Source organism: Kocuria sp. SL71 (genome assembly GCF_026672465.1).
GTDB lineage: Bacteria > Actinomycetota > Actinomycetes > Actinomycetales > Micrococcaceae > Kocuria > Kocuria palustris.
The window spans coordinates 453,638-510,300 of record NZ_JAPPRE010000001.1 but is presented as its reverse complement, the minus strand read 5'-3'; the positions used below and the strand labels follow the sequence as shown (position 1 = coordinate 510,300).

50 protein-coding genes, 5 tRNA genes and 1 pseudogene (2 of these 56 running past the window's edge) are annotated in these 56,663 nt (G+C 70.7%); 15 read left to right on the top strand and 41 right to left on the bottom strand.

The window, feature by feature from the left end:
• On the top strand, positions 1-10 hold the final stretch of the coding sequence (locus OVA15_RS02420; RefSeq protein WP_024290745.1) for an IclR family transcriptional regulator. Its footprint begins 764 nt before the window's first position; 10 of the gene's 774 nt are visible here — the last part of the coding sequence; its start codon lies beyond the left edge, outside the window; it ends in the stop codon at positions 8-10.
• A gap of 104 nt (positions 11-114) precedes the next feature.
• Here the strand turns inward: OVA15_RS02420 and OVA15_RS02415 are convergent, their stop codons facing one another.
• The 10 genes from OVA15_RS02415 to metG form a co-directional block, all read right to left on the bottom strand.
• A complete protein-coding gene (locus OVA15_RS02415) occupies positions 115-1,548 on the bottom strand; it encodes a GTPase (RefSeq protein WP_326493254.1) in 1,434 nt (477 codons plus the stop codon).
• 178 nt (positions 1,549-1,726) lie between these two features.
• A complete protein-coding gene (locus OVA15_RS02410) occupies positions 1,727-3,484 on the bottom strand; it encodes a dynamin family protein (RefSeq protein WP_268142846.1) in 1,758 nt (585 codons plus the stop codon).
• A gap of 286 nt (positions 3,485-3,770) precedes the next feature.
• Positions 3,771-3,843: transfer RNA gene (locus OVA15_RS02405), tRNA-Glu, on the bottom strand.
• Between the two features lie 124 nt (positions 3,844-3,967).
• A tRNA-Glu gene (locus tag OVA15_RS02400) sits at positions 3,968-4,040 on the bottom strand.
• Between the two features lies 1 nt (position 4,041).
• A tRNA-Gln gene (locus OVA15_RS02395) sits at positions 4,042-4,113 on the bottom strand.
• A 126-nt stretch (positions 4,114-4,239) separates the two neighbouring features.
• Positions 4,240-5,778 (bottom strand): glutamate--tRNA ligase, encoded by a 1,539-nt coding sequence (gene gltX / locus OVA15_RS02390; RefSeq protein ID WP_268142845.1) that lies wholly within the window; start codon positions 5,776-5,778, stop codon positions 4,240-4,242.
• Positions 5,779-5,823: 45 nt separating this feature from the next.
• Positions 5,824-6,600 carry a fumarylacetoacetate hydrolase family protein gene (locus OVA15_RS02385; protein ID WP_268142844.1) on the bottom strand — a complete coding sequence of 259 codons (777 nt, stop codon included), beginning with the start codon at positions 6,598-6,600 and terminating at the stop codon, positions 5,824-5,826.
• 91 nt (positions 6,601-6,691) lie between these two features.
• Complete coding sequence (locus OVA15_RS02380) at positions 6,692-7,789, bottom strand: branched-chain amino acid aminotransferase (protein ID WP_268142843.1); 1,098 nt, start codon at positions 7,787-7,789, stop codon at positions 6,692-6,694.
• 98 nt (positions 7,790-7,887) lie between these two features.
• Positions 7,888-8,967: a 3-isopropylmalate dehydrogenase gene (locus OVA15_RS02375; RefSeq protein WP_268142842.1), complete on the bottom strand. Its 1,080-nt coding sequence runs from the start codon at positions 8,965-8,967 to the stop codon at positions 7,888-7,890.
• A gap of 97 nt (positions 8,968-9,064) precedes the next feature.
• On the bottom strand, positions 9,065-10,672 hold the full coding sequence (gene metG, locus OVA15_RS02370; RefSeq protein ID WP_268142841.1) for a methionine--tRNA ligase: 1,608 nt from the start codon (positions 10,670-10,672) through the stop codon (positions 9,065-9,067).
• Positions 10,673-10,828: 156 nt separating this feature from the next.
• Between metG and OVA15_RS02365 the strand changes: the two genes are divergently transcribed.
• Complete coding sequence (locus OVA15_RS02365; RefSeq protein ID WP_006215175.1) at positions 10,829-11,500, top strand: AIM24 family protein; 672 nt, start codon at positions 10,829-10,831, stop codon at positions 11,498-11,500.
• Between the two features lie 77 nt (positions 11,501-11,577).
• Here OVA15_RS02365 and ilvC read toward each other — a convergent pair whose 3' ends face one another.
• The 3 genes from ilvC to OVA15_RS02350 form a co-directional block, all read right to left on the bottom strand.
• A complete protein-coding gene (gene ilvC / locus OVA15_RS02360; protein WP_024290753.1) occupies positions 11,578-12,606 on the bottom strand; it encodes a ketol-acid reductoisomerase in 1,029 nt (342 codons plus the stop codon).
• A gap of 117 nt (positions 12,607-12,723) precedes the next feature.
• Positions 12,724-13,242: an acetolactate synthase small subunit gene (gene ilvN / locus OVA15_RS02355; protein ID WP_024290754.1), complete on the bottom strand. Its 519-nt coding sequence runs from the start codon at positions 13,240-13,242 to the stop codon at positions 12,724-12,726.
• Complete coding sequence (locus tag OVA15_RS02350; RefSeq protein WP_024290755.1) at positions 13,235-15,112, bottom strand: acetolactate synthase large subunit; 1,878 nt, start codon at positions 15,110-15,112, stop codon at positions 13,235-13,237. The genes ilvN and OVA15_RS02350 overlap by 8 nt, the downstream gene beginning before the upstream one ends.
• A 619-nt stretch (positions 15,113-15,731) precedes the next feature.
• Here OVA15_RS02350 and OVA15_RS02345 point away from each other — a divergent pair.
• A tRNA-Lys gene (locus tag OVA15_RS02345) sits at positions 15,732-15,804 on the top strand.
• Between the two features lie 114 nt (positions 15,805-15,918).
• Here the strand turns inward: OVA15_RS02345 and OVA15_RS02340 are convergent.
• Complete coding sequence (locus OVA15_RS02340) at positions 15,919-16,443, bottom strand: MarR family winged helix-turn-helix transcriptional regulator (protein ID WP_053447168.1); 525 nt, start codon at positions 16,441-16,443, stop codon at positions 15,919-15,921.
• Between the two features lie 124 nt (positions 16,444-16,567).
• On the opposite strand from OVA15_RS02340, the gene bcp reads away from it, so the two are divergent.
• The 8 genes and pseudogenes from bcp (at position 16,568) to OVA15_RS02300 (ending at position 24,487) form a co-directional block, all read left to right on the top strand.
• On the top strand, positions 16,568-17,041 hold the full coding sequence (gene bcp, locus OVA15_RS02335; RefSeq protein ID WP_268142837.1) for a thioredoxin-dependent thiol peroxidase: 474 nt from the start codon (positions 16,568-16,570) through the stop codon (positions 17,039-17,041).
• Between the two features lie 67 nt (positions 17,042-17,108).
• Positions 17,109-17,188: transfer RNA gene (locus tag OVA15_RS02330), tRNA-Leu, on the top strand.
• A 77-nt stretch (positions 17,189-17,265) separates the two neighbouring features.
• Complete coding sequence (locus OVA15_RS02325) at positions 17,266-18,888, top strand: ABC transporter substrate-binding protein (protein ID WP_024290758.1); 1,623 nt, start codon at positions 17,266-17,268, stop codon at positions 18,886-18,888.
• Between the two features lie 107 nt (positions 18,889-18,995).
• Positions 18,996-20,474, top strand: coding sequence for a malate:quinone oxidoreductase (locus OVA15_RS02320; RefSeq protein ID WP_024290759.1), 1,479 nt, complete (start codon positions 18,996-18,998; stop codon positions 20,472-20,474).
• Positions 20,475-20,702: 228 nt separating this feature from the next.
• A complete protein-coding gene (locus OVA15_RS02315) occupies positions 20,703-21,164 on the top strand; it encodes a MarR family winged helix-turn-helix transcriptional regulator (RefSeq protein WP_326493253.1) in 462 nt (153 codons plus the stop codon).
• A 209-nt stretch (positions 21,165-21,373) separates the two neighbouring features.
• The gene (locus tag OVA15_RS02310; RefSeq protein WP_053447165.1) at positions 21,374-22,537 is read left to right on the top strand and encodes a YihY/virulence factor BrkB family protein; all 1,164 of its coding nucleotides are present in this window, start codon (positions 21,374-21,376) and stop codon (positions 22,535-22,537) included.
• A 143-nt stretch (positions 22,538-22,680) separates the two neighbouring features.
• Positions 22,681-23,780, top strand: a pseudogene (locus OVA15_RS02305) (S-(hydroxymethyl)mycothiol dehydrogenase).
• Positions 23,777-24,487 (top strand): MBL fold metallo-hydrolase, encoded by a 711-nt coding sequence (locus OVA15_RS02300; protein ID WP_058871246.1) that lies wholly within the window; start codon positions 23,777-23,779, stop codon positions 24,485-24,487. Before OVA15_RS02305 ends, OVA15_RS02300 begins: the two are co-directional and overlap by 4 nt.
• 36 nt (positions 24,488-24,523) lie before the next feature.
• On the opposite strand, the gene OVA15_RS02295 is transcribed toward OVA15_RS02300, so the two are convergent.
• On the bottom strand, positions 24,524-26,281 hold the full coding sequence (locus OVA15_RS02295; RefSeq protein WP_268142832.1) for a hypothetical protein: 1,758 nt from the start codon (positions 26,279-26,281) through the stop codon (positions 24,524-24,526).
• Between the two features lie 137 nt (positions 26,282-26,418).
• Between OVA15_RS02295 and OVA15_RS02290 the strand changes: the two genes are divergently transcribed.
• A complete protein-coding gene (locus OVA15_RS02290; RefSeq protein WP_268142830.1) occupies positions 26,419-27,705 on the top strand; it encodes a hypothetical protein in 1,287 nt (428 codons plus the stop codon).
• 28 nt (positions 27,706-27,733) lie between these two features.
• Here OVA15_RS02290 and OVA15_RS02285 read toward each other — a convergent pair whose 3' ends face one another.
• The 7 genes from OVA15_RS02285 to clpS form a co-directional block, all read right to left on the bottom strand.
• Positions 27,734-28,603, bottom strand: coding sequence for a phosphotransferase family protein (locus OVA15_RS02285; RefSeq protein WP_082330899.1), 870 nt, complete (start codon positions 28,601-28,603; stop codon positions 27,734-27,736).
• A gap of 1 nt (position 28,604) precedes the next feature.
• Positions 28,605-29,372 carry an RdgB/HAM1 family non-canonical purine NTP pyrophosphatase gene (gene rdgB / locus OVA15_RS02280; protein ID WP_268142826.1) on the bottom strand — a complete coding sequence of 256 codons (768 nt, stop codon included), beginning with the start codon at positions 29,370-29,372 and terminating at the stop codon, positions 28,605-28,607.
• A complete protein-coding gene (gene rph / locus OVA15_RS02275; RefSeq protein ID WP_006215193.1) occupies positions 29,365-30,141 on the bottom strand; it encodes a ribonuclease PH in 777 nt (258 codons plus the stop codon). The genes rdgB and rph overlap by 8 nt, the downstream gene beginning before the upstream one ends.
• 66 nt (positions 30,142-30,207) lie before the next feature.
• On the bottom strand, positions 30,208-31,104 hold the full coding sequence (locus OVA15_RS02270; RefSeq protein WP_251714919.1) for an MBL fold metallo-hydrolase: 897 nt from the start codon (positions 31,102-31,104) through the stop codon (positions 30,208-30,210).
• Complete coding sequence (gene murI / locus OVA15_RS02265; RefSeq protein ID WP_053447160.1) at positions 31,101-32,096, bottom strand: glutamate racemase; 996 nt, start codon at positions 32,094-32,096, stop codon at positions 31,101-31,103. The genes OVA15_RS02270 and murI overlap by 4 nt, the downstream gene beginning before the upstream one ends.
• 104 nt (positions 32,097-32,200) lie before the next feature.
• Positions 32,201-32,794: a DUF2017 domain-containing protein gene (locus tag OVA15_RS02260; RefSeq protein WP_024290771.1), complete on the bottom strand. Its 594-nt coding sequence runs from the start codon at positions 32,792-32,794 to the stop codon at positions 32,201-32,203.
• Positions 32,794-33,153 (bottom strand): ATP-dependent Clp protease adapter ClpS, encoded by a 360-nt coding sequence (clpS, locus tag OVA15_RS02255; protein ID WP_029643887.1) that lies wholly within the window; start codon positions 33,151-33,153, stop codon positions 32,794-32,796. The genes OVA15_RS02260 and clpS overlap by 1 nt, the downstream gene beginning before the upstream one ends.
• A gap of 87 nt (positions 33,154-33,240) precedes the next feature.
• On the opposite strand from clpS, the gene OVA15_RS02250 reads away from it, so the two are divergent.
• Both OVA15_RS02250 and OVA15_RS02245 read left to right on the top strand, forming a co-directional pair.
• A complete protein-coding gene (locus OVA15_RS02250) occupies positions 33,241-34,578 on the top strand; it encodes a nicotinate phosphoribosyltransferase (RefSeq protein ID WP_144421710.1) in 1,338 nt (445 codons plus the stop codon).
• Positions 34,579-34,592: 14 nt separating this feature from the next.
• The gene (locus OVA15_RS02245) at positions 34,593-35,213 is read left to right on the top strand and encodes an isochorismatase family protein (RefSeq protein WP_024290773.1); all 621 of its coding nucleotides are present in this window, start codon (positions 34,593-34,595) and stop codon (positions 35,211-35,213) included.
• 79 nt (positions 35,214-35,292) lie between these two features.
• On the opposite strand, the gene OVA15_RS02240 is transcribed toward OVA15_RS02245, so the two are convergent.
• From OVA15_RS02240 to OVA15_RS02220, 5 genes are all read right to left on the bottom strand, one after another.
• Complete coding sequence (locus OVA15_RS02240; protein ID WP_053448216.1) at positions 35,293-37,050, bottom strand: DEAD/DEAH box helicase; 1,758 nt, start codon at positions 37,048-37,050, stop codon at positions 35,293-35,295.
• A 225-nt stretch (positions 37,051-37,275) separates the two neighbouring features.
• On the bottom strand, positions 37,276-37,593 hold the full coding sequence (locus OVA15_RS02235) for a DUF3039 domain-containing protein (protein ID WP_006215201.1): 318 nt from the start codon (positions 37,591-37,593) through the stop codon (positions 37,276-37,278).
• An 87-nt stretch (positions 37,594-37,680) separates the two neighbouring features.
• Positions 37,681-39,423: a hypothetical protein gene (locus OVA15_RS02230; RefSeq protein WP_006215202.1), complete on the bottom strand. Its 1,743-nt coding sequence runs from the start codon at positions 39,421-39,423 to the stop codon at positions 37,681-37,683.
• Positions 39,405-40,199, bottom strand: coding sequence for an ABC transporter ATP-binding protein (locus tag OVA15_RS02225; protein WP_053447157.1), 795 nt, complete (start codon positions 40,197-40,199; stop codon positions 39,405-39,407). Before OVA15_RS02225 ends, OVA15_RS02230 begins: the two co-directional genes overlap by 19 nt.
• Before the next feature lie 116 nt (positions 40,200-40,315).
• The gene (locus tag OVA15_RS02220) at positions 40,316-41,290 is read right to left on the bottom strand and encodes a tetratricopeptide repeat protein (protein WP_268142818.1); all 975 of its coding nucleotides are present in this window, start codon (positions 41,288-41,290) and stop codon (positions 40,316-40,318) included.
• A 197-nt stretch (positions 41,291-41,487) separates the two neighbouring features.
• Between OVA15_RS02220 and nucS the strand changes: the two genes are divergently transcribed.
• Complete coding sequence (nucS, locus tag OVA15_RS02215) at positions 41,488-42,183, top strand: endonuclease NucS (protein WP_206389997.1); 696 nt, start codon at positions 41,488-41,490, stop codon at positions 42,181-42,183.
• 64 nt (positions 42,184-42,247) lie between these two features.
• Here the strand turns inward: nucS and murA are convergent, their stop codons facing one another.
• The 14 genes from murA to OVA15_RS02145 form a co-directional block, all read right to left on the bottom strand.
• Positions 42,248-43,522 carry a UDP-N-acetylglucosamine 1-carboxyvinyltransferase gene (murA, locus tag OVA15_RS02210; RefSeq protein ID WP_206389996.1) on the bottom strand — a complete coding sequence of 425 codons (1,275 nt, stop codon included), beginning with the start codon at positions 43,520-43,522 and terminating at the stop codon, positions 42,248-42,250.
• 127 nt (positions 43,523-43,649) lie between these two features.
• On the bottom strand, positions 43,650-43,928 hold the full coding sequence (locus tag OVA15_RS02205; RefSeq protein ID WP_006215207.1) for a F0F1 ATP synthase subunit epsilon: 279 nt from the start codon (positions 43,926-43,928) through the stop codon (positions 43,650-43,652).
• 1 nt (position 43,929) lies between these two features.
• Positions 43,930-45,393, bottom strand: coding sequence for a F0F1 ATP synthase subunit beta (gene atpD, locus OVA15_RS02200; protein WP_006215208.1), 1,464 nt, complete (start codon positions 45,391-45,393; stop codon positions 43,930-43,932).
• Between the two features lie 63 nt (positions 45,394-45,456).
• Positions 45,457-46,374: a F0F1 ATP synthase subunit gamma gene (locus OVA15_RS02195; RefSeq protein ID WP_058871256.1), complete on the bottom strand. Its 918-nt coding sequence runs from the start codon at positions 46,372-46,374 to the stop codon at positions 45,457-45,459.
• A 65-nt stretch (positions 46,375-46,439) separates the two neighbouring features.
• Entirely contained in the window at positions 46,440-48,086 is a 1,647-nt protein-coding gene (atpA, locus tag OVA15_RS02190; RefSeq protein WP_268142814.1) for a F0F1 ATP synthase subunit alpha, read from the bottom strand.
• Positions 48,087-48,196: 110 nt separating this feature from the next.
• Positions 48,197-49,012 (bottom strand): F0F1 ATP synthase subunit delta, encoded by an 816-nt coding sequence (locus OVA15_RS02185; RefSeq protein ID WP_268142812.1) that lies wholly within the window; start codon positions 49,010-49,012, stop codon positions 48,197-48,199.
• Positions 49,009-49,557, bottom strand: a complete 549-nt coding sequence (locus tag OVA15_RS02180; RefSeq protein WP_006215212.1) for a F0F1 ATP synthase subunit B — start codon at positions 49,555-49,557, stop codon at positions 49,009-49,011. The genes OVA15_RS02185 and OVA15_RS02180 overlap by 4 nt, the downstream gene beginning before the upstream one ends.
• 54 nt (positions 49,558-49,611) lie before the next feature.
• A complete protein-coding gene (locus tag OVA15_RS02175) occupies positions 49,612-49,818 on the bottom strand; it encodes an ATP synthase F0 subunit C (RefSeq protein ID WP_006215213.1) in 207 nt (68 codons plus the stop codon).
• A 119-nt stretch (positions 49,819-49,937) separates the two neighbouring features.
• Complete coding sequence (gene atpB, locus OVA15_RS02170) at positions 49,938-50,672, bottom strand: F0F1 ATP synthase subunit A (RefSeq protein WP_051452724.1); 735 nt, start codon at positions 50,670-50,672, stop codon at positions 49,938-49,940.
• A gap of 53 nt (positions 50,673-50,725) precedes the next feature.
• Entirely contained in the window at positions 50,726-51,139 is a 414-nt protein-coding gene (locus OVA15_RS02165; RefSeq protein ID WP_268142808.1) for a hypothetical protein, read from the bottom strand.
• Between the two features lie 2 nt (positions 51,140-51,141).
• Entirely contained in the window at positions 51,142-51,546 is a 405-nt protein-coding gene (locus OVA15_RS02160; protein ID WP_268142806.1) for a hypothetical protein, read from the bottom strand.
• 55 nt (positions 51,547-51,601) lie between these two features.
• The gene (locus tag OVA15_RS02155; protein WP_268142804.1) at positions 51,602-52,732 is read right to left on the bottom strand and encodes an MraY family glycosyltransferase; all 1,131 of its coding nucleotides are present in this window, start codon (positions 52,730-52,732) and stop codon (positions 51,602-51,604) included.
• Positions 52,729-54,750, bottom strand: a complete 2,022-nt coding sequence (locus OVA15_RS02150) for a polysaccharide biosynthesis protein (RefSeq protein WP_268142802.1) — start codon at positions 54,748-54,750, stop codon at positions 52,729-52,731. The genes OVA15_RS02155 and OVA15_RS02150 overlap by 4 nt, the downstream gene beginning before the upstream one ends.
• A gap of 173 nt (positions 54,751-54,923) precedes the next feature.
• Positions 54,924-56,663 carry the 3' portion of a glycosyltransferase gene (locus tag OVA15_RS02145; protein WP_268142801.1) on the bottom strand. It continues 87 nt past the right edge of the window, so only the last 1,740 of its 1,827 coding nucleotides appear in the window; its start codon lies off the right edge, out of view — the gene reads right to left on this strand; it ends in the stop codon at positions 54,924-54,926.

Sequence of the window (56,663 nt, the reverse complement as noted above, 5' to 3'; positions counted from 1 at the left end):
GGGACTCTGAGCCGACGGTCCGCGGGCTGCCGGCGCTGGGCCCTCAGCCCCTGGTGCGCACCAGGGCCTCGGTGAGGCGCTCCTGCCGGGACAGCTCCGCCTCGACCGGATCGATCACATGGGTCTGGGCCGCGTCGGCGATCTGCTCGCGCAGCCTGCGCCGTACGCGCCCCGTCGTCGGGAGGCCGACAGCCGCGCCAGGGCGGCCGAGAGCATCCCGAAGACCAGCCCGGCCACCAGGCCGGTGACCACCAGCAGCGTGGGCACCGGGATGCCGGTGTCCCGGACCTCGGGTGCGCTCGGCACCGGGATCTGCAGGTAGTCCAGGGCGAACAGCCCGGTGAGCCAGAGCAGACCCGCCACGGCCATGAGCAGCAGCAGCCACTGCACGATGCCCATGGGAACCCACCACCAGGACCGCGCGCCGCGGCGCAGGTCCGTGCGGGCGAGAGCCTGGTCCAGGGCGTCGGGCAGCTGCTCGTCGTGCGATCGGGCCGCCTCGCGGATCGAGCGCTCCCAGGCAGGTGACGCGCCATGGGCGGCCTCCTGCGCGAAGCGGCGCACCGCGGTGTCTCCTGCGGCGCGCTGGGCGGCGCCCATGGGAGGCAGCGAGCTGCGGTGCAGCGACGGTTCGGTCCCCTCTGCGGAACCCTGCTCAGCCCCCTGCAGGTGCAGGCGCTTGAGCGGATCCTTGCGGAAGGCTCCGAGCCACCGCACCGGCATCCATCCGGTGTGCCGTGAGGCGTGCAGGACATAGCTGCGGGAGGCCGCAGCGGCGATCCCGTCGGCCTGCGCCGCGGTCGCCAGGCCGTCCACGAGGGACTCGCGGGCGAACGGAGTGACGCCGTCGGGCCGTCCCGCGCCGTGGGAGGCCTCGAGCGCCTCGGCGGCGGAGTCGACATCCCCGGACAGGCGCTCCGAGGCGGCGGCCTTGGCCTCGACGACCTCGGCGATCGCCTCCCGCAGCTGCCCGATGCCCGTGCCCCGGGCCGCCGAGGCTGCGATCGGCGCGGCGCGGCCGTCCGTGCGCAGCCCGTCCTGGGCCAGGACCTCGCGCAGCGACTCCAGCACGCGCGGCACCTCTCCGGCCGGGAGGCGGTCGGCCTGGTTGAGCACCACCAGGGTGGACGAGGCGTGGCGCGACAGCGGAGCGATGAAGTGGTCGTGCAGCACCGCATCCGCGTACTTCTGGGGGTCAACGACCCACACGACGACGTCGACCATTCCCGCAAGACGCGAGGCGATCTGCCGGTGCTCGCGGGCCACGGAGTCCACGTCCGGCAGATCGAGCAGGATCAGCCCCTCGGGCACGGGCGTCCACAGCCCCGCCGGTCCCTGGGACCACGGCTCGGCCGCCAGCTCCTCGAGGACGCGCCGGTCGCGGACCTCCAGCCAGTCCAGCAGCGGATCGGCTCCCGGCAGCCCGCCAAGCACGGCCATCGGCTCGGAGGTCGTGGGCCGCTGGACCGCGGCTCGAGCCACCTGGCGGCCCAGCAGGGTGTTCAGCAGCGACGACTTCCCCGAGCCCGTGGCTCCGAAGAAGCCCACCACGGTGTGCTCGGCAGACAGAGCGCGCCGTCCTGCCGCCCGAGCCAGGGCGTCCTCGCCGAGCTGCAGGGCCTCCTCGTCCAGGCGCCCGCGGCCAGGTCGACGGCCTCGCGCAGGGCGCTCAGGCGCTGATCCAGATCGGCGTGCGGATCGCGGCGGGTGCGCCGCCCCGGGAGCCTCACAGCGCCTCCCCCGCCGCGCGGACGGCAGCAGCCGCCTCCTTCAGCCGCGCGGGTTCCGGATCGGCGACCGCCTCCAGGCGCTGCCTCCACGGCTGCTCGAGCTGCTCCACGAACTCCTCCATCCTGCGCTCCAGGTCCTCACGTGCCTGCTGGGCCATCCGGCGCACGGCGTCCTCGCCGAACACCGCCTCCAGCAGCTTGGTGCCCACCACTCCGGAGGCTCCGGCGATCCCGACCTCCGCTCCCGTCAGCCCCGCCGACATGGAGAACACGACCACCATCAGCCCGACCGTGACGATGTTCAGCCCGATCGACATCAGCCGAGCCTGTGTGCGCTTGCCCGCGCCCTCGCTCCGGATCATCGTCATGATCTCGCCCTGCCAGGCCCGGATCACCTCGGCGGAGCGCTCGGGGACGTCGTCGGGCAGTCGCCCCAGGTCATCTCCGCCGAGCAGCCCGCGCCCGGCGGCGTCCGCGCGCCACCGGCGCTGGGACTGCTCGCCGGCCTTGGCCAGCTCCTCGATGATCACGGCCTGCAGCCCGGTCTCCAGGGCCTGCTCGACCTGGACCTCCGGCGCAGGCCTGCCGCGCAGTGCCGCTCCGGCTCGATCGCGCCAGCGCCCGATTTTGGCCTCCAGCGAGCGGAAGAACTCGCCGGTGCCCACGTAGTCCTGCCAGCGCGAGAGCACCTCATCGCGCAGCAGGGAGCCGTCGCGCGTGGCGTCGTCGATCGCCTCCAGGGCCCGGCGGTAGGCCTCCTCGACGTCCGAGCGAAGCTGGTCGGCGACCTCCTTCTGCGCGGCCACCGCGTCGGCGACGTCGTCGGTGCGCTCAGCCAGCTGCTCGAGCGCACCTCCGAGCGTCCGACGGGCGACCTCGGAGCGGGCCTGGGCGTCGGCGGCCAGGTCGCTGAGCCACATGCGCAGCGGATCCACGGCCGCGACCGGCAGCATCTGGGCGGCGTTGAGCGGGGACTCGGGGATCACGAAGATCGGCGCCTCCCCCAGGCCCTTCTCCGTGAGCATGCGCCGCAGGTCCGGCTCGATCTCCTCGGCCGCCCCTGCCGGTACGCGGTCCAGGATCACGGCGACGGTGATCTGGCGGCGGCCGGCCTCGATGAGCAGGTCCCAGGCGGCTGCGTCGGCGTAGCGGTTGGCGGTCGTGGTGAACAGCCAGAGGTCGGCGGCTGCCAGCAGCTGCCCGGCCAGCTTCCGGTTCGCGTCAGAGACCGAGTCGATGTCCGGGGCGTCCAGCAGGGCGATGCCGCGATCCGCGCCCTCGTCGGCGAGCAGCACGAGACTCGTCCCCGCTGCTGCGGTCTCGGGCGCACCGAGCTCCCCGCCGGAGTCCTCCGTGCGCGCCAGCCTGCCTCGCACGCGAGCCAGGTGCGGCAGCACACGGGTGCCCTCGAAGGCCGCGGCGTCGTCGGGGTGGTGGATCAGCATGGGCTGGCGGGTCGTCGGGCGCACCACGCCCGCCCGGGTGACGGGGCGGCCGATCAGGGCATTGACCACGGTCGACTTCCCTGCCCCGGTCGAGCCGCCCACGACCGCCAGCAGCGGGGCGTCGAGGTGGCGCACGCGGGGCAGGACGTAGTCGTCGATCTGGTCGAGGCTGCGTCGGGCGGAGTCGCGTCCGGGCCGCGCGTCCGGAGTGTCCAAGGGCAGGCTGACCTGGGACAGGACCGTGCGCAGCTCGTCGACGGCCTCGGCGGGGGTGCGGCCGTTCGCGGAAGGATCTGGGGCGGTGCTCACGGTGGACCATCATGCCGCACCCTCCCCCGGCAGCGCTTCAGCCCCGCGCCGAAGCCGCCCGGCGCAGGCCGGCAGCCGATTGGTGACACATGCGCACCCCATCAGGGCTGATCGGATGCGCATCTGCCACGAACCCGCAGTGCACGGGTTCAGGAGCCCGCAGCGGCGTCAGCGGTCCATGGACAGGAAGGCGCGTGCAGGATCGACCCGGAGTCCCGGCGCGCGAGAGCGCGACGCAGAGATGGAAGAAGCCCCGGACCAGGTGGTCCGGGGCTTCGCCTCGGTGTGACCCCAACCGGATTCGAACCGGTGTTGCCGCCGTGAGAGGGCGGAGTACTAGGCCGCTATACGATGGGGCCGAGGTGCTCGCAGTGCGAGCGGGTTCCCGATCCGAGGACCGGGTCATGCATCCGACGAGGTGCGCCGGTGGTCTCGTGAACAACTGCGCCGCACCCTCAGGTGCGACGCAGCTGTCAGCGGAAGTGACCCCAACCGGATTCGAACCGGTGTTGCCGCCGTGAGAGGGCGGAGTACTAGGCCGCTATACGATGGGGCCGCTGGGGTACCAGGACTCGAACCTAGAATGACGGTACCAGAAACCGTAGTGTTGCCGATTACACCATACCCCACTGTCAGCGCAAGTCCTCGACGTGAACCTCTCGGTCCGCCTCGCATTCCTGCGCGCAACAGGCTGAAACTATACCCAAGGCCGACCGCCTCAGCAAATCCATCCGACGGCCGGGCCTCGGGCGATCTCAGCCCAGTCGAGCGGCCAGTGCGTCGATGCGTGCCAGCGCCGCGTCCTTCCCCAGGATCTCCAGCGACTCGAACAGCGGCGGCGAGACCTGGCGCCCGGAGACGGCCACGCGCACCGGGCCGAAGGCCAGCCGCGGCTTGATCTCCAGCCCGTCCACGATCGCCTCGCGCAGGGCGGTCTCGATCGGCTCGGCCGTGAAGTCGTCCAGATCGGCCAGCGCCGTGCGGGCCGCGGCCAGCACCTGCGGCGCCGACTCCTTGAGCTTGGACACGGCGGTCTCGTCATGGACGAGCTCGACGTCGTCGACGAACAGGAAGCCCAGCAGGGCGACCGACTCGCCCAGCAGGTCCATGCGGGTCTGCACGAGCGGAGCGGCCGCGTCCAGGATCTGCTCCTGGCGCTGCGTCAGGGTCTCGCCGAGCACTCCCCCGGCCTGCAGGTACGGCACCAGGCGGTCGCGGAAGTCCTGCGGCTCCAGCATGCGGATGTGATCCGCATTGATCGCCGTGGCCTTCTTGACGTCGAAGCGCGCGGGATTGGCCAGGACGTCGTGGATGTCGAAGGCCTCGATGAACTGCTGCGTGGTGAACACGTCCTCATCGGCGGACAGCGACCAGCCCAGCAGCCCCAGGTAGTTCAGCAGGCCCTCCGGGATGAAGCCTGCGTCGCGGTGATGGAAGAGGTTGGACTCCGGATCGCGCTTGGACAGCTTCTTGTTGCCCTCCCCCATCACGTAGGGAAGGTGGCCGAACTCGGGGATCCGCTCGGCGACGCCCACGCGCACCAGGGCGTCGTACAGCGCGATCTGCCGCGGGGTCGACGAGAGCAGATCCTCTCCGCGCAGCACGTGGGTGATGCCCATGAGGGCGTCGTCGACCGGGTTGACCAGGGTGTACAGCGGCTGGCCGTTGGCGCGCACCACCACGAAGTCCGGCACGGAGCCGGCGCCGAAGGTGATCTCGCCGCGGACCAGGTCGGTGAAGGTGATGTCCTCGTCCGGCATGCGCAGGCGCAGCACGGGCTCGCGACCCTCGGCGCGGAAGGCTGCGATCTGCTCATCAGTGAGATCGCGGTCGAAGCCGTCATAGCCGAGCTTGGGATCGCGCCCGGCCTCCCGGTGGCGGGCCTCGACCTCCTCCGGAGTGGAGAAGGACTCGTAGATCGCCCCGGCGTCCTTCAGCTTGGCGATCACGTCCTGGTACAGCTCGCCGCGCTGGGACTGGCGGTACGGCTCGTGGGGCCCGCCCACGCCGTAGCCCTCGTCCCAGTCGATGCCCAGCCACTGCAGGGCCTCGACGAGCTGGTCCAGGGACTCCTGCGAGTCGCGGCTGGCGTCGGTGTCCTCGATGCGGAAGATCAGCTTGCCGCCGGTGTGCCGGGCCCACGCCCAGTTGAACAGGGCGGTGCGCACCAGGCCCACGTGCGGGGTTCCTGTGGGTGACGGGCAGAACCGGACGCGGATGTCCGAGCCGGTCGCGGCTGCGCTGGGGGTGATCTGTGCTTCGCCCTGGGGGGCGTCCGTGGATACGTCAGTCATGATGACGCCAGTCTAGGCGCCGACGCCGCCTGGCTGAGCCCCGGCTCAGCGTCGCAGCACGGTGGCCAGGGTGCCGATGCCCTCGACCTCGACCTCGATCCGATCCCCCTCATCCACCTGGCCCACTCCCGCCGGGGTTCCGGTGAGGATGACGTCGCCGGGCAGCAGTGTGAACGCCGCTGAGGCGTAGGCGATGATCTCGGCGACCGAGAAGACCATCTGGGCGGTCGAGGAGTCCTGCTTGGTCTGCCCGTCCACGCGCGAGGCGATGCGCAGGTCGGAGGGGTCCAGCTCGGTCTCGATCCACGGGCCCAGCGGGCACGAGCCGTCGAAGCCCTTGGCGCGGGCCCACTGGCCGTCGGTCTCCTGGGCGTCGCGGGCGGTGAGGTCGTTGGCGGCGGTGTAGCCGAAGACGACCTCATCGGCCTTCTCCGCCGGGACGTCCTTGCAGATCCGGCCGATGACCACGGCCAGCTCGGCCTCGTAGGACACGCGCTCGGTCCACGACGGCAGCGTGACGGGGTCGCCGGGGCCCACCACGGAGGTGTTCGGCTTGAAGAACAGCATGGGGCTGGTGGGCAGCTCGTTGCCCATCTCCGCGGCGTGGTCGGCGTAGTTGCGCCCCACGCACACGATCTTGGAGCGCGGGATCACGGGAGCCAGCAGGCGGACGTCCTGCGCCTTCCACGACGCTCCCTCGATCGGCTGGATGCCGTTGTAGAAGGGGTCGCCGGCGATGGGGACCACGACCTGGTCCTCCCCCTCGCCCTGGACGACGCCGTAGTGGATCTCGTTCTCGACGGTGAATCGGCTGATGCGCATGCTCTCAGCCTAAGCCCCGCCCCCGACGCGGCAGCGCCCCGGGACCGCCCGCTCGCGCGGGGGCTTCCGGGGCGCTGCGGCCGGCGTCGGCTCAGGCCAGCCGGGACGTCCAGCCGCGGGTGTCCTCCACGGCGCCGGTCTGGATGCCGAGCAGCTGCTCGCGCAGGGCCATGGTGACCTCTCCGGGCCGGGCGTCGTCCGGGCCGATGGCCTCCTGGGACGAGATCAGCCGACCGACCGGGGAGATGACCGCGGCGGTGCCGCAGGCGAAGACCTCCGTGAGGTGCCCGCTGCGCACGCCCTCGCGCCACTCGTCGAGCGTGAATCGTCGCTGCTCGACCGTCATCCCGCGGGCCTCGGCCAGCTCGATGATCGACGAGCGGGTCACGCCTTCCAGGATGGTCCCGGTCAGCTCGGGGGTCACCAGGCGGTCGTCGTCGAAGACGAAGAACACGTTCATGCCGCCGAGCTCCTCGACCGCGTGGTCGCGGTTCGGATCGGTGAACAGCACCTGGGCGCAGCCGTGGGCCTCGCCCTCCATCTGGGCGATCAGCGAGGCCGCGTAGTTGCCGCCGCACTTGGCCGAGCCGGTCCCGCCCACGCCGGCGCGGGCGTAGTCCTGGGACAGCCAGATGTCGACGGTGTCGACCGTGCCGAAGTAGGAGCCCGCCGGAGAGGCGATCACGCAGAAGAGGTAGCGGCGCGCGGGCCGGACCCCCAGGTAGGACTCCGTGGCGATCATGAACGGGCGCAGGTACAGCGACTGCCCGTCCCCTGAGGGCACCCAGTCCTGATCGGCGCTCACGAGCTCGCGCAGGGAGGCCAGGAAGAGCTCCTCCGGCAGCTCGGGCATGACCAGCCGCTGGGCGGAGCGGCGCAGCCGGCTCGCGTTGGACTCGGGGCGGAAGGTCCATACGGAGCCGTCGTCGTGCCGGTAGGCCTTCAGCCCCTCGAAGATCTCCTGCCCGTAGTGCAGCACGGCGGCCGCCGGGTCGAGCTGGAGCGGCCCGTAGGGCTGCAGGTGCGGGGTGCCCCACGAGCCCTCGCCCGACTCGACGTCGCCGGTCCACTCGATCGTGACCATGTGATCGGTGAAGTGCTGCCCGAAGCCGGGCGCGGCCAGGATCTCCTCGCGCTGCTGGGCGGTGGCCGGATTCGGGTTCGGGGTGCGCTGGAAGTCGATGCTCATGTCGGTTCCGTCGATTCTGCCGCGGCTGCGCGCGCGGCCTGCGCCCGGCTCGGGAGCCGGAGAGCCTGTGTGCTGGTGGTGCGGGAGCCCTGGCCTGATCAGGCCAGGGCGGCGACGACCGCGTCGCCGATCTGCTCGGTGCTGCGGCGCTGCGAGCCGGAGGCCTCCAGGTCGCGGCGCACGGCGTCGCGGACCTGCTGGGCCTGCTGGGGGTGTCCCAGATGATCCAGCATCATGGCCCCCGCCAGGATCGAGGCGGTGGGGTCGGCGATGCCCTGTCCGGCGATATCCGGGGCCGAGCCGTGGACGGGCTCGAACATGGACGGCGCGGTGCGAGCGGCATTGATGTTGCCGCAGGGAGCCAGGCCGATGCCGCCGGAGACGGCGCCGGCGAGGTCGGTGATGATGTCGCCGAAGAGGTTGTCCGTGACGATGACGTCGAATCGAGCCGGATCCACGGTCATGTGGATGGTCGCGGCGTCGATGTGCATGTAGTCGACCTCGACCGTCGGGAACTCCTGGGCGATCGCATCCACCGTGCGCTGGTAGAGGCGCCCGGAGTGGACCAGGACGTTGTGCTTGTGCACGAGCGTCAGCTTGTGCCGGGGCCGCTCGGCCGCCAGCTCGAAGGCGTAGCGCACCAGGCGCTGCACGCCGTGGGCGGTGTTGATCGAGACCTCCGTGGCGATCTCCTGATCGGTGCCCTCGCGCAGCGCACCGCCGTTGCCGGTGTACGGGCCCTCGGTGCCCTCCCGGACCACGACGAAGTCGATGTTCCCGGGGTCGCTCAGCGGAGAGACCGCGCCGGGGAACAGCTCCGACGGGCGCAGGTTGATGTAGTGGTCCAGGCTGAAGCGCATCTTCAGCAGCATCTCGCGCTCGATGATCCCCGACGGGATCCGCTTGTCGCCAGGAGCCGCGCCCACAGCGCCGAAGAGGATGGCGTCATAGCCGCGCAGCTGCTCGAGCGTCTCATCCGGCAGGGTCTCCCCCGTGGCCAGCCAGTGCTCGGCGCCCAGCGGGAAGCTGGTCTCCTGCAGCTCGATCCCTGCCGGGGCGCACACCGCCGCCAGCACCTTCTGCGACTGGGCGACGACCTCCGGGCCGATCCCGTCCCCGGGGATCACGGCGATGCGGTGGGAGGCGGATGAGGCGGTGGCGGTGTTCTGCGCGGTCATGCCCCTCACGATACGACGGCGCGGGCCCGCCGTCCCCGGCCCGCGATGTCATCTCATGATGTGAGACGGACGTCCACGTTGCGGGCAGGCAGGGCGCTCACTCCTTCGAGGGCTCCTCGTAGCGCGGGAAGACCGGCGTGGGCTTGGGCAGCGGTGCGCCGGGCACGAGCTCGCGCGACAGCGCGGTGAACTCGCGGTCCTGCGCTTCCTGCCCGAGCGCGTCGAGCAGGCGTGCGGCCGATCCGGGCATGACGGGCTGGACCAGCACGGCGACCGTGCGCACGACCTCGAGCGTGGACCACAGCACCGTGGCCATGCGCTCGGGATCGGTCTTGCGCAGCACCCACGGCTCCTGCGAGCTGAAGTAGCGGTTGCACTGCGCCACGACCTTCCAGATCTGCTCCAGACCGCGATGGAACTGAAGCGCGTCGAAGGCCTCGCGGACCTGCGGCAGCAGGGCGTGGGCGTCGTCGAGGATCTGGCGGTCCTCGGCCGTGAGCTCGCCCGGCTGCGGGGCGCGGCCCTCGAGGTTCTTGGCCACCATGGACAGCGAGCGCTGAGCCAGGTTGCCGAGGTCATTCGACAGGTCCGAATCGATGCGCGAGACGATCGCCTCGTGCGAGTACGAGCCGTCCTGTCCGAAGGGGACCTCGCGCATGAGGAAGAAGCGCAGGGCGTCGAGGCCGTAGGCGCTGACCAGCGACTGCGGGTCGATCACGTTGCCCACGGACTTGGACATCTTCTCGCCCTGGTTGAACAGGAAGCCGTGCCCGAAGACCTTCCGCGGGACCGGCAGTCCGGCCGACATCAGGAAGGCCGGCCAGTAGACCGAGTGGAAGCGGATGATGTCCTTGCCGATGATGTGCACGTCCGCCGGCCAGAACTTCTGGAAGAGCTCGCCGTCGACATCCGGGTAGCCCACACCCGTCAGGTAGTTGGTCAGGGCGTCCACCCACACGTACATGACGTGATCCGGGTCCCCGGGCACGGGGACGCCCCAGTCGAAGGTGGTCCGCGAGATCGACAGGTCGCGCAGTCCGCCGCGCACGAATTCAGCGACCTCGTTGCTGCGCGACTGCGGGCCCACCAGCCCGTCCTCGTAGAGGGCCAGCAGACGGTCCTGATAGGCGGAGAGCCGGAAGAAGTAGGAGGACTCCTCGGTCCAGGTCAGCTCCGTGCCAGTGCCCTTGGACAGGCGCACGCCGTCGACGACCTCGGTCTCGTCCTCGGCGTAGTAGGCCTCGTCGCGCACCGAGTACCACCCCGAGTACGTGTCCAGGTAGATGTCCCCGTTGGCCTCCATGCGCCGCCAGATCTCCTGCGAGGCCTCGTAGTGATCCGCATCCGTGGTGCGGATGAAGCGGTCGTAGGAGACCTGGAGCATGTCGTCCATGGACCGGAATGCGGCCGCGTTGCGATCGGCGAGCTGCTTGGGCGCGATGCCCTCGCGGTCGGCGGTCTGCTGCATCTTCTGGCCGTGCTCGTCGGTGCCGGTCAGGAAGCGGACGTCATAGCCGTCCAGGCGCTTGAACCGGGCCAGGACATCCGCGGCGATGGCCTCGTAGGCGTGCCCGATGTGCGGCGCCCCATTGGGGTACGAGATGGCGGTCGTGAGGTAGAACGCCGGTCGCGCGCTGGTCACGGTCTCGGGCTCGGGGGTCTCGGCGCTCACGTCGGCAGTCTGCTCAGAAGTCACGCGGACCATCGTAGCGGCGACGACCGCGCCCGCCCCACCGCCGGCGCCGTGCCCGCCCCGACACGGAGCGGCCACGATCCCGTCAGGTATTCACTTAAGCAATTTCATGTGAGACGCTGATCCTGCCCGCGACCGTCGGGCGTCTCCCAGCACGAAAGGCACGCGATGCGCAGCGAACTGTTCGCCCCGGATCACATGGAGCGCGAGACGCAGGACCAGTGGGCCCTGCAGTCCTCCAAGATGCTCCGGGTCAACATGTCCCAGGACATCATCGCCACCAAGGGCGCCATGGTGGCCTATCAGGGGCAGATGACCTTCACCCACGAGGGCTCCGGCTCCCTGGGCAAGTTCCTCAAGAAGGCCATGACCAGCGAGGGCGGGGCCATGATGCGCGTCTCCGGCCAGGGCGAGGTCTTCTTCGCGCGCCAGGCGCGCAACATCTTCCTGATCCAGCTCGAGGGCGAGGCCATCACGGTCGACTCCGACTCCCTGCTGGCCTTCGACGGCTCCCTGAACTGGGACATCAAGCGCATCCAGGGCGCGGGCTTCATGGCCGGCGGCCTGTTCAACCTCGAGCTGTCCGGTCACGGCTTCATCGCCGTGTGCTGCGACGGCGAGCCCATGGTCCTGGATGCCTCGACACAGCCCACCTTCGTGGATCCCCAGGCCGCGGTGTGCTGGTCCACCAACCTGGCGCCGTCCATCAAGAACGACTTCAACTTCTCGGGCATGTTCCGCGGCGGATCCGGGGAGGCCTTCCAGCTGGCCTTCCACGGCCCCGGCTTCGTGGTCGTCCAGCCCTCCGAGGGCGTTCCGGTGATCACCACCGGCAGCTGATCGGCTGCGCACAGCGCGACGGCGGCCTCCCCTCCTGATGGAGGGGAGGCCGCCGTCGTGATGAGGTGCTGCGCGGATCAGCGAGCGGCGGAGCCCTCGTTGTAGTCGGCGTCCGAGTCCGACCAGACGAACAGCTTGCGCAGCTCGCGGCCGACGGACTCGATCTTGTGTCCCTGGCCCTTCTCGCGCAGCTCCAGGAACTCCTTGGCCCCGTTGTCCTGGTCCTCGATGAACCGGCGGGCGAAGGTGCCGTCCTGGATGTCGGCGAGCACGGCCTGCATGTTCTCCTTGACCGACGGGTCGATCACACGCGGGCCGGAGACGTAGTCGCCGTACTCGGCGGTGTCCGAGATCGACCAGCGCTGCTTGGAGATGCCGCCCTCGACCATCAGGTCGACGATCAGCTTGAGCTCGTGCAGGACCTCGAAGTAGGCGATCTCCGGCTGGTAGCCGGCCTCGGTCAGGGTCTCGAAGCCGTACTGGACCAGCTGGGACATGCCGCCGCACAGCACGGCCTGCTCGCCGAACAGGTCCGACTCGGTCTCCTCGGCGAAGGTCGTCTTGATGACGCCGGCGCGGGCGCCGCCGATGGCCTTCGCGTAGGACAGGGCGAGCTCGAGGGCCTTGCCGGAGGCGTCGACCTCCACGGCGACCAGGTCCGGGACGCCGCGGCCGGCCTCGAACTCGCGGCGCACGGTGTGGCCCGGGCCCTTGGGGGCGACCATGGCGACGTCGACGCCCTGGGGGGCCTCGATGTAGCCGTAGCGGATGTTGAAGCCGTGGGCGAAGAAGATCGCGTCGCCGTCCTTGAGGTTCGGCTGGATCGACTCGGCGTACACGGTGCGCTGGACCTGATCCGGGGTCAGGATCATGATGACGTCGGCCTCGGCGGCGGCCTCGGCCACCGTCAGGACGCGCAGGCCCTCGGCCTCGGCCTTGGCGCGCGAGCGGGAGCCCTCGGCCAGGCCGATGCGGACGTCGACGCCCGAGTCGCGCAGGTTCAGCGCGTGGGCGTGGCCCTGGGAGCCGTAGCCGATGACCGCGACCTTGCGGCCCTGGATGATCGAGAGGTCGGCGTCATCCTCGTAGAAGATCTCTGCTGCCATGTTCGTGTGCATCTCCTTGGGTGGGTGACCCGCAGCGGGTGCGGGCGTTTCGGTGCCGGCGCTGCGCCTGCGACGATTCCCCCCGTTCCGTGCTCGACGGCCCGGGGCGGGGCCGCATCAGTGGCGCAGCGCGCGGTCGGTGATGGACTTCGATCCGCGACCGAGCGCCAGCGTACCGGCACGGGCGATCTCGCGGATTCCGAAGGGCTGGAGGACCTCGAGCAGCGCTTCGAGCTTGTTCGAGGAGCCGGTGGCCTCGATGACGACCGAGTCCGGGGAGACGTCGATGATCGAGGCGCGGAAGAGGTCGGCGGCCTGGGTGACCTGCAGCCGCGTGGCCGCATCAGCCCGGACCTTGATCATGACGTGCTCCCGGGAGACCGAGGCCTCCGGGGCGAGCTCCACGATCTTGATCACGTTCACCAGCTTGTTCAGCTGCTTGGTGACCTGCTCGAGGGAGTGCGGGTCCGCGTTCACGACGACCGTGATGCGGGAGAGCCCCTCCTGGTCCGTGCCGCCCACGGCGAGCTGGTCGATGTTGAACGCGCGCCGGGCGAACAGGGCGGCCACACGGGTCAGGACGCCCGGCTTGTCCTCCACGAGGACCGAGAGGGTGTGTCGGGACTGCTCAGGCATCGTCCTGGTTCCAATCTGGCGTCATGTTCTGGGCGATCTGGATCAGGTCGTTCGCCACGCCGGAGGGCACCATGGGCCACACCATGGCGTCGGCGGAGACCACGAAATCGATGACGACCGGGCGGTCGTTCACCTCCATGGCCGCGCGGATGGTCTCCTCGACGTCCTCCTCCCGCTCGCAGCGGAAGACGGCGCAGCCGTAGGCCTCGCCGAGCTTGAGGAAGTCGGGGACCCGCCGGGAGTCATGGCCCGTGTTCAGGTGGGTGTTCGAGTAGCGGCCGTCGTAGAACAGGGTCTGCCACTGCCGCACCATGCCCAGCGAGCCGTTGTTGATGACCGCGACCTTGATGTTGATCCCGTTGAGCGTGCACGTGGCCAGCTCCTGGTTGGTCATCTGGAAGCAGCCGTCGCCGTCGATGGCCCACACCGTGCGCTCGGGCTCGGCGACCTTGGCGCCCATGGCCGCCGGCACGGCGAAGCCCATGGTGCCCAGTCCGGCGGAGTTCAGCCACTGGCGCGGGCGCTCGTGGCGGATGAACTGCGAGGACCACATCTGGTGCTGGCCCACGCCCGCGGCGTAGACCGACTCCGGTCCGCTGAGCTCCGAGATCTTCTGGATCACGAGCTGCGGGCTGAGGTGGCCGTCCTCGGTGGGGGTCCAGCCGAGCGGGTAGGTCTCGCGCACGCCGTCGAGGATCTTCCACCAGTCGGCGAGGTCCGGCAGCTGCTGCGTGCCGGAGCGCAGCGCCTCGGAGAGATCCGGGATCACCGTGGCCAGATCGCCCACGATCGGGACGTCGGCGACGCGGTTCTTGGAGATCTCCGCGGGGTCGACGTCGGCATGGATGACCTTGGCGTTCGGGGCGAAGGAGGCGAGGACGCCGGTCACGCGGTCGTCGAACCGAGCGCCCAGGGCGATCAGCAGGTCCGCCTGCTGCATGGCGTAGACGGCCGGCACCGTGCCGTGCATGCCCGGCATGCCCAGGTTCTGGGGGTGGGAGTCCGGGAAGACGCCGCGGGCGGTGAGGGTCGTGACGACCGGGGCGCCGGTGAGCTCGGCCAGCTCGGCCAGCTGCTCGGAGGCCTCCGCCTTGATCGTGCCGCCGCCGGCGTAGATCACCGGACGACGGGCCTCGCGGATCAGGCGCGCGGCCTCGCGGATCTGCTTGGCGTGGCCCCGGGCGATCGGGCGGTAGCCGACCAGGTCCAGGGTGGGCGGCCAGGAGAAGGTCGTGGACGCGACCTGCGCATCCTTGGCGATGTCCACCAGCACGGGGCCGGGACGGCCGGTCGAGGCGAGGTGGAAGGCCTCGGCCATGATGCGAGGGATCTCGTCGGCGTCGGTCACGAGGTAGGAGTGCTTGGTGACCGGCATGGTCATGCCCACGATGTCCGCCTCCTGGAAGGCGTCCGAGCCGATCAGGCTCGAGGCGACCTGACCGGTGATCGCGACCATGGGGATCGAGTCCATGTTGGCATCGGCCAGCGCGGTGACCAGGTTGGTGGCACCGGGCCCGGAGGTCGCGATGCACACGCCCACGCGCCCGGAGGCCATGGCGTAGCCCTCGGCCGCGTGCCCGGCGCCCTGCTCGTGGCGGACCAGGATGTGATTGATGCCCTCGGCGTCCATCAGGGGGTCGTAGGTGGGCAGGATGGCCCCGCCCGGCAGGCCGAAGACGTCCGTGACGCCCAGGGCCTGCAGGGACTTGATGACCGCCCCCGACCCGGTGGTCTCCTCCGGAGCGATCGTGGGGTTCGGCCCCATGACCCGCGGCATGACGACACCCGAGTCGGAGGCCGCCTTCTGGTGCCCCGCACCCGTGCGCCGACTGGCCATCAGCGCGGGGCTGATCTCTGTTCCACTGCTCATGTCATCGTCCTTCGTGCCGAATCCTCAGCGCTGCGGTCCTCGGCCCAGCGGCCGTTGCAGACATTGTCCCCGATCCGAAGGCCTCCCGCGGCCCCCTGGCGCACGACGGCGCCAGGAGGTCTCGGGCATCTCGCCATCCTCCGGAAGCGGCCGCTCGCCGGCGCCCCGGGTGCCAAGGCGATCGTGCGGGCGGGCTGAACGAGCGAAGGCCCCGATCCATCCTGGTGCGGACGGGCGACGGGGCCTTCAGCTCGCGGGATGCTCAGCGCGCGTCAGACCGGTCGCCCGACTGGGACGACCAGCCCGGTCAGGATGACCGAGTGACGGCGCGCTGTGATCCACTGCATGTCGGCCATGCTCCGATGCCCCGCAAGGGCGTGTCAATCCTCGGGACGACCGTCCCGCATAGTGAGACAGGCCACGTCCGGGAGCACCAAGTGGACAGCGCCGGGAACCTCCGGTACATTCTTTCTTCGTCGTTCGACGGAGCACAGCTTCGCGAAACGGATTCCCCGCACCTCTCCTGGAGGTCCAGCGAGTCCGAGTCTCGCCCTGTGGTAATGTCTTGCGGCGCAGATCGAAGGAGGCGGCAGCGTTCCGCTCCCCCAGATCGCATCCCGCGCCTCTAGCTCAATTGGCAGAGCAGCTGACTCTTAATCAGCGGGTTCTCGGTTCGAGTCCGAGGGGGCGCACAGGAAAGGCAAAGGGCCCGACTCCAGCTGGAGTCGGGCCCTTATGCATGAGCACCGTCATGAACGCCGCATGCCGCGCTCGCCGGGGCGCAGGGCCGGCCGGGCGCCGCGGCCTCAGACCGCCTCCGACCCCCCCGGCGCTGGAGCGGACTCGGCAGGGCGCTCACCCTGGTCCTCGGAGACCTCGTGGACCGCGCCCTGGGCATCGACATCGAACTTCCAGCGGGAGGCGCCGAGAGTGGAGATGATGTGCGCCAGGCTGCGGCGCAGCTGCTCGTCGCTCAGGGTGCCGTCGTCGATCAGCTCGCCCTCCAGGCGCGAGGCCTCGTCCAGGACGTTCCGGCCCGCCTCGGTGATCGAGACCAGGTGGCTGCGCCGATCCTTGAGATTGGGGCTGCGGCTGATGTGCCCGTGGCTCTCCAGCCGGTGCAGGGTCTTGCCCATGGTCTGCGCCTGCACCCGGACCTCCTGGGCGAGCCGGGCCTGGCTCAGCGTGCCGTGCTCGTGGAGCACGTCCAGCGCCATGTACCCGGCGTGGGTCACGCCCAGGGCCGCCAGCCGCTCGTTCCACGAGTGCTCGACGAGCCGGGCCGCCGTGGACAGGAGGCGATTGGTCGACCACTCGGAGTTCTCGGACATGACACGATTGTAACCATGACGAGGGAAGCAATCCTCACTGCCGCATGGGTCCGGCCCCGACTGCCGGATCAGGCCGATCTGCGACCATGTCAGCAGCACCCGACAGCGACGAAGGAGTCCGAACATGCCCCAGCGACTGACCCCCGGAGAGCAGGCCCCTGACTTCACCCTCACCGATGCCGCAGGCGAGGAGGTCACCCTGTCCGCGCTGCGCGGCAGGCGGGTCATCGTCTACTTCTACCCGAAGGCCTCCACCCCGGGCTGCACCACCCAGGCCTGCGACTTCCAGGACCGCCTGGAGCGCTTCCGCGCCGACGGCTTCGAGGTCCTGGGCATCTCCCCCGATGCCCCCGCCGCTCTCGAGCGCTTCGCGCAGAAGGAGTCGCTCGGCTTCCGCCTGCTCTCGGACCCCGATCACGAGGTCGCCGAGCGCTGGGGCGCCTGGGGCGAGAAGAAGAACTACGGCAAGGTCTACGAGGGACTGATCCGCTCCACGATCGTCGTCGACGCCGACGGCGTCGTCGAGCTCGCCCAGTACAACGTGCGCGCCAAGGGCCACGTGGCCAAGCTGCGCCGGGACCTCGGCCTGGAGGACTGAGGCGCTGCGGCCGTCGTCGTCGGCTCCGTCGACGGTATGATCGGGCGGCCCCCGCAGTGCGGGGCGAGCGCGAGTGGTGGAACTGGCAGACACGCAGGATTTAGGTTCCTGTGCTCCGGCGTGCGGGTTCGAGTCCCGCCTCGCGCACTCCCGCAGCGCGCCTGCTCATCGCCCGCGCGCTCCCGCACCGCCATCCCCGATCGAGACCAGCCCCAGGAGGAATCGTGAGCGCCCAGCCGACCCGCCGAGCGCTGCTGCTCGGCGCCTCCGCCCTGGCGCTGGCCGGCTGCTCACGCGGATCGGAAGCCGACTCCGCCTCCGAGGAGCAGAGCGCATCGCAGCGGCCGTACGTGTTCGCCAATGCGGCCACGGCCCCCACGCTGGACCCCACGCTCACGGACAACGTGGAGACCAATCGCGTGGCCCGCCAGGTGCTCGACGGCCTCGTGGCCCCGGATTCCCTGACCGGCGAGGCCGTGCCCGCGCTCGCGGTGAGCTGGGCCGCCTCCGACGACGGACGCACCCTCGACTTCGCTCTGCGCCGCGACGTCGTCTTCCACGACGGCGAGAAGCTCACCGCCCAGAACGTCTGCCGCAACTTCGAGCGCTGGGCGGCGGCCTCCGTGCGAGACACCGCGACCGGGCGGCACAGCCTGTTCGATGCCATCTTCCGCCGCGGCACCCCCCAGGGAAGCCTCTACGACGGCTGCGAGGCGGTCGACGAGCACACCTTCCGCCTGCTGCTGACCCGCCGCTTCCCCGCCCTGGTCACGTGCCTGACGCACCCGGCCTTCGGGATCGCCTCGAGCGCCTCGATCGACGACGACACCGTCGGCACCGCGCCCGTGGGCACTGGGCCGTTCCGCGTGGTGCGCGGACTCGACCCGGGCGCAGGCCAGCTCCCGGACGATCCCATCGAGCTCGAGTCCTTCCCCGAGCACTGGAACGGCACCGGAGACATCGGCCGCCTGTCGTTCGTGGCGATCCTCGACCCCCGCATGCGCTACATCGCCCTGGAGACCGGACGCGTGGACGGCTACGACCTGGTCGGGCTCTCGGACTTCGCGCCGCTGGCCCGCGACGGAGTCCAGGTCCTGCAGCGCGACCCCTATGCCCTGTCCTACCTGGGCATCCACACCTCGTCGAAGTGGCTGGACTCCCTCGAGGTCCGCGGCGCGGTGATGTCCGCGATCGATCGGCAGGCGCTGGTGCGCGAGCACTACCCCGAGGGCACCGGGGTGGCCCAGGACTTCATGCCAGCCCGCTTCAACATCCCCGACGGCACCTCCGGATACCCCGGCTACAACCCGCAGGACGCGCGCCGGGCCCTCGAGGACGCCGGCTACGACGGCACGCCCCTGCGCTTCGCCTACCCCACCGGAGCCTCCCGCTCCTGGGCGCTGGAGCCGGAGCGGCTCTACGCCGACATCTCGGAGCAGCTGGTGCGCTGCGGGTTCGAGATCGCGCCGGTGCCGCTGCCCTGGAGCACCTACGCGCAGAGCCTGCGCACTCGCTCCGCCGATCACGACCTCTTCCTCAGCGGCCTCAGCGGCGGGCTGCGCGATCAGGACTTCTTCACGGCCGTGCTCTTCTCCGCGACCACCCCGGAGCTCGACCTGCGATCCGAGAGCCTCCACGAGCTCATCGAGGAGGCCGCGGAGGTCCCGGACGGCGAGCAGCGTCAGGAGCTCTACAGCAGAGTCGGCGACCAAGTCGCCCAGCACCGCGCCGCGCTGCCCCTGGCCTTCCCCATCACTGCCGTGGCCGTGAATCAGCGCACGGCGTCCTTCCCCCTGTCCTCCACGGGCTTCGAGCCCTTCCGCGAGGTCGAGCTCACCCAGTCGTGACCGCAGGCACGGCCCACGACGGAGTAGCCTGGGAGGCGACCACGCGCGCGGAGGCCCGGGTCCAGGGCAGCTGATCTCCGCGCCCGAGCAGACGGAGGCCTCTTCACGTGACCAAGACCATGGAATCCACCGACGTCGTCCTGGTGGGCGGCGGCATCATGTCCGCAACCCTGGGCGCCATGCTCACGGAACTCGAGCCGAGCTGGAGCATCACCCTGCTCGAGCGCCTCGACCACGTGGGCCAGGAGAGCTCGGCGGTGTGGAACAACGCCGGCACCGGGCACTCCGCCCTGTGCGAGCTCAACTACGCCCCGCGCGCCGCGGACGGCACGGTCGATGCCACCAAGGCCGTGAAGATCAACGAGCAGTTCCAGGTCTCGCGCCAGTTCTGGTCCACGCTCGTCACCGAGGGCAAGCTCGGCGAGCCGGGCTCGTTCATCAACCCGGTCCCGCACATCTCCATGGTCTTCAACGCGGACCACGTGGAGTACCTGCGGGCCCGCCACGAGTCCTTCTCGCAGCACAAGCTCTTCGAGCGCCTCGAGCTCTCCGAGGACCGCGACCAGATCGCCCAGTGGGCCCCGCTGACCCAGGAGGGCCGCGGCGCCGGCCCCGTGGCCGCTTCCTTCGCCCCGGAAGGCACCGACGTCAACTTCGGCGAGCTGACCCGCCAGCTGATCCGGCACATGGAGGCCAACGGCGCCGAGATCCGCACCGGCGTCCAGGTGCAGAACCTGGACCGCCAGCCGGACGGCACCTGGATCGTGCGCACCCAGAACCGCCTGAACTCGGAGGATTCCCGCGAGATCCGCGCCAAGTTCGTGTTCGTCGGCGCCGGCGGCGGAGCCCTGCCGCTGCTGCAGAAGTCGGGGATCCCGGAGATCAAGGGCTTCGGCGGCTTCCCGGTCTCCGGGCTGTGGCTGCGCAATTCCAACCCCAGCACCGCCGAGCGCCACGACGCCAAGGTCTACGGCCAGGCGGCCGTCGGCGCCCCGCCCATGTCGGTGCCGCACCTGGACACCCGCTACGAGAACGGGAAGAAGTCGCTGCTGTTCGGCCCCTACGGCGGCTTCAAGCCGAACTTCCTCAAGCAGGGCTCCCTGCTGGACCTGCCCAAGTCCGTGCGCCCCGACAACATCTACCCCATGGCCCGCGCAGGCCTGGCCAACCTGGACCTGGTCAAGTACCTGCTCTCCGAGCTGGCCAAGAACAAGGACCAGCGCATGGAGGCCCTGCGCGAGTTCTACCCGCAGGCCCAGGCCGAGGAGTGGGAGCTCGTCCACGCCGGCCAGCGCGTGCAGGTCATGCGCAAGGACAAGAAGAAGGGCGGCGTGCTGCAGTTCGGCACGGAGCTGATCACCGCCGACGACGGCTCGATCGCAGGCCTCCTGGGCGCCTCCCCGGGCGCCTCGACCGCGGTCCCGATCATGATCGACCTGCTGGGACGCTGCTTCCCGAACCACTCCGCGGCCTGGAAGTCCCGCCTCACCGACCTGATCCCCTCGCTGGGTCAGCAGCTCGATGAGAACCCGGCGCTGGCCGACGAGATCATGGGCCACACCGCAAAGACCCTCGGAATCCGATGAGCAGATAGCCTGCGAGCGCTTTCATGACGCACGCCTGAACGACGGCCTCCCATGCATATGCATGGGAGGCCGTCGTCGTCCCGGCCCGTCCTTCCGTGACGTTGCGGGCCACAGACACGGACGGAGACCGCCGTCGGAACTGTCCCCGACCTTTTCTCCGGACACAGGCGCCTTTCGGTGGACACGGAAGAATCATGCATTCGACTTGGATGACATATGATCTGGCTCGTGCCCACCAGAGAATCTGACAACGACCCCGTAGAGACCTCCACCACTGCATGGGAGGCCCTGTACCGAGCCCAGGTCACCGTCATGCGCAAGCTCCAGCGACAGGAGGAGTTCGCGGATCTGTCCATGCGCGAATACGACGTCCTGTTCAACCTGGCCCGCTCCGACGCCCGCGGCATCCGCCTGAACGAGCTCAACGAATATGTCCTCCTCACGCAGTCCAGCCTCTCCCGCATGCTCGAGAGGCTCGAGGCCAAGGACCTCGTCCACCGCTGGCAGGATCCCCAGGACCTGCGCGGCCTGCGCATCAGGCTCACCGAGGACGGCAAGGACCTGCAGCAGCGCATCGCGGAGCACTTCGACCGCCACGTGCACGAGCTCATGGTCGCCGGGCTGGACTCGGAGGAGCTGCGCATCCTCACCCGGCTCTCCGATCGCCTGCGCCACAGCCTGACCGACTGATCCCCGCACGGACCTCCCCGATCCGCGCCCTGCACCATGCGGACCCTGCCGCCTCGACCCGCCCTGCCCGGCGCGTCGGAGCGACGGGGGGCGCGCCGGCTCCCGGGTCCGCGGGCCGGATCTCAGTACACTGAACTCCCGGATCGCGACGGCCGCCCGAGCTCACGAGCGATCCGAGTTCCCCCTCGACCCTCAGCAAGGAGCCCCACGTGGCGAAGAACAACCTTCGCGAGACCCTGGAGCGCGCCGAGGCCCCCGCGGCCGAGAGCAGCTCGAAGCCGGACTCGCCGACCAAGATGAAGTGGGGCTATGTCCTCAAGCGGTCGTTCGCGGAGTTCACGCAGGACGGCTGCACGGACCTGGCCGCAGCGCTGACCTACTTCACGGTCTCGGCGATCTTCCCCGGCCTGCTGGCCGTCGTCTCCCTGCTGGGCGTGTTCGGCCAGGGCGAGCAGACCACGCAGGCGATCACCGGCTTCCTGGACGGACGCGTCCCGCCGGAGCTCAACGAGCTGCTCTCCGAGCCGATCAACAACCTCACCAGCTCGACCGGCGGCGGCATCATCGCCCTGATCATCGGTGTGGCCACCGGACTGTGGACGGCCTCCGGCTACGTCGGCGCGTTCTCCCGGGCCATGAACCGGATCTACGAGGTCGAGGAGGGCCGCGGCTTCGTCAAGCTCAAGCTGTCCATGCTGCTGACCACGCTGACGGTCGTGATCACCGTGGTGCTGATCTTCCTGATGATCCTGCTCTCCGGCGGCATCGCGGAGACCCTGGGCGATGCCATCGGCCTGGGCTCGACCGCCGTGACCGTGTGGAACATCGCCAAGTGGCCCGTCATCCTCGTGCTGCTCATGCTGCTCGTGGCCGTCCTGTACTACCGGACCCCCAACGTCCGCCAGCCCAAGTTCCGCTGGATCTCCCCCGGTGCGGTCTTCGCAATCCTGGGCGCGATCCTGGCCGCCGGCGCTTTCTCCGTCTACGCCACGCAGTTCGCCACGCAGACCGCCACCTACGGCGTCATCGGCGCCGTGATCCTGGGCCTGCTGGGCGTGTGGATCATCAACAACGTGCTCCTGCTGGGTGCCGAGATCGACGCCGAGGTCGAGCGGACGCGCGAGCTGCAGGCCGGCATCCCCGCGGAGGACACGCTGCAGCTGCCCCCGCGCGATGTCGGCACGGTCGTGGCGAACATCGAGAAGCAGGACAAGCTCATCGAGCAGGGCCGGCAGCTGCGCCTGGACTCGGACTCCGGGATCGACTACACGGCCAGTGGGAAGGACTCCGGCGCGGAGGGCGCCGACGAGGTCGCCCACTTCGATGACGAGGCCCGCTCCGTGCTCGACGAGCAGCGCCAGCGCGAGGTCTGAGACAGGCGGGCCAGGCACGACGTCTGTGCTGTTCGCTACAGTGGCGGGAGGCGCCGCGGCCCTGGTGCCGCGGCGCCTCCCGCCGTCTTGTCCAGGGTCGGCTGCGAGCATCTGTCCCGAACACGCACGAGGAGCGATCCAGCATGCATGAAGTCAAGGCCGTCGTCGTCAAGGCCAAGGACGAGGCCCCCGTCGTGGAGACCATCCTGGTCCCGGATCCGGGCCCCGGGGAGGCCCTGGTGGACATCCTGACCTGCGGGGTCTGCCAGACCGACATGCACTACCAGGTCGGCGGCGTCTCGGACGACTTCCCGTTCCTGCTCGGACACGAGGCCACCGGCCGCGTGGCCGCCATCGGCGAGGGCGTCACGGACATCGCCGTCGGCGACGAGGTCATCCTCAACTGGCGCGCCGTGTGCGGCCAGTGCCGCGCCTGCCACCGCGGCGAGCCCTGGTACTGCTTCGACACCCTCAACGCCACGCAGAAGATGACCCTGCAGGACGGCACCCCGCTTGAGCCCGCCCTGGGCATCGGCGCCTTCGCAGAGAAGACCCTGGTCGCCGCCGGTCAGTGCACTCGAATCCCGGGCGGTGCCCTCGAGCCGCAGCAGCGCGCGGCCGTCGGGCTGCTCGGCTGCGGCGTGACCGCCGGCCTGGGGCGGTGCTGAACACCGGTGCCGTGAAGCGCGGCGAGTCCGTGGCCGTGATCGGCTGCGGCGGCGTGGGCACCGCGGCGATCGCCGGCGCTCAGCTGGGTGGAGCCACGCGGATCATCGCCGTGGACCTCGACGACGAGAAGCTGGCCACCGCCGAGTCCTTCGGCGCCACCCACAAGGTCAACTCCAAGGAGAAAGACCCCGTCGAGGCCATCCGCGAGATCACCGGCGGCCACGGCGCAGACCTGGTGATCGATGCCGTGGGCATCGCTCCCACCTTCCGCCAGGCCTTCGAGGCCCGTGACCTGGCCGGTCGCATGGTGCTGGTGGGCGTCCCGAACCCGGGCACGGTCACCGACATCGACCTGGCCGAGGTCTTCAGCCACGGCGGCTCCATCAAGTCCGCCTGGTACGGCGACACCCTGCCCGAGCGCGACTTCCCCATGTTCGTGGACCAGTACCGCCTGGGTCGACTGGACCTTGACAGCTTCGTCTCCGAGCGCATCACCATGGATGACGTCCAGTCCGCTTTCGAGAAGATGAAGCAGGGCCGCGTCCTGCGCTCGGTCGTGGAGGTGGGCGAATGAGCACCGCGCCACTGACCGTCGCCGCCTCCGCCGACGGCTCCGTGCGCGTCGAGCGCGTGGTGACCAGCGGGACCTTCTCCCTCGACGGAGGCACGTGGGAGGTGGAGAACAACGTCTGGATCGTCGGGGACGGCCAGCGCTGCCTGGTGATCGATCCCGCGCACTCCCCGGAGGCCGTGCGGGAGGCGGTGGCAGGCCGGGAGGTCGTGGCGGTCGTGCTGACCCACGGCCACGACGACCACGTGGGCGTGGCCCCGCAGGTGGCCCAGATGCTCGGGGCGCAGACCTGGCTGCATCCAGAGGATCGCGTGCTGTGGGACCAGACCCACCCGCAGACCGCCCCCGATCACGAGATCGCCGAGGGCACGCAGTTCCAGATCGGCTCCCTGAGCCTGCGCGCGCTGCACACTCCGGGCCACGCGCCCGGCTCGGTGTGCCTCTACGCCCCGGAGCTGGGCGTCGTGGACGACCAGGGCTCCCCCGTCGAGCCCCTGAGCGGCGTGGTGTTCTCCGGAGACACCCTCTTCCAGGGCGGTCCCGGAGCCACGGGGCGCTCGTACTCGGATTTCCCCACCATCGTCGAGTCCATCCGCGAGCGCCTGCTCACCCTGCCCGATTCCACGGCGGTGCTCACCGGGCATGGGGACTCCACCACGATCGGGGCCGAGGCCCCGCATGTCCAGGAGTGGCTCGACCGCGGCCACTGATCCGCGGACGCTGATCGATCGCGCCGATCCCGGGCCTCAGTCCTCCGAGAGCATCCTCGGAACGGACTCGGTGCCCGGGATCGGCCGTTCCCCCACCAGGTCCAGGGGCACGCGGCTGCGTCGCGCCATGAGCACGAAGACGGTCGCCAGAAGCGCCGCCGCCGCCAGGACGGGCAGCAGGGCGGCCGTCTCATAGCCGGCCAGGTCGCCCATGACACCGGCAAGGCCCACGCCCAGGCCCATCCCCACCTGGGTGAGGACGCTCGTGGCAGCAGTGAGTCCCCTGACCTCGCTCAGCGGGGTGATCAGCGGGACCGTGGAGAACACGGCCACCAGCGTGGGACCGATCGCAGCGCCCAGGACCGCCAGGATGAGGACCATTCCCAGCGGCCGCGACGGCAGAGACATCAGCAGCGTGGCGAGCACCGTCACCGCCCCGAAGAGCACCCACAGGTTCCAGGGACGACGCGGGCGCGCGCCTGCGGTGATCACCGCCGCCGCCCCAGCGGTGAGGCCCAGGGCCGCGAACTGGGCCCCGATCGTCTCGATGGCCTCGACCGAGGCCGTGAAGTAGACCAAGCACATCTGGATCGAGCCCAGCATCAGCCCGATGCACCCGACGCCCACCACCGGCAGGAAGCGCATGCGCCGCTGCGTGCGCAGCCTGCGTCGCATGGCGGAGTTGAGCGGCTGATGAGTCGGATCGACCAGATGGTCCTGGGCATCCTCGCCCAGGATGTCGGCGGTGGGGTGCAGCAGCAGAGCGGTCGTGCACAGCACGAGCAGCCCGGCGGCGGCCATGATCCCCAGCAGCGGCCCCAGCGTGATCGCCAGGACGCCCACGATGAGCGCGCCGAGCACCAGGGACACGGCGTCCATGACAGCGTCGTGGCGCATGCTCGGCAGGATCAGGTCGAGGCTGCGGCGCTGCTCCAGGATGGTGCGCCAGCGCAGCCGGGTCGCGTTGCCCAGCTGCGGTGCGGACAGCCCCGCCAGCAGGCACAGCAGCCACGGCCAGGGCGCGGTGGGCGCGTCCTGCGCCTGCTCCGAGAAGCGGAAGACGAGCCAGCAGATCACGCCCACGTGCAGCAGCGTGTGCAGCAGCAGGATCCACTGCCGGCGGCGGATCCGGTCGCCGCGCACCAGGGCCAGCACCGAGACCGCCTGGCCCAGGTGCACCGCGCCCGCGCAGGCGGCACCCCACAGCTCCTGCCCGGACACGGCGGTGACGTAGGTCAGCACCGTCAGCGGCAGGATGACCGACGGAAGCCGCACGATCAGGGTCAGCAGGAGGTACCAGTTGGAGACCACGCCTCGCAGGACGGGGTAGTCACCCACCATCAGGGTGCGCAGCTGCGCCCGTCGGGTGCGCCGATCGCGGCCGCTTCCCTCCTGCGGGGCAGAGCCGTCCTCGGCCGTCGTGTCCGAGCTGAGATCGCCGGCCTGGACGTCGGCTTCCGACGAGGCGCCGGGAGAAGGATCCGCAGGCGCTGCGCCGTCCCCTGCGACGGCGCCGCTGTACCCCGCAGCACCGAGCTCCGGGCCGCGTCCCGCCGTGCCCGCGCTGGCGATGCCGCCGATCGCCAGCGCGCGGTGGCCCCGGTCCGGCAGCGGCGTGGCCAGCTCTCCCGCGCCGGACTCGCCGGAGCCCGCGGAGGCGCCGCTAGGCCCGGAGCCGGTCGGCGCGTCTGCCCGTCCCTCGCCGGTGCTGCTGCGGGATCCCGACCACGAGCCGCCGGCGGCATGGTCGGCTGCGGGTTCGCGGCCGGTGCCGAGCCTGGCCCTGTCGCTCATGGCGCTCCTGGCTGTCGTGCGGACGGATTCACGGCACCGGCTCTGCGCGGTGCTCGGCGCCCAGCCTAGCGCCGAGCGTCGGGACGGCCCCGCGGGCCTCGTGCCGGGGCGCGTCCCAGCGCTTCTAGGATGGGGCCATGACCGCATCCTCGTCCTCGCCCGCGCTCTCGCCCGATCAGGGCACCCCGGCAGATCTCCCCGGGATCGCCGATCGGGTCCGCGCGATCATGCTCGCAGGGGCACTGGGGGACGCCCTGACGGCGCAGCCCGAGCCCGCGCAGGCCCCTGCGGCCCCGCCCGAGGGCGTCAGCACCGCAGCAGGAGGCCAGGTCCTCGGCATCCCGTCGCCCGGCGCCGCGCAGGGCGGCTCGCCCGGTGCGGGTGCGGCCTCTGGAGGAGCGGCGGCGACCATCGCGGACGCCGCAGCCGTCTCCGGTCCCACGACGCTCCAGCTTCAGCCGCTGCGGATCAGCGCCGACACCCAGCTGAGCCTCTACACGATGGACGGGCTGCTCGAGTCGATCGAATGGGCCTCGGCCGGTGAGGCCGCCGATGAGACCGCCTGCCAGTGGTTGGCGCAGCTGCGCTGGCTGCGCACCCAGGACGTCGAATGGCCGGAGTCCGCACCCTCCCCGCTGCCGCGCTGGATCGACGCCCACCAGGTGCTTCACGCAGATCACGGCCACCAGGGCCAGACGCTGGAGGCGCTGCTCACCGGCAGCATGGGCCTGGTCGAGCGCCCCGTGCTCCCGGAGGCCCAGGACCGGACTGCGGTGATCCGCTCGATCCCCTACGGCCTGCTTCCCGTGGGCTGGCGCTCGATCGCCCCGCTGAGCATCGATGCCGCCGCGATCACCCACGGACGGGCCGAGGCGCAGACGGCCGCGACCGCGCTGGCGCTCATGCTCCAAGCCGCGCAGGTCGAGGGCTGCCGGGGCTCGGAGGAGCCCGTGCGCACTGCCGCCGAGTCCGCCCTGGACGTGCTGGGCCGGCTCACCCGTCCCACCCGCGGCACCTCCGAGCTGCTCCAGGCCGTCCTCGACGGACGCGATCCGGACACCGCCGCGGGCGTGGCACAGGACGCCGACACCCCGCAGGGGCAGGCAGACTCCGGCGCCGCTGGCAGCAACGCCGAGCCGGACCGGGACACGTCGTCGAGAACGCTGGCCATCGGCCTGCGCTGCGCCCTGGAGGCCGAGCAGACAGGTGCCTCGGCGCCTGAGCTCTGGAAGACGGCCGTGGCCGCGGCCCAGCGGGAGCAGGGCTCGGACGCCCGCGGCAGCGCACCGCTGGCGGCGGCCTTGATCGCCGCCGCGCACGGCGGTGCGTCGCTGGAGGCTCAGCAGATCGGGCGGCTGGAGGCCCGGGAGGTCATCGAAGAGGCCTGCCAGCGGTGGGTGCAGCTGCTCGGCCTGACCGGCTGACCGATCGCCGCTGGGCTCGCAACCCGGCTCAGCGGCGCAGCAGGGCTCGCAGACGAGTGTCGATCCATTCATCGGCCCGAGCCACGGCCTGATTGACCTGCGCCGTGTCCAGATCCTGGACCAGCGTGTAGGCCACCGACTGCATGGGCATGATCCGTGCGTGCAGTCGGGCTCGGTGCAGGATCTCGGGCGGCAGGGCGCCGTCGAGGGTGGGCCAGCCGTACGAGCAGGCCAGTGCGGCCACGTCCTGCGCCGGATCGCCCAGGCTCGCGTGATCCCAGTCGATCACCCCGGCCAGCGCGTCACCGGACCAGATCATGTTCTGGCCCATCAGGTCCGAGTGCACGAGGTGAGGAGTCACCGTCTCCAGCTCGGCCAGATCCCGGATCGCGTGCCGGGCCAGCTCGCGGTTGCGCGGCAGCAGCCGCGGCACGACGTCGTCGAGCATGATCCGACGCCGACGATGACCGCCCCAATGCTGACCAGGGCGGTCCAGATAGGCCTCCAGCGGTGCGGTGTCGGTGGCCCACAGCTGCTCGAGCAGCGAGATCAGCTCCGCGGTGTCCACCCTGCCCCAGCGGTGCTCGCCGTGCACCCAGGACAGGGCGACCGCGCCGTGGCCTCGGCTGCCGTGCACGCGGCTCAGCGGCCGCGGCGTGGCGAAGGAGTACTCGGGCAGCCTGGAGAGGACCTCGGTGCGCCGTGCCAGGCTGCGCTTGGCGGCCGGGTTCTTGGCGATGCGCACGCACAGCCGGTCGTCGATCCCGACGACCACGTGCGCGGACCCGCTCGTGATGATCCGCCACGTGCTCGGATCCGGGTGCTCTCCGATCTCGCGCAGCGCGGCATCCACCACATCGGCGTACGGGAGCATGCGCTTCATGCCCAGGGCGACCACCTCAGCGCTCCTCTCCGGGCTCCGCTGCGGGAGCGCCCTGGGAGAGCAGGGCGACCAGGTGCGGCGCAAGGGCGGCCATGGCCTGTCCCCGGTGGCTGATCCGGTTCTTGTGCTCCGGATCGAGCTGGGCGCACGAGACGTCCAGGCCGTCGGGGCGCAGGACGGGGTCGTAGCCGAAGCCGCCGTCGCCGACCGGCTCGTGCAGCAGCGTGCCGCGCAGGTGCCCGAACTCGAGGTGCTCGGCTCCCTCCGGGGTCACCAGAGCTGCGGCGCACACGAAGCCCGCGGCACGGTGCTCATCGGGGATATCGCCCAGCTGGGCCAGCAGGAGCTCGAGATTGGCGGTGTCGTCGCCGTGGCGCCCCGCCCAGCGTGCCGAGAAGATGCCCGGGGCGCCGTGCAGGACGTCGACGGCCAGTCCGGAGTCATCGGCCACGGCAGGCAGGCCAGAGGCCTCGGCGGCCGCGTGCGCCTTGAGCAGCGCGTTGGCCTGGAAGGTCGTGCCGGTCTCACGGACGTCGGGCAGGCCCAGGGAGCCTGCGTCCACCACGGCGCGCTCGACGTCCAGACCGGGCAGCTCGGCTGCGATCATGGCCCGCAGCTCGGCGAACTTGCCGGCGTTGTGCGTGGCCAGGACCAGGCGGGCACCCGATGGGATGGATACCGCGGACGCGTCCGGATCTGGCTCGGGGTCCTCCGATGCGGATTCCACGGCCGCACTGGGGGCGGTCGATGCGGCGGCCTGGGAGGGGTCGTGCTGCTCAGGCATCGCGGCCCTCCGCGAGCGTGGCCGCCTGGATCCTCGCCAGATCGGCGCATCCGGCAACCGCCAGGTCCAGGAGGCCGTCGAGCTCGCTGCGATCGAACGGGGCGCCCTCGGCAGTGCCCTGGACCTCCACGAAGGTCCCGGAGCCGGTGACGACCACGTTCATGTCGGTCTCGGCGCGGACGTCCTCGACATAGGGCAGATCCAGCATGGGGACGCCGTCGATGATCCCGACCGAGACCGCGGCCACGGAGTCGGTGAGCGGATCGCCGGTGACCAGGCCCTGGCGTCGGGCCCACCCCATGGCTTCGCTCAGCGCCACATAGGCACCGGTGATCGATGCCGTGCGGGTGCCGCCGTCCGCCTGGAGGACATCGCAGTCCAGGACCACGGTGTTCTCGCCGAGCGCCTTCAGGTCGATCACGGAGCGCAGCGACCGGCCGATGAGCCGGGAGATCTCGTGGGTGCGGCCGCCGATCCTGCCCTTGACCGACTCGCGCTGCGAGCGCGTGCCGGTGGCCCGGGGAAGCATCGCGTACTCGGCGGTGACCCAGCCGCGGCCCTCGCCGCGCAGCCAGCGCGGAACGCCCTCGGTGACCGAGGCGGTGCACAGCACGCGAGTCTGCCCGAACTCGATCAGCGCCGAGCCCTCGGCCTGCGCGGACCAGCCGCGCGTGATGGTGATGGGACGCAGCTCGTCGACGGCGCGTCCGTCCGCTCGGGGTCCGCTCGCGGACGAGGATGCGGCGGGGGTCTCAGCCTCGGAAGTCATGGCGCCCAGCCTAGCCGCGCGCGGGCGGCGGCGGCCAACGGCTCGGCGGGCGAGCCGTGGCGGAGCTCAGCGCGTCTCGGCACCGCGCGTGTTGGGGTCGATCACGCGCATGGTGGTCGTGGTGCTCGGCACCGAGCGGCCCCTGGCCAGGACGCGACCGGCGGTGCGGTCCATGTCGGCCACGATCCGGTACGAGGTCGACGGCTGAGCCAGCGAGATCGGACCCGTGAAGGCCTCGGCAGCCTCCCTGACGGCACGGGTCGGCGAGTTCCACACGGGCAGGTGCGTGAGCATCAGCTCGTCGGCATCGGCGTCGTCGGCGGTCTGCCCGGCGCGCAGGCCCGTGAGGTGGATCCCACGGTAGGCGTCGCGGCCCTCGTGGTAGGCGGCCTCGCACAGGAAGAGATCGGCATTGCGGGCAGCCTCGGTGAGGCCCTCGCAGGCGTCGCTGTCCCCGGAGTAGGTCAGCACGCTGTTGCCGTCGGCTCCGTCGTACTCGATGCGCAGCGCGAACGGATCCTCGACCGGGTGCTCGACCCGGTGCGGGGTGATGCGGAACGGGCCGATCTCCACGGCCCGGCCGTCCTCCCACTGCCCGATCGTGAACTCGTTCTCGATCGTCTCCGCGGAGTCCAGGACGTGGGCGGCCTCCATGTAGTCCATCATCCCGGCCGGGCCCCAGACCGGGACCGGGCCGGCCTCCCAGCCGCGCGGATCCCACTTCACCGCCACGTGCAGCCCCGCCAGGTCGACGCAGTGATCCGGGTGAAGGTGGCTGATCAGGACGGCATCGATCTCCGAGAGCTCGATGTGGCGCTGCAGCGCGCCCAGCGACCCGTTGCCGAGGTCCATGAGCACCCGCCAGGTCCGACCCTCATGATCGGTTCCGGTGAGCAGGTAGCAGGAGGCAGGGGAATCGGGGCCGGCGAACGAGCCGGTGCAGCCGATCACGGTCAGGATCATGAGACGGGGCCTTCATCGTCGGAGGCGCGGACAGGGGACGGACCGGCGGAGGCGCGGTCCTTCATGGCGGCGTGTTCGGCGAGCATCTGCGAGCTCACCTGGGACAGCGAGCCCGTGGGGAACTGCTCGGCCACCGAGCCCACGTGGCGCACCGCCGTGACCTCCGGGCCCAGGAAGCGCCGGGCCAGGATCTGGAAGGGCTCCGGATCTCCCGTGGCCAGGAACTCGTGGGGCTCCTGCGGCGGCTGGACGCGCGCCAGGTCATGGCGCACCAGTGCACGGTAGACGTCCTTGGCGGTCTCCTCCGCAGAGGAGACCAGCGTGACCGCCTCCCCCATGACGTAGGAGATCACGCCGGTGAGCAGCGGGTAGTGCGTGCAGCCGAGCACGAGGGTGTCCACACCGGAGTCCTGCAGCGGACGCAGGTACTCCTGAGCGGTCTCGAGGACCTCGGGACCGGTGGTCACCCCGGCCTCGACGAACGGCACGAACCGGGGGCAGGCCACGGAGCGCACCTCGAGCTGCGGAGCGGCCGCGAAGGTGTCCTCGTAGGCCCGCGAGCCCACGGTGGCCTGGGTGGCGATCACGCCGATGCGGCCGTTGCGCGTGGAGGACACGGCCCGGCGCACGGCCGGCTGGATGACCTCCACCACGGGGATGCCGTAGGCGCGCGTGTAGCGCTCCCGGGCATCGCGCAGGACGGCCGCCGAGGCGGTGTTGCAGGCGATCACCAGCACCTTGACCCCGGAGTCCACCAGCTCGTCCATGATCCGCAGCGCGTGGGCGCGGACCTCGGCGATCGGCAGCGGACCGTAGGGGCCGTTGAGGGTGTCGCCCACGTAGACGATCCGCTCATCCGGCAGCTGGTCGATGATCGCCCGGGCGACCGTCAGCCCGCCCACGCCGGAATCGAAGACGCCGATGGGAGCATCGGGCGACGGACCCTCGACGGGTCCGTCTGCCGCTTCTGTGCTCCCCGGAATCTCGCGCATAGGAAACCCAGGGTAGACCGGTGCCGCTCAGCAGCCTGAACCGCGCGCCGACGAGGTCACGGAGATCACTTCACACGATGACTCATGCAGGGTCCTCACCCTGGTCAGAGGCCCTGCGGCGGCTGATCGTCCGTCCCGTCATCCTCCGGCAGCTCCACCAGCATGGCCTGGATCAGCGAGTCCTGCAGCCACGAGACGAAGCCGTAGACGACGGCCATGTAGGTCTCGGTGTCCTTGGGCTTCTTCCCGGAGGCCTTCTCCACCCGACGGGCGTCCGCCTCCGAGTCGATCCCCAGCCGGGTCGAGAGCACCAGACGGATGTCGTTGAGCGCCCGGGAGACGTCGCTGGCCGCCGCGGGGCTCAGGCGCACGGGATCGGACTCGAAGGCGAGTGCCGCAGCGCGCAGCGAGGCGACCTTCTGCTCGCGCAGGGACCGGTCGGTGAAGCGGCGGAACTCCTCCGCCTGCTCCGGATCCTGGCTGCCGGCAGGCAGCAGGCGCGCCACCGCCGGATCCTGCGGCGCCTCGACGGGACCGTCGCCGCCGAGCAGGGCCTCCAGCGGATCTGCCTCCGGAGCGGCCTGCTCGAGCTCGAGCAGGCCGATGATGTCCTGGCACAGCCTGACCAGCAGCCCTCGCTCATCCGCGGAGAGCCGGGCGGAGAGGCCGTGGGCCCCCGAGCGGAATCCGTGCGCCATCAGCTGCGCACCCCATCCGCGTCCTGGCCTCCGCCTGCGCGCTCGTAGGTGGCCATCAGGCCATAGCCGTGCAGGGCGGCGACATGGCGCTCGGCCTCCTCCAGAGTGCCCTCGGCCACGATCGCCCGGCCCCGCTCGTGGACCTCGAGCATCAGCGCGTGGGACTTGGCCTGCGAGAAGCCGAAGTGCGTGCGGAAGACCCAGGTCACCCACGACATGAGATTCACGGGATCGTCCCAGACCACCACGTGCCACGGGATCTCCAGGGCGGTGCGCTGGGCGGTGTCGACCTCTGGGCGCTCGTCCAGATCCGGTCCGAGGCTGGTCAGAGGCGTGCGGGTTCTCGTGCTGAGCTCCATGATGTGCCCCATCGTAGGCACCGGTCCCGACAGCGCATCATGAGGACCATGCCCGGGGACGGGACCGCACGGCGGGCGGCCAGTACAGTGGCCTGCGTGGAATCGAGCAACCGGACCTGGTCCCCCGCCCCGACGTCGCTGATGACGGATCACTACGAGCTGACCATGCTGCAGGCCGCCCTGCGCGACGGCACCGCGCAGCGGCGCAGCGTCTTCGAGGTCTTCTCCCGCCGCCTGCCCGCCGGACGCCGCTACGGCGTCGTGGCCGGCACGGGGCGCTTCCTCGAGGGACTGGCGAGCTTCCGCTTCGACGAGGACCGCCTGGCCTTCCTGGAGCGCACCGGCGTGGTGGATGCCGCCACTCTCGAGTGGCTCGCGGACTTCCGCTTCACCGGCGACATCAGCGGCTATGCCGAGGGCGACCTCTGGTTCCCGCACTCGCCGATCCTGCGCGTGGAGTCCACGTTCGCCGAGGCCTGCATCCTGGAGACCTACCTGCTCTCGGTGCTCAACTACGACTCCGCCGTGGCCTCCGCCGCCTCCCGCATGGTCACCGCCGCGGGCGAGCGCCCGTGCCTGGAGATGGGCTCGCGCCGCGCCTCCGAGGAGTCCGCCGTGGCCGCCGCCCGTGCGGCCGTGATCGCGGGCTTCGCAGGGACCTCCAACCTCGAGGCCGGCTACCGCTATGACCTGAAGACCGTCGGCACCTCGGCGCATGCGTTCACGCTGCTGCACGACGACGAGGAGGCGGCCTTCCGCTCCCAGCTCGAGACCATGGGCGTGGGGACCACGTTGCTGGTGGACACCTACGACGTCGAGAAGGCGGTGCGCCTGGCCGTCGAGCTCGCCGGTCCGCAGCTAGGGGCCGTGCGCGTGGACTCCGGGGACCTGGTGGGTCAGGCCGGTCGCGTGCGCGCCCTGCTCGACAGCTTGGGAAACCGCGACACGCGCATCACCGTGACCTCCGATCTCGATGAGTACGCGATCGCCGCGCTGGCCGCTGCCCCCGTGGACTCCTACGGCGTGGGCACCCGACTGGTCACCGGCTCCGGGGCCCCCACGTCCTCCATGGTCTACAAGCTCGTGGCCCGCGAGGGCGCCGATGGGCAGCTCGTCTCCGTGGCCAAGGCCTCGTCCGGCAAGGCCTCCGTCGGCGGGCGCAAGTCGGCGCTGCGCCGCCTGGATCCGCGCGGCACCGCGACCCACGAGATCGTGGGGGTGGGCCACGATCCCGCCGACGACGGCGACGACCGCCCCCTGATGCAGGACTTCGTGCGCGGAGGCGAGCTGGTCGACGGCTGGACCGGCCCCCAGGGCGTCCAGCGCGCCCGGCAGCGCCACGCCGACTCCGTGCGGGAGCTCCCGCGCTCGGCCACCCGCCTCTCCGAGGGCGAGGCCGCGATCCCCACCGTGCTCGAGAACTGAAGGGAACCCTCCTCATGCGCACTGCACTGATCGTCGTGGACGTCCAGAACGACTTCTGCGAGGGCGGCTCCCTGGCCGTCGACGGCGGCTCGGACGTCGCGGCGGCGATCTCCGAGCACATCGAGCAGCACCACGGGGACTACGAGGCGATCGTGGGGACCCTGGACTGGCACATCTCGCCGGGCTCGCACTTCTCCGAGGACCCTGATTTCCGGACCTCGTGGCCCGTGCACTGCGTGGCCGAGACCGAGGGCGCCGACACCCACGACGAGTTCGAGACCGACCGCATCGAGGCCTGGTTCCGCAAGGGCGAGTACGAAGCCGCCTACTCGGGCTTCGAGGGCGTCCTGGCCCCGGAGACCTCCACGCCCCTGGGGGCGGTGGAGGAGGACGACGAGGCCGAGGACGAGGAGCCGATCGGCCTGGACGACTGGCTGCGCGATCGGGAGATCGAGGCCGTGGACATCGTGGGCCTGGCCGCCGATCACTGCGTGCGCGCCACCGCCCTGGACGCCGCCGACGCCGGCTACGAGACCCGGGTGCTGCTGAGCCTGAGCGCCGCCGTCTCCCCCGATTCCCTCGAGGACGTCATCGACGAGCTCGACGACGCAGGCGTGGAGGTCGTGCGCGACTGACGGGGCCCCGCCTCGCACCGACGCGCTGCGCCTGCTGCGGCGGGACTTTCCGCATCGAAGCGTCTCGCCCCGGTGCGTCCTACTTCCGCCCCACGAACCAGTTCTGCATCTTGGCGATCCGCGCCTCGATCTGCTCCTCGGTGGCCTGGGCCACGGCCGGTCCCCCGCACTCGCGGCGCAGGTCGTTGTGGATCACGCCGTGCGGCGTGCCCGTGCGGGCGGACCAGGCCGAGACGTTCTGCGACAGCTTCTTGCGCAGCTCCTTGAGCCGGCGGTGATCCGGAACGGACGACGCCTGCTGCGACTGATCGGCTGCCGACTGCGAGCGCCGACGGGCGTGCTCGGACTGCCGCTCGCGCAGCAGCGTGGTGACCTGCTCGGCATCCAGCAGACCCGGGATGCCGAGGTAGTCGGCCTCCTCGTCGGTGCCGGCGGCCACGCCGCCGCCGAACTCGCCGCCGTCGAAGAGCACGCCGTGGAACGACGCGTCCGATTCCAGGGCCTTGAACTCGCCGCCGGCCAGCTGCGAGGAGGCCTTCTCCTCGCGATTGGCGGCCGCGAGCTCGTCGTCGTCCCACCCCTGTTCCGAGAGGTCCACGAAGTCCGGACCCTGCGCCACGGGACGGTCCAGGGCGTGATCGCGCTCGAGCTCCATCTCGTTGGCGTGCGCCATCAGCAGCGGCACCGAGGGCAGGAAGATCGAGGCGGTCTCCCCGCGCTTGCGCGAGCGCACGAAGCGCCCGACCGCCTGGGCGAAGAACAGCGGGGTGGACGTGGAGGTGGCGTACACGCCCACGGCCAGGCGGGGGACGTCGACGCCCTCGGAGACCATGCGCACGGCCACCATCCAGCGCTGATCCCCCTCCGCGAAGGCCTCGATCCGCTCGGAGGCGCCCTTGTCGTCCGAGAGCACGACGGTGGGCTTCTCGCCCGTGATCCGCTCGAGCAGAGCGGCGTAGGCCTTGGCGTCCTGGTGATCCGTGGCGATCACCAGCGCCCCGGCATCGGGGACCGTGCGCCGGACCTCGGTCAGGCGGCGGTCGGCGCCCTGGAGCACGGAGGGGATCCAGGCGCCGTCGGGAGCCAGGGCCGTGCGCCAGGCATGAGCGGTGATCGACTTGGTGAAGCCCTCGCCGAGCTCGGCGGCCATCTCCTCGCCTGCCGAGGTGCGCCAGCGCATCTGTCCCGAGTACGCCATGAAGATCACGGGCCTGACCACGTGGTCCTTGAGGGCGTCGCCATAGCCGTAGGTGTAGTCGGCCTTCGAGCGGCGGATGCCGTCCTTGTCCTCCTGGTACGTGACGAACGGGATCGGCGAGGTGTCCGAGCGGAAGGGCGTGCCGGTCAGAGCGAGACGGCGCGCGGCGGGCTCGAAGGCCTCCTTGAGGCCGTCGCCCCAGGAGCGGGAGTCGCCGGCGTGGTGGATCTCGTCCATGATCACCAGCGTGCGGCCCTGCTCGGTGCGCGCCCGGTGCAGCAGCGGCTTCATGCCGACCTGCGCGTAGGTCAGCGCGACTCCGATGAACCCGCGGGCATGGCTGCCGTCGGCGTTCTTGAAATTGGGGTCGATCGCCAGGTTCACGCGCGCGGCGGCATCCGCCCACTGCCGCTTGAGGTGCTCGGTGGGGCACACCACGGTGATCCGGTTGATGGTCCCGCGGTCCACGAGCTCCCGGGCCAGGCGCAGCGCGAACGTCGTCTTGCCGGCGCCGGGCGTGGCCACGGCCATGAAGTCGCGCGGCTCGGCGGCGAAGTACTTCTCCAGGGCCTCTGCCTGCCAGGCGCGCAGCTTCCCCGCTGTGCCCCAGGCGGCGCGCTCGGGGTAGGCGGGAGGCATCTCGGCGGCCGGGCCGCCGAACAGTGAGGGCTGGGAGTCATCGGACACGGGCTGCGCAGGTCCTTTCGCGGATCGCGTGACGGGCGTCGTGCGGACGCGCCGCAGGGGGGGGCGCCCCGCAATCGCTGCGGGGCCGGGGGTGGCGCGGGCCGAGCTGAGGGCGCGCGGGGGCGCACGAGCAAGGCCCCGTCGATCCCGACGGGGCCGAGCGCACGCGGTCTCAGATCACTTGCCGCCGTCCTGCGGAGCGCGCAGGCCGTCGTAGATCTCCTTGCAGGTGGGGCAGACCGGGAACTTCTCCGGATCGCGGCCCGGGACCCAGACCTTGCCGCACAGTGCGATCACGGGATCGCCGGTGACGGCCGACTCCGTGATCTTCTCCTTGCGGACGTAGTGGGCGAAGCGCTCGTGATCGCCAGGCTCCTCGAAGGTGCGGGTCTCCTCCCGCTCGAGGGTCGAGGTGCCGCCGACGGGCTCGTTCGAGGTTCCCCCGCCGAAGGGCCAGGGACCCGCCACGGGGAGGGTGTCGTCGTGGAAGCTCATGGCGGTCAGTGTACTCCGCGCGCCCGACGCCCCTCCCCAGCTCAGGGCCTTGCGGGCCTGTGCGTCCGGCCACCCTCACGGCGCGGCTCAGGAGCGGTAGGACGAGACCTGCTGGTACAGCTCCGGCGCCCGGGCCTCGAGCCACCTGCCGCCGAGGACGACGCCGCCCCAGGCCAGGCCCAGCCCGCCGATGACACCGACGGCGAGGCCGAGCCAGCCCCACAGATCCTGTCCGGTGATCATCTGGACCACCAACGGGATGCCGGCCAGCATCGTCACGGCTCCGATCAGGACCATGACGGCCATCTGCACCAGCACGTTGAGGAAGGTGAAGCCCGGCGGCGTCTTCAGGGGCGAATCGCCCGGCAGCGGCACGGGATAGGTGTAGCGCGCCGAGAGCACGGAGCTGATGCCGCCCCCGCCGAGCAGCCCGAGCAGGCTCATGCCGATCACACCGGGAAGCAGGTGCCAGGTCTGGGTCATCGCCGCGCCGAACAGCAGGGCCGCGATGCTCAGCGCCCCTCCCACGACGCACAGCGAGATCAGCCTGCCCAGGCGGTCGTCGCGGCCTCGGATCCCGCTGAGCACGTGCAGGCTGAACGCCGAGTGGTCGTAGGCCACATCGGCCGAGATCGTGAAGCCCATCATGGCGGCCACGAGCGGTCCCGCGAACAGCAGAGGCCCGCCCTCCCCCGGGCCCGAGTTGAACCACAGCAGGCCCAGCATCACGGGGATCAGCACGATCGAGGCCGCGTAGCGCGGGTCCTTGAGCCAGTAGATGATGCTGCGCGCCGCCACGGCGGCCCACGGGGTCGCGGGCACTCGGCCCAGCAGCCCGGCGCCGCGCACGCGAGAGGCCGTGCCCCGCACCGGTGCCGTCGAATGCTCCAGCGAGCGCTCTAGCAGACGAGCCCAGAGCAGCCACACGACGATGCCCGTCGCAGCGACCACGGCGAGCCGACCCGCAGCGTGCAGCAGGAAGCCGTCGGCCATGTCGGCGGGGATCGCCCACAGTGCTCCCCAGGGGGTCCACGACACCCCCGCGGCGATCCGCTCGAGGTCGAGCCCGCCACCTGCCAGCAGACCGGTCAGACCGCCGATCACCGGCCCCATCAGGACCAGCAGGGCCAGTCCCAGCACGGAGGCGGCATCGCCGAGCAGCCGGCTGCGCTGCAGGCCCTCCAGCCCGGCAGCCAGGCACCGGTTGCCCAGGACCATGAGCCCCCAGGCGACGGGGATCAGCACGAGGGAGCTGATCAGTGCGATCGGGGTGGCGCGCCAGGCCAGGCTCAGCGCCAGGAGCCCCAGCAGCGTGAACGGCCCCGCCAGCCCCACGGCCGCGCTGAGCAGCTGGCCCAGGGCCAGTCCGGAGCGCGGGACGGGATACAGGGCGAAGCGACCGGCGTGCACCGTGGCATCGGCCCGCCCGGTGACCAGGGAGGCGACCCACCAGCCGATCGTGGCGGCCGCACCGACCAGCACGACCGGCACCGCGACCGCTCGGGGCTCGGCGCCGCCTCCGCCGACCCAGGCCATGCCGCCCCAGAAGACCACGAGGCCGAGCAGGTAGAGCCCGCCCAGGATCGTGCCCACCAGGGTCCAGGTGCTGCGGCGCATGGCCGCCGCGGTCAGTCGCGCCTTGAGGCCGACGACCAGCCGCGCCGTGGCTGCGGCCGACGGGCCCTTCACGCTCGCGCTCCCGCCAGGGGCGGGCAGGGAAGTCGCCGCCTGCCGAGCGGTCAGATCCTGCGGTGCGGCTTCCCCGGTCCCGGCATCTTGCACGGAGGTCTCGGAGGCGGGCCCCTGCGGGGTCATCGGGGCTTCAGCCACGTCAGCTCCTCCCCCGCGCCCTGGACGCCGCCGACGGTGTCCACGAAGACCTCCTCGAGGGAGCGCTCGCCGCGGACCTCGTCGACGGTCCCGGCGGCCTTCAGCACGCCGCCGTCCATGATCGCGACGTGGTCGCACATCCGCTGGACCAGGTCCATCACGTGGCTGGAGACGATCACCGTGCCGCCAGCCTGGGCGAAGCCGTGCAGCAGCTCGCGGATCCGCGCCGCCGAGACGGGGTCGACGGCCTCGAACGGCTCGTCGAGCACCAGCAGATCAGGTGCGTGGATCATGGCCGCCGCCAGGGCGATCTTCTTGGTCATGCCCGCCGAGTAGTCCTGCACAGCGGTGCCCGCGGCCTCCACGAGATCCATGGACCGCAGCAGATCCTCGGTGCGCTGGGCGACCGTCTCCCGATCCATGCCGCGCAGCAGGCCCGAGTAGGTCACGAGCTGGCGACCGGCCAGGCGGTCGAACTGCCGCACCCCGTCCGGAAGCACCCCCATCCTGGCCTTCGCGGCTCGAGGATCCGCCCAGACGTCGATCCCGGAGACGAAGGCCTGCCCCTCCGTGGGGCGCAGCAGCCCCGTGAGCATGGACAGCGCAGTGGTCTTGCCGGCGCCGTTGCGGCCCACCAGGCCGTAGAAGGCCCCGCGCGGAACGTCCAGGCTCAGCCGGTCGACGGCCACGGACGGGCTCTTCGAGGACCCGAAGACCTTCGTGAGCCCGCGCAGGCTCACCGCGGATTCGGAGGGCGGGACGGGGATCTGCGTCATGGATCCACGATAGGCACGACAGCGCCCCGGTCGCCTCCCCCGCTGGGAGGAGGATCGCCGGGGCGCGCACCGGTCGCCTCCCCCGAGGAGAGGAGAGGCCGGCGGAGAGGCTCTGCTCAGAACAAGGCGCGCATCAGCTGCCCCCGTGCCGCCACGACGCGGGGGTCCTCCGAGCCCACCACATCGAAGAGCTCGACGAGCCGCTGTCGGACGGTCTCCCGCTCCTCTCCGGCCGTGCGCCGCACGAGCTGCAGCAGTCGAGTGAAGGCGTCCTCCACGTGACCGCCCGAGACATCCAGATCCGCCACGTCCAGCTGGGCGGGGATGTCCTGCGGGTCCTGTGCCGCGGCCTGGCGCACCGCGGCGGCATCCATGGCGGTGACGCGGCGCAGCAGCTCGACCTGGGCCAGGGCGAGCTTGGCCTCGTGATCGCCCGGGTTCTCCTTCAGGGCCTGCTCGTAGCTGGCCTTGGCGCCGTCGAGGTCGCCGGCCTCCATGCGGTCCATGGCCTCCTGGTGCAGCGGCGGGAGCGGCTTCTGCTCCTCCTGCCCCGCGGTCGGCTCGGCGGTGCCGGAGACGCCGTTCTGCTCGGCCAGCTGCAGCAGCTCGTCGAACAGCGAGCTCAGCTGGTCCATGGGGATCGCCGACTGTCCGATCGGCACGGGGCGCCCGCCGATCATGGCGACGGTGGTGGGCACCGACTGGGCCTGCAGCGCCTCGGCGATCTGCGGCAGCTTCTCGATGTCCACCGCGCCCAGCACCAGGCGACCGGCGCGACGGTCGATCTGCGCGGCGACCTCGTCCACGAACGTGCGGGAGCCCTCGGAGTACGCGGCCCACAGCACGAGCACGACCGGCACCGTGGCCGAGAGCTCGGCGACGTCCTGGAACTGCTCGACGGTCTCGATGTCCCGGCGGTAGCCGCCGCCCTGCACCTGGCCCTGCTCGCCGCCTGCCGACGGGGCGGCTGCCTGGCCCAGGTCGACGGCTCCGCGCACCGAGGCCGGCAGCTGCTGGGCCTGGTCGTCCTGCGGCGCGGACTCGGCCGCGCCGGCGCCTGCGGGGATACGGGGATCGCTCGGAATGCTCATGCCTGCGAGTCTAGCGACGGCATCGCCGCCTCTGCCCGTCGTTGCTGCGGCGCTCGCTGTCAGCGCACGGACGCGTCGTCCGCGCGGACGGATGCCCGGCGCGAGAGCCTCCGCAGCAGCGCGGGACAGGGCTGGCGACCCTCGCTGAGGGATGGCCGTGTCCGCTCGAGCAGGGCCGCTGTGGGAGACTGTCGGCCGTGCGCTGTGTGATCGCTGACTGCTCCGTCGACTACGAGGGCCGCCTCAAGGCCCACCTGCCCCTGGCCCGTCGCCTCCTCCTGGTGAAGGCCGACGGCTCCGTGCTCGTGCACTCCGACGGCGGCAGCTACAAGCCCCTGAACTGGATGTCCCCTCCGGCTCGGCTGGTCGAGACCGCCCCGGATGAGGACCAGGTTGCCGCCGGCGTCACCGAGGTGTGGACAGTCAGCGCCGCCAAGTCCGACGATGTCCTGCGCGTGCTGATCCACGCCCGCCATGAGGAGCTCTCCCACGACCTGGGTGTCGACCCTGGGCTGATCAAGGACGGCGTGGAAGCCGACCTGCAGCGCCTTCTTGCCGAGCAGCTGGACCTGGTCTCCACGGGCACCACGCTGGTGCGCCGAGAGTTCCCCACGGCCATCGGACCGGTGGACATCCTGGCCCGAGATGCCTCCGGCGCCACGATCGCGATCGAGCTCAAGCGCCGCGGCGACATCGACGGCGTGGAGCAGCTGACCCGCTACCTCGAGCTGCTCAACCGCGACCCCCGCCTGGCCCCGGTGCGCGGCATCTTCGCCGCGCAGCAGATCAAGCCGCAGGCGCGCACCCTGGCCGCCGATCGCGGCATCGACTGCCTCACCCTCGACTACGACGCCATGCGCGGCGTGGACGACGTCGACTCGCGGCTCTTCTGACGGATCGGGGGCAGGCGGCACCCGTCGGTGCTGCCGACCCCCGATCCGTCCGCGATCTCTCGGCTCAGAAGCCGCCCTGCAGTCGGCGATCCACGGCGGCGCCCGCTGCCGTCAGGTTCTCCACGAAGTGCTCGTAGCCGCGGTCGATGTGCTCGACTCCGCCCACGATCGTCTCGCCGTCGGCGCGCATGCCGGCGATGACCAGTGCGGCGCCGGCGCGGATGTCCATGGCCTCGACGGGCGCACCGGAGAGCTCGTCCACGCCGTTGAGCCAGGCGTGGTGACCGTCCAGGCGCACGATCGCGCCCAGCCGCTCGAGCTCGGCGGTGAAGCCCCAGCGCGCCTCGAAGACGTTCTCGGTGATCATGCCGGGCCCGTCGGCCACCGCGTTGAGGGCGACGGCGAACGGCTGCAGGTCCGTGGGGAAGCCCGGGTACGGGAAGGTCGAGAAGTTCACCGGGCTGGGTCGCTGCGGCCCGCGGACGCGGAAGCCGTCGTCGAGCACCTCGATCTCGCAGCCGGCGTCGCGCAGCTTGTCGAGCACGACCTCCATGTGCTCGGCCTCGGCGCCCTGCACGACGATCTCTCCCCCGGTGATCGCCGCGGCGAAGGCCCAGGTGCCGGCCACGATCCGATCCGGAACGGTGCGGTGGATGACCGGCTGCAGCCGCTCCACGCCTGTGATCGTGAGCGTGCCGGTGCCGATCCCCTCGATGTGAGCGCCCATGTCCACCAGCATGCGGCAGATGTCCACGATCTCCGGCTCGCGGGCCACGTTGTCCAGCACCGTGACGCCGTCGGCCAGGGTCGCTGCGGTCATGAGGTTCTCAGTGGCCCCCACTGAGGGGTACGGCAGGCGGTAGTGGGCGCCGTGCAGCCGCCCGTCGACCGAGGTCTTGAGGTAGCCGCCCTCGGTGCGCAGGTGCGCGCCCATGGCCTCCAGCCCGGCGCGGTGCATGTCCAGGCCGCGGGTGCCGATGGCGTCGCCTCCGGGCACGGCCACCTCGGCCGCGCCGCTGCGCACCGTCAGCGGGCCCAGCACCGAGATCGAGGCGCGCATGGCGCGGACCAGGTCGTAGTCGGCCTGGTGGTGCAGGGCCTCGGGAACGTCGATGGCCACGGTGTGCCCGGCGCGGTCGTAGTCGACCTGGCAGCCCAGGCGCCGCAGCAGCTCCGCCATGATCGAGACGTCCTGGATCTCCGGGACGTTGGTGATCGTGGAGCGGCCCTCGGCCAGCAGCGTGGCCGCCATCAGCTTGAGGACGCTGTTCTTGGCGCCGTGCACCGGCAGCGTCCCGTTCACGGACGTGCGGCCGCGGACGACGATCTTGTCTTCCATGTTCTGGCTCTTCCTGGTCTGCTGGCCCGCAGCCCTCGGGGCGGCGGCGATGCGCCGACACGACGACGGCATGAAGCCGCCCGCCCCCGCAGGCGCTGCTGCGCGCGGGGACGGGCGGTCCAGCGGATCACTTCTGCGCGGCTGCGCCTTCGCGGAAGTGATCGGCGACGATGGTCACGCGGTTGTTGTCGACGGTGACGATTCCGCCGTCGACGCGGCCCTCCACGCGCGAGCCGCTGGTCGGGTCGATGATCACACGACCCTCCTGCAGCACACCCGCGACCGGGACGTGTCCCGCGAGGATGCCGATCTCGCCCTCCATGGTGTTGACGATGACCTGACGGGCCTCGCCGTTCCACACGGACTGGTCGACCTCGACGACTTCGACGATCAGCGGATCAGCCATGTCACTTCTCTCCGGTGGAGCGCTTGATCTCGTCCCACTGCTCCATGACATCGTCCAGGCCGCCGACGTTGTAGAACGCCTGCTCCGGAACGTGGTCGAGCTCGCCGTCGCAGATCTTCTTGAAGGACTCGATGGTCTCCTTGAGCGGGACCGTGGAGCCCTCCACGCCGGTGAACTGCTTGGCGGTGTAGGTGTTCTGCGACAGGAACTGCTCGATGCGACGGGCGCGCGAGACGACGACCTTCTGCTCCTCGGACAGCTCGTCCACACCGAGGATCGCGATGATGTCCTGCAGCTCCTTGTTCTCCTGCAGGATCGACTTCACGCGGGTCGCGACGTCGTAGTGCTCCTGGCCCACGTACTGAGGGTCGAGAATGCGCGAGGTCGAGGCCAGCGGGTCGATCGCCGGGTAGAGACCGCGGGATGCGATCTCACGAGACAGGTTCGTGGTCGCGTCCAGGTGGGCGAACGTGGTCGCCGGAGCCGGGTCCGTGTAGTCATCGGCGGGGACGTAGATCGCCTGCATGGAGGTGATCGAGTGTCCGCGCGTGGAGGTGATGCGCTCCTGCAGGACGCCCATCTCATCGGCCAGCGTGGGCTGGTAGCCCACGGCCGAGGGGATGCGGCCCAGCAGGGTCGAGACCTCCATGCCCGCCTGCGTGAAGCGGAAGATGTTGTCGATGAACAGCAGCACGTCCTGGTTCTGCACGTCGCGGAAGTACTCGGCCATGGTCAGGCCGGTCAGCGCGATGCGCAGACGCGTTCCGGGCGGCTCATCCATCTGGCCGAACACCAGGGCGGTGTCCTTGAGCACCCCGGCCTCGTCCATCTCGACCCAGAGGTCGTTGCCCTCACGGGTGCGCTCGCCCACGCCGGCGAACACCGAGGTGCCGCCGAAGTTGCGGGCCACACGGGTGATCATCTCCTGGATGAGCACGGTCTTGCCCACGCCGGCGCCGCCGAACAGGCCGATCTTGCCGCCCTGGATGTAGGGGGTCAGCAGGTCGATCGACTTGATGCCGGTCTCCAGCATCTCGGTCGCGCCCTCGAGCTCGGAGAAGGGGGGCGGGTCGCGGTGGATCGACCAGCGGTCCTTGATCTCGAGCTGGTCCGAGGCGACGTCCAGCGAGTCGCCGACCACGTTGAAGATGTGGCCCTTGACCACATCGCCGACCGGGACGGAGATGGGGGCGCCGGTGTCATGCACCTCGGTGCCGCGGACCAGGCCGTCGGTGAGCTGCAGCGAGATCGCGCGGACCATGTTGCCGCCCAGGTGCTGAGCGGTCTCGAGGTTGATCGTCTTGGTCTCGCCCTCGAACACCAGCTCGGTGGTCAGCGCGTTGTAGATCGCCGGCATCTGGTTCTCGGGGAACTCGATGTCGACGACCGAGCCCTTGACGCGGGCGACGCGACCGACGGCGCCAGCGACAGGCGTGGTGTCCTGCTCGTTGATGGTGGAAGTCATGTCTCTCACTTCACTGTTCGTGGGTGGCGTGGGGAAATGCGGCGGCGCCGGGGCGCCGATGGATCACAGGGCCTCGGTGGCCGAGACGATCTCCGTGAGCTCCGTGGTGACCTCGGCCTGGCGGGCGTTGTTCATCTGGCGCGTGTACTTGTTGATCAGCTCGCCGGCGTTGTCCCCGGCCGACTTCATGGCGCGCTGGCGCGAAGCCAGCTCAGAAGCGGCCGAATGGCACATGCTCGAGTAGATGCGGGCCCGGATGTAGCGCGGCAGCGCGATGTCCAGGAAGTCCTCCGGAGAGGGCTCGAAATCGAAGCCGGTGTCCGCCGTGGAGACCTCGCCGTAGCTCTCGGCGACGTCGTCATGGATCTCGTTGGCGTCCACGACCTCCAGCGGCAGCAGGCGGAGGACCGACGGCTCCTGCTTCACCAGCGACTCGAAGCGCGTGTACACCAGGTGGATCTCGTCGATGCCGCCCTCGTCGTACTCCGTCGTGTAGAGATCGACCAGCATCTCGGCCAGCTCCTCGGCCCGCTCAGCCTTGGGGCTGTCGGTGTCCCCCTCGAAGGCCTGCTCGTAGGCACGGTCCCGGAAGTCGAAGTTCTGCTTGGCCTTGCGCCCGATCAGGTAGACCTTCGCCTCGGTGCCCTGCTCGTCGAAGCGAGCCAGCAGCTTGTCGGTCTTCTTCAGGACGTTGGCCGAGTAGGAACCGGCGAGGCCGCGGTCCGAGCTGAACACGACGACGGCCGAGCGGCGCGAGGTCTCCGTGCGCTGGTTGAGCATCGGGTGGCTCGAGGTCCCGGACTGGGACAGCACCTGCGACAGAGCACGGGTCAGCGCATTGGCGTACGGCGAGGCCGCGGCCAGGCGCTGACGCGACTTGCTGATGCGCGAAGTCGCGATCATCTCCATCGCCTTGAAGATCTTCTTCATGGACTGCGTGGAGGAGATCTTCTGGCGGTAGACCCGGATCTGGGCTCCCATGAAGCTTCCTTTCTGTGCCGTTGCGGTGCGCCGCGCTCACGCGCGGCGCACCGCAACGGAGGGCGTCAGTTGGCGCGGGTGCTGCCGCTGGCGGAGATCTGCTCCTGGCCGACCTCGTCGTCGGACAGCGGCTGGCTCTCCTCGCGGCCCGGGGCGTGGTTGTCCCGGTTCGTGCCGCGGAAGTCGCGCTTGACCTCGGCCACGGCGGTCTCCAGCGCCTCGACGGCATCGCTCTCGAGCTTGCCGCTCGAGACGATCGAGTCGGTGACGTTGGTGGTGCGGCGGACCTGATCGATCAGAGCGCGCTCGAAGTCCAGGACGTCGGCGACCTCGATGTCGTCCAGGTGGCCGTTGGCACCGGCCCAGATCGAGACGACCTGGTCCTCGACGCGGTACGGCGAGTACTGCTTCTGGCGCAGCAGCTCCATCAGGCGGGCACCGCGGGTCAGCTGCTGGCGCGAAGCCGCATCCAGGTCCGAGGCGAACATGGCGAAGGCCTGCATGGAGCGGTAGGCCGCCAGGTCCAGCTTCAGCGTTCCGGAGACCTTCTTCATGGCCTTGATCTGCGCGGCGCCGCCGACGCGCGACACCGAGATGCCGACGTCGACCGCGGGACGCTGATCCGCGTTGAACAGGTCCGACTGCAGGAAGATCTGGCCGTCGGTGATGGAGATGACGTTGGTGGGGATGAACGCCGAGACGTCGTTCGCCTTGGTCTCCACGATCGGCAGGCCGGTCATGGAGCCTGCGCCCAGCTCGTCCGAGAGCTTGGCGCAGCGCTCGAGCAGGCGGGAGTGCAGGTAGAAGACGTCGCCGGGGTAGGCCTCGCGTCCCGGCGGGCGGCGCAGCAGCAGCGACGTGGCGCGGTAGGCCTCGGCCTGCTTGGAGAGGTCATCGAAGATGATCAGGACGTGCTTGCCGCCGTACATCCAGTGCTGGCCGATGGCCGAGCCGGCGTACGGAGCGAGGTACTTGAGACCGGCCGAGTCGGAGGCCGAGGCCGTCACGATGGTCGTGTACTCGAGCGCGTTGTTGTCCTCGAGGGTCTTGCGGATGCCCGCGACCGTGGAGGCCTTCTGGCCGATGGCGACGTAGATGCAGCGGACCTGCTTGTCCGGATCGCCGGTCTCCCAGTTCTCGCGCTGGTTCAGGATCGTGTCGATGCCGATCACGGTCTTGCCCGTCTGGCGGTCGCCGATGATCAGCTGGCGCTGGCCGCGCCCGATCGGGACCATGGCGTCGATGGCCTTCAGGCCGGTCTGCATGGGCTCGTGGACCGACTTGCGCATGGTCACGCCCGGGGCCTGCAGCTCGAGGGCGCGACGGCCCTCGGCCTCGATGGGGCCCAGATCGTCGAGCGGGTTGCCCAGGGTGTCGACCACGCGGCCGAGGAAGGCGTCGCCGACCGGCACGGAGAGGATCTCCCCGGTGCGCTCGACGGTCTGGCCCTCGTCGATCTCGCGGAAGTCGCCCAGGACGACCACACCGAGATCGCGCACGTCCAGGTCCTGGGCCAGGCCCAGCTCGCCGTTCTCGAAGCGCAGCAGCTCGTTGGCCATGACCGAGGGCAGGCCCTCGACTCGGGCGATGCCGTCGGCGGCGCTGGTGACGCGGCCGGTCTCGGTGCGTTCGGTGGTGCCGGGCTCGTAGGACGCCGCGAACTCCTGGAGCGCGCTGCGGACCTCATCGGCATTGATGGTCACTTCGGCCATCTCGTGTCCCTGCTTCCTCGTTCGTGATCATCGTGTCGATGACCAGCTGTTTCGTCTGTGCGGTCGGATCTTCCCGACCGGCGGGCGCGGTGCGGCGTCCGGTAGCGGCCTCAGGCGCGGATGCGCTCCTGCAGCTCGTTCAGCCGTGCTGCCACGGAGCCGTCGATCACCTCGTCGCCGACGGTGATCCGCAGACCTCCGACCAGCGTGCGGTCCTCGTCGAGCACGATCTTCAGCTCGCGGCCGTAGAGCCGCGAGAGGGCGCCGCGCAGGCGCTCGACCTGTGCGTCGCCGAGAGCTCCGGCGTAGCGGACGCGGGCGATGCCGCCCTCTCGGACCTCGGCGAGCAGCTCGGCCCAGTCGGCCAGCACCCGGTGCGGGCGGTGGGCCCGCGGGGTCAGGATGGCCTGCTCGGCGAGCAGGCGACCCTCCTCGCGCAGCGACGGGGCCACGCGATCCAGCAGACGCAGCTTGGCCTCGCGCGGAGCTCGTGCGTCCGTCAGCGCCTGCTGCAGCTCGGGGTCCTCCTCGAGGACCGCCTGCATGCCCAGGGCGTCGTCGACGACCGCGTCCAGGCCCTCGGGGCCCATGCGCCGCTCTGCCGCGAACCCCGCCAGGACGACGGCCGAGGACTCGAGGCCCTCGGTGAACGCCTCCTCGGTGGCCCACGTGCGGCTGCTCAGCAGTTCGAGGATCCCGGTGGCCGCATCCCCCAGCGCCGTGGAGAAGATGCGCCGCGCCAGGGCGCCGCGCTCCTCGCCGGAGCGAGAGGGGTCGGTCAGCGAGCGCCGCAGCAGATCATTGCCCTGCACGGCCTCGAGCGCGTCGAACAGCTCGCGCGAGATGGTCGAGTGCGCCTGCTCCGCCCACGGGCGCAGCAGCGACGCGACATCCACGCGTCCGAGCTCAGACCGTGCGGCGCTCACTGCTGGGCACCCTGATCGGCCGGCGCGCTCTCGAGCTCGGAGATGAACCGATCGATGACGCGACGCGAGCGATCATCGTCGGAGAGGGACTCCCCGACGACCTTGGACGCCAGCTGCGTGGCCAGCGAGCCGACCTCGGTGCGCAGCGACAGCGCGGCGGAGGAGCGCTCGGCGGCGATGGCCTTGTGCGCGTTCTCTGTGATCCGAGCGGACTCGCTGTTCGCGCGGTCCTTGAAGTCAGCCAGGATCTTCTCGCCTTCGAGGCGAGCCTCCTCGCGGATCTTCTGGGCCTCGAGACGGGCGCTCTCCAGCTGCTGGTTGTACTCGTCGCGAGCGCGGTCGGCCTCGGCCTGGGCCTGCTCGGCCTTAGCGAGCCCGCCCTCGATCGCCTCGCTGCGCTCGGCGTAGGTGCGCTCGAACATCGGGACGATCCACTTGATCGCGACGAACAGCAGGATGAAGAACCCCACGGCGGTGACCAGCATCTCCCAGCCATTGGGGATCAGCGGATTGGCCGCCTCGGCAGCCATGATGTCAGTGGTCATGGACGTCGTTCCTGTTCTCTTCGGCTCCTGTCAGATCTCCACTACCGCGGAGGATCACAGGAAGAACATGACGAAGCCCAGGATGGCCAGGGCCTCGACCACGGCGAAGCCCATGAACAGCATGGGCTGCAGGACGCGCTGGGCCTCCGGCTGGCGGGAGACGGCCTGCATGTACGCGGCGAAGATCAGACCCACGCCGATGCCGCCGCCGATGGCAGCGAGACCGTAGCCGATGGCGGAGAGCGAACCAGTGATATCCATTCTTGGAGATTCCTTTCAGACTGCCCGCGCAGTGCGAGCGGTGTGCCACGAATGGCGATTGACAGGTCGGAGCGGTACTCCGCGTGTGGCTCGGTCGCTGCCGAACCAAGACTGTGGGGTCAGTGCCCTTCCTTCAGTGCGCCGTCGACGTAGACCGCGAACAGCAGCACGAAGATGTAGGCCTGGAGCACCTGGATCAGCACCTCCAGGAAGAAGATGAAGATGCCGAGCACGAGGGCGCCCAGTCCGCCGAGGAACCCGAAGCCGCCCACATTCACGAAGAGGTGGGACATGAGGCCGGCCGAGACCATGATGGCCATGTGGCCGGCGAACATGGTGGCGAACACACGCAGAGCGTGGGTCACGGGGCGGATGATCAGGTTCGAGAGGAACTCGATCGGGATCAGGATGACGTAGAGGATCTTGGGGACGCCCTCCGGCATGGTCATCTTGGCCATGAACTTCCCGAAGCCGTGGCGCTTGATCCCCACGCCCACCCAGGCGACGTAGGCGATGATCGCCAGCACGTAGGCCGAGCCGGCGTGCGACATGGTCGGCAGCTGGAGGACGGGGATGGACCCGAAGAAGTTGTTCACCAGGATGAAGAAGAAGAAGGTGAACAGCCACGGCAGCCAGGGGCGCAGCTCCTTCTCGCCGATCAGATCGCGACCCAGCGAGTTGCGGACGAAGCCGTAGGCGACCTCACCGAGGTACTGGCCCTTGGACGGCACGAGCGACTGGCGCCGGATGGCCCAGAGGAAGAAGAAGGAGATCAGTGCCACCGACAGCAGGATCAGAAGCATCTGCTTGCCGAAGGCGAAGGACCCGATCTCGAACAGCGGCGGGAGGTGCATGTCCTCCACGCCGGGGACCTCTAGGCCTGTTCCCTCGAGGGGCGGCGCGACAATCACTGGCGGTCCTTTCTGCTGCCGCCGTCCCAGCTCCGGTGAGTCTCGGAGTGATACGGGGCGTCTCGGCGTTTCCGGGCGGCACCATGATCCTGCGGGTCCTCGCTGATCCGCAGCCCGGCCTGCAGGCGGAGGTAGGAGAGAACGAGGCCTGCCGCGAGCCCGAGGCCCGCACCGGCATAGACCATCCACTGTGTTCCCACCAGGTAATCCAGCAGGAATCCTATCAGACCCCAGAAGGCCGTCCCAATCACGAGATAGGTCATGATCCCCAGTGCGGCGCGGTTCCCACCGGCCTGCACGAGCTCCCCCGCGGTGCTCAGCGGGCTCTTCTCAGCGGCTGATCCAGCCTCCGGGGAGTCCTTGCCCGCGGATGCTCTCGGCGTATGGTCTGGGTGCTGTGCGGGGTCCATCGTCAGGTCCTCTCGGAATCGCCGTCCGGCACGGCGACGTCGTAGATCGGCATGCGGGCTCGGCGCAGGCCGGTGGCCATCCCGCCCAGCCACGCCCCCACGGCCACAGCGGCCGCTGCCATCAGCCAGTGGGGCCTCAGCCAGCCCGGGGTCTCGACCGAGGCCATCAGCATGGCCCCGACGAGCACCAGCACGAGGTAGGCGAAGAGCATGACCAGCGGAGGGGCATAGGCCGACAGCCCGCTGGCCCACCACAGCGCCAGGCCGGACAGCGCAAACGGGACGGCGACGACCGCCGAGGCCGTCGCCGCCGAGGCGGCAGCACCTCCCCCGGAGATGATCGCGGCCGCGACCACGAGCGCCAGGCAGGCCGCGGCACCGGCGATCAGGCCGTGGCGCAGCATCACTGCCCAGGGGCTTCCCCGACGGTGCTCAGGCGCCGGCGAGGGTCTCGACGGACGCTCATGCGCGCGCCTCCTGGGCCTCGGCGGTGCGTCGTGCGCCGAGCAGGTGGGGCAGGCTCAGGTACAGCGCGAGCACGGCCAGCACGGCCAGGCCCGGCACGACGGCCGGCAGCCCGCTCAGCCACAGGCCGGTGAGCCCCACCAGGGAGACGACCACGGTGAAGACCGCGACCGTCAGGGACGAAGCCGCATGCGAGAACCCGATGTCCGTGAGCCGCTGGTAGACGTGCTCGCGGTGCGGGCGCCACCATGCCTCGCCGCGGCGGATGCGCCGCAGCAGGGTCCAGCCCGTGTCCGCCAGGTACACGGACAGCGCGGGCAGCAGGTACTCGACGTACACCCCGGACAGGAAGGCCGCGATCGCGATCATGATCAGCGATCCGCCCAGCAGGTAGGAGCCGACGTCGCCCAGGAAGACGGAGTCGCGCGAGAAGTTCCAGGGGAGGAAGCCCAGGAAGGCGAAGGCGACCACGAGCCCGGCCACGATCATCCACACCAGGTCGTTGGAGGCCCCCGCCCAGGAGTAGACCAGGCCGACCACGAAGCCGTGCATCCCGGAGATGCCGTTGAGGCCGTCCATGAAGTTCGCGACATTGATGTAGGCGACTACGGCGATCGCGCACACCGGCCACCACCAGATCCCGGTGCCCAGGATGAGGGTCAGCGCCCCGGCGCACACCAGGCCGATCAGCAGCTGCCCGGCCAGGCGCCAGCGCACCGACAGCCCGCGGATGTCCTCGCACCACCCGAGCCCGGCGGCCAGGGCCGTGCCGAGCAGCACGACCAGGGCGACCGAGCGGTCGACCTCGACGGCCCCGAGAAGCAGGGCCAGCAGCTGCACGACCACCACGGCGGCCGCCACCGCCAGGCCCATGCCGCGGATCACGGTGCGTGTGTGGGAGGAGCGCTCATTGGGGATGTCCACCACGCCCAGTCGGCGCAGCACGGGCTTGACCACCAGCGGCATGGCCAGGCTCAGCACCAGGGCTGCGGAGCCGAAGATCAGGCCCAGGTGCAGCAGGGACTGCAGCTCCTCGGCGGTCGGCCAGGCGCCGGGATCGGTGGCGAGCACCGAGATGTCCTTGTTCTCGGCACTGAGCTGCAGAGCGGGGATCGCGGCGGTGCTCATGAGGCGCTGTCCTGATCCTGGTCGTACGGCAGCTCGTCGTCGCCGCGGCACGGACCACCGGCAGCGGTCCCGTGCTCGGGCTCTTCCGCGTGAGCGGAGAGGGAGGCCCGGCGTGCGGCGCGGAACTCCGTGGGCGCAGGCTGGGAGTGCGTTCGCACCACGGGGATCATGCCGGTCGTGGGCATGTTGCCGCGCAGCTTCCAGGTGTGCCGGTCCAGGCCCTCCGGGGACAGCGCCGTCGCCTTGGCATGCGAGATCTTGGGGTGGAAGGGGCGCTCGTCCGACTCGCCGAGACCGATCAGCTCCTCGTGCAGCTTCTCCCCCGGGCGCAGCCCGGTGATCACGATCTCGATCGACTCGCGCCCCGACAGGGTCCGCAGCCGCTCGGCGATGTCGATGATGCGGATCGGCTCGCCCATGTCCAGGATGAGCACCTCGCCGCCGCGGGCGATCGCCCCGGCCTGGACCACCAGCTGGCAGGCCTCCGGGATGGTCATGAAGTAGCGGGTCGCCTGTGCGTCGGTGACCGTGATGGGCCCGCCCTGGCGGATCTGCTCCGTGAACAGCGGGAGCATGGATCCGCGCGAGCCGAACACGTTGCCGAAGCGCACCGAGGCATACCGCTTGCCGGTCTCCTGGGCCATCCAGGCGGTGAGCTTCTCGGCCACGCGCTTGGAGTGCCCCAGTGCGGTCGTGGGGTTGGCGGCCTTGTCGGTCGAGACGTTGACGAACACGCCCACGTCCGCCTTCCGTGCGGCCTCCAGCACGTTGAGGGTGCCGAGCACGTTGGTCTTCCATGCCTCGTCGGGATAGGTCTCCAGCAGCGAGACGTGCTTCAGCGCCGCCGCGTGGAAGACGACCTCCGGTCGGCGCTCGAGGAACAGCTGCTCGAGCGCCTCGGCATCGCGGATATCGGCCAGGACGGTGTCCCGGCCGTCGAGCAGGCCGCGGCCCGTGATGGAGATCTGCGTGGACTGCAGGTTGGTCTCGTCGCGGTCGAGCATCATCAGCTCGCCGGGCTCGAAGGCCAGCAGCTGGCGGCACAGCTCCGAGCCGATGGAGCCGCCGGCACCCGTGACCAGCACCCGCCGACCCGTGATGTAGCCGGAGATCTCCTTGGAGTCGATGTCCACGGGGCTGCGCCCGATCAGGTCCTCGAGGTTGACGTCGCGGATGTCCACGCTGGTGCCGGGGCCGGTGAGCATGGACGACAGCGGCGGCACGGTCATCACGCGCGTGCCGGTGCCGGCGACCGTGTCCGCCACCCGCTGCAGCTTCTTGGAGTCGACCCCCGACAGGGCCACGAGCAGGATCTGCGAGCGCGTCTGCTCGAGCACCTGGGTGGCGTCGTCGAGCGTGCCGAGCACCGGGACCGAGGAGATGCGCAGGTGCTTCTTGGCGGGGTCGTCGTCGATGATCCCGACGGGCACGTACTCCGAGTCCGGGTCCTGCATCATGCGCTGGATGATGAACGTGCCGGACTGCCCTGCGCCGTAGACGACCACGTGCTGGGCCGCCTCGCCGGGCTTGGACGCGGACTCCTGGTACATGCGCTTGAGGTAGCGGAAGGCGGCCATCAGCAGGCACGCGAACGGGAAGGCGATCAGCGCGACTGAGCGCGGCACCCCGATCGACGGGCCGGTGATCAGCAGCAGGATCTGCAGGATCGCCGCCACGATCACGGTGACGACCACGAGCAGCTTGGCCTCGTCGAAGCTGCCGAAGGAGTAGCGGCCCCGATAGAGGGCGAAGGAATAGCCGACGGCCAGCTGCGAGACGACAGCGACGACGCACACGGCGAACATCCCGATCGGGCTGATGAAGTCCAGGTTGAGCTCGTAGCGCAGCGCGAGGGCGACGGTCATAGCCACGATCCAGGACAGCGAGTCCAGGATCATCTGGATCCACAGCCAGGCGGTGGGCTTCTCATCGGCCGCGGCTCGGCTCAGCGCGAGCGAGGCGGAGCCGGTCAGACCGGTGGAGGATGCGGCTCCGTCGCCGTCCTGCGGTGGCTGCATCGGGGTCGGTCCCTCCTGGAGACGTACGGGAGCGCTGTGCCGGCCGCCCGAGCAGAGCCCTCGCGGGGGCTGCGACGGAGCGCCCGAAGGTGCGCGGGCCCGGCAGTCGGTCCGTCCAGCTTAGAGGCAGGCGGACCCGCGACCCGGTAGGCCGCCCCTGTGCGGGAGGCGGATCACACGCGGCGCGAGCTCACCAGCGCGCGGAAGCTGCGCTCGCGCAGCCGCCGCGGGATGAACCGGTAGCCGCCGCGCACCACCACGTTGCGCGCCAGCTCGAGCCGGCCCACGTGACCCAGGCCGAAGAGCCGGGACTGCAGCTGCATCTCGGCGGCGAAGACCCGGAGGCCGCCACGGCGGGTGTAGGCGCCGTCGGAGACGCGGTAGCCCACGAGCGGCTGCGCGACGTTGCGGACCCGGGCCCCGGCGCGCATCATCCGCACCCACAGCCAGTAGTCCTCGGCCAGAGGCAGCTCCTGGTAGCCGCCGACGGCCTCGACCGCGCCGCGGCGGAAGACGGCTGCGGGATGGGATATGGGATTGCGCAGCCTGGAGATCCGCGCGATGCGCGCCGGATCCGTGGGCGCCTGGCGCAGGGCCAGGACCTCCTCCCGATCCCCGATCTCGTTCATGGACGCCCCCACCAGGTCGGCGCCGTCGCGGATCAGGGGCAGCTGCTCCTCGAAGCGCTGCGGGTAGGAGATGTCGTCGGCGTCCGCGCGGGCGATGATCTCGTGCGTGCACAGCCGCAGCCCGTGGCGCAGCACGGCCGTCAGCCCTCGGTTCTCGGGCAGGTCGGCGCGCACCACGTCGATCGGCGGCTCGGCCGAGCGCAGCTGCTCGGTGATCTCCTCGAGCGCTGCGGCCATCTCGGGGGCCACGGGGCCGTCGCGCACGATCACGACCTGGCTCGGGCGCACGGTCTGCTCGAGGGTGGAGGAGGCCACCGCACGGCGGAAGCGCTCCGGGGTGTCCCCGGCGTAGACCGGCAGGAGCACGGAGAACTCGGGCAGGGCCTGCTCGGAGGCGGGCTCCTCCGACTGCGACTGCGCTCCCTCGAGCCGCCACACGCCGTCCAGGACCTCGGCATTGCTGCGGGGGGCGCTCAGGGAGTCCCGAACGCCTGCGGCCAACCGCCGCAGGACCTGTCCGCGCTCCTGCGATCCGCGCAGGGTCCGCAGCCACAGCCGCGCGGTCGCCCCGCCGTAGAGCACCTTCTCCCACGGGGCCAGCGAGGTCGAGCGGGTGAAGACCCACAGCTTGTTGCGGACGTCGTAGTAGAAGCGCGGGCCCGGATCCGAGTCCGTGGTCACCGGCCGGGCCGTGTGATGCACGACCTGGGAGGCCGGCACCTGGAGGGCATCGCTCCATCGAGCCAGCCGTGTGGAGAACTCGAAGTCGTCGTTCCAGATGAAGAAGTCGGCGATGGGCGCAGCGGTCGCGCGCACGGCATCGCCGTCGAGCAGCAGCGCGACGAACGAGCCCGAGCGGATCGTGCGGGCGCCCACGGCCTCGGCCCGCCGACGGCGCCCGGCACCGGCTCCGATGCGCTCGATCATCGAGTTCATGGGGTGCTCGGTGCCGTCGGTCCACAGCACGCGGCTGGCTACGAAGGCGGGACGGCGGCCGCCGCGGGGGTCGTAGGCCCGCCAGGCGCCCACGGCCGCGGACAGCGCCTGCGGAAGGGGCTCGGTGTCGTCGTCCATGACCCAGATCAGGTCCGCGCCGTGGTGATGGGCCGCTCGATCGATCCCCACGGCGAAGCCTCCGGCTCCCCCGACGTTGCGCGGCAGGCGGATCAGGTCCACGTCGATCTCGCTGCGGCGGGCGAAGTCCTCCACGACGCTCACGGAGTCGTCGTCCGAGGCGTTGTCCACGACCACGATGGTCTCCGGTGAGCGTTCGCCGGAGGCCAG

Coding starts and splice junctions, on each gene's coding strand:
- gltX (WP_268142845.1), bottom strand. CDS start 5,778: ATGACTGACGTATCCACGGACGCCCCCCAGGGCGAAGCACAGATCACC.
- OVA15_RS02385 (WP_268142844.1), bottom strand. CDS start 6,600: ATGCGCATCAGCCGATTCACCGTCGAGAACGAGATCCACTACGGCGTC.
- OVA15_RS02380 (WP_268142843.1), bottom strand. CDS start 7,789: ATGAGCATCGACTTCCAGCGCACCCCGAACCCGAATCCGGCCACCGCC.
- OVA15_RS02375 (WP_268142842.1), bottom strand. CDS start 8,967: ATGACCGCGCAGAACACCGCCACCGCCTCATCCGCCTCCCACCGCATC.
- metG (WP_268142841.1), bottom strand. CDS start 10,672: ATGGTCCGCGTGACTTCTGAGCAGACTGCCGACGTGAGCGCCGAGACC.
- OVA15_RS02365 (WP_006215175.1), top strand. CDS start 10,829: ATGCGCAGCGAACTGTTCGCCCCGGATCACATGGAGCGCGAGACGCAG.
- ilvC (WP_024290753.1), bottom strand. CDS start 12,606: ATGGCAGCAGAGATCTTCTACGAGGATGACGCCGACCTCTCGATCATC.
- ilvN (WP_024290754.1), bottom strand. CDS start 13,242: ATGCCTGAGCAGTCCCGACACACCCTCTCGGTCCTCGTGGAGGACAAG.
- OVA15_RS02350 (WP_024290755.1), bottom strand. CDS start 15,112: ATGAGCAGTGGAACAGAGATCAGCCCCGCGCTGATGGCCAGTCGGCGC.
- OVA15_RS02340 (WP_053447168.1), bottom strand. CDS start 16,443: ATGTCCGAGAACTCCGAGTGGTCGACCAATCGCCTCCTGTCCACGGCG.
- bcp (WP_268142837.1), top strand. CDS start 16,568: ATGCCCCAGCGACTGACCCCCGGAGAGCAGGCCCCTGACTTCACCCTC.
- OVA15_RS02300 (WP_058871246.1), top strand. CDS start 23,777: ATGAGCACCGCGCCACTGACCGTCGCCGCCTCCGCCGACGGCTCCGTG.
- OVA15_RS02295 (WP_268142832.1), bottom strand. CDS start 26,281: ATGAGCGACAGGGCCAGGCTCGGCACCGGCCGCGAACCCGCAGCCGAC.
- OVA15_RS02290 (WP_268142830.1), top strand. CDS start 26,419: ATGACCGCATCCTCGTCCTCGCCCGCGCTCTCGCCCGATCAGGGCACC.
- rdgB (WP_268142826.1), bottom strand. CDS start 29,372: ATGCCTGAGCAGCACGACCCCTCCCAGGCCGCCGCATCGACCGCCCCC.
- rph (WP_006215193.1), bottom strand. CDS start 30,141: ATGACTTCCGAGGCTGAGACCCCCGCCGCATCCTCGTCCGCGAGCGGA.
- OVA15_RS02270 (WP_251714919.1), bottom strand. CDS start 31,104: ATGATCCTGACCGTGATCGGCTGCACCGGCTCGTTCGCCGGCCCCGAT.
- murI (WP_053447160.1), bottom strand. CDS start 32,096: ATGCGCGAGATTCCGGGGAGCACAGAAGCGGCAGACGGACCCGTCGAG.
- OVA15_RS02260 (WP_024290771.1), bottom strand. CDS start 32,794: ATGGCGCACGGATTCCGCTCGGGGGCCCACGGCCTCTCCGCCCGGCTC.
- clpS (WP_029643887.1), bottom strand. CDS start 33,153: ATGGAGCTCAGCACGAGAACCCGCACGCCTCTGACCAGCCTCGGACCG.
- OVA15_RS02245 (WP_024290773.1), top strand. CDS start 34,593: ATGCGCACTGCACTGATCGTCGTGGACGTCCAGAACGACTTCTGCGAG.
- OVA15_RS02240 (WP_053448216.1), bottom strand. CDS start 37,050: ATGCCTCCCGCCTACCCCGAGCGCGCCGCCTGGGGCACAGCGGGGAAG.
- OVA15_RS02235 (WP_006215201.1), bottom strand. CDS start 37,593: ATGAGCTTCCACGACGACACCCTCCCCGTGGCGGGTCCCTGGCCCTTC.
- OVA15_RS02225 (WP_053447157.1), bottom strand. CDS start 40,199: ATGACGCAGATCCCCGTCCCGCCCTCCGAATCCGCGGTGAGCCTGCGC.
- OVA15_RS02220 (WP_268142818.1), bottom strand. CDS start 41,290: ATGAGCATTCCGAGCGATCCCCGTATCCCCGCAGGCGCCGGCGCGGCC.
- murA (WP_206389996.1), bottom strand. CDS start 43,522: ATGGAAGACAAGATCGTCGTCCGCGGCCGCACGTCCGTGAACGGGACG.
- OVA15_RS02205 (WP_006215207.1), bottom strand. CDS start 43,928: ATGGCTGATCCGCTGATCGTCGAAGTCGTCGAGGTCGACCAGTCCGTG.
- atpD (WP_006215208.1), bottom strand. CDS start 45,393: ATGACTTCCACCATCAACGAGCAGGACACCACGCCTGTCGCTGGCGCC.
- OVA15_RS02195 (WP_058871256.1), bottom strand. CDS start 46,374: ATGGGAGCCCAGATCCGGGTCTACCGCCAGAAGATCTCCTCCACGCAG.
- atpA (WP_268142814.1), bottom strand. CDS start 48,086: ATGGCCGAAGTGACCATCAATGCCGATGAGGTCCGCAGCGCGCTCCAG.
- OVA15_RS02180 (WP_006215212.1), bottom strand. CDS start 49,557: ATGACCACTGACATCATGGCTGCCGAGGCGGCCAATCCGCTGATCCCC.
- OVA15_RS02175 (WP_006215213.1), bottom strand. CDS start 49,818: ATGGATATCACTGGTTCGCTCTCCGCCATCGGCTACGGTCTCGCTGCC.
- atpB (WP_051452724.1), bottom strand. CDS start 50,672: ATGCACCTCCCGCCGCTGTTCGAGATCGGGTCCTTCGCCTTCGGCAAG.
- OVA15_RS02165 (WP_268142808.1), bottom strand. CDS start 51,139: ATGGACCCCGCACAGCACCCAGACCATACGCCGAGAGCATCCGCGGGC.
- OVA15_RS02155 (WP_268142804.1), bottom strand. CDS start 52,732: ATGAGCACCGCCGCGATCCCCGCTCTGCAGCTCAGTGCCGAGAACAAG.
- OVA15_RS02150 (WP_268142802.1), bottom strand. CDS start 54,750: ATGCAGCCACCGCAGGACGGCGACGGAGCCGCATCCTCCACCGGTCTG.